Source organism: Hymenobacter guriensis (assembly GCF_015773195.1).
In the GTDB taxonomy this organism is placed as follows: Bacteria; Bacteroidota; Bacteroidia; order Cytophagales; family Hymenobacteraceae; genus Hymenobacter; species Hymenobacter guriensis.
The window spans coordinates 230,687-288,357 of sequence record NZ_JADWYK010000006.1 but is presented as its reverse complement, the minus strand read 5'-3'; the positions used below and the strand labels follow the sequence as shown (position 1 = coordinate 288,357).

The 57,671-nt window shown below is 60.9% G+C and carries 40 protein-coding genes (2 of these 40 running past the window's edge); 26 read left to right on the top strand and 14 right to left on the bottom strand.

Features of this window, described 5'->3' with window-relative positions; genetic code table 11:
• The 5 genes from I5L79_RS12295 to I5L79_RS12275 all read right to left on the bottom strand — a co-directional run.
• Nucleotides 1-508, bottom strand: partial view of a response regulator gene (locus I5L79_RS12295; RefSeq protein WP_196955351.1) — the 5' portion only. It extends 122 nt beyond the left edge of the window; only the first 508 of its 630 coding nucleotides appear in the window; the start codon lies at nt 506-508; its stop codon lies off the left edge, out of view.
• 64 nt (nt 509-572) lie between these two features.
• Complete coding sequence (locus tag I5L79_RS12290; RefSeq protein ID WP_196955350.1) at nt 573-3,590, bottom strand: sensor histidine kinase; 3,018 nt, start codon at nt 3,588-3,590, stop codon at nt 573-575.
• 61 nt (nt 3,591-3,651) lie between these two features.
• Nucleotides 3,652-4,362: a methyltransferase domain-containing protein gene (locus I5L79_RS12285; protein ID WP_196955349.1), complete on the bottom strand. Its 711-nt coding sequence runs from the start codon at nt 4,360-4,362 to the stop codon at nt 3,652-3,654.
• A complete protein-coding gene (locus I5L79_RS12280; protein ID WP_196955348.1) occupies nt 4,355-5,467 on the bottom strand; it encodes a type III polyketide synthase in 1,113 nt (370 codons plus the stop codon). Before I5L79_RS12280 ends, I5L79_RS12285 begins: the two co-directional genes overlap by 8 nt.
• 68 nt (nt 5,468-5,535) lie before the next feature.
• Entirely contained in the window at nt 5,536-6,648 is a 1,113-nt protein-coding gene (locus tag I5L79_RS12275) for an NAD(P)/FAD-dependent oxidoreductase (protein ID WP_196955347.1), read from the bottom strand.
• Nucleotides 6,649-6,823: 175 nt separating this feature from the next.
• Here I5L79_RS12275 and I5L79_RS12270 point away from each other — a divergent pair, with 175 nt between their 5' ends.
• A complete protein-coding gene (locus I5L79_RS12270; protein WP_196955346.1) occupies nt 6,824-7,198 on the top strand; it encodes a T9SS type A sorting domain-containing protein in 375 nt (124 codons plus the stop codon).
• Between the two features lie 400 nt (nt 7,199-7,598).
• Here the strand turns inward: I5L79_RS12270 and I5L79_RS12265 are convergent, their stop codons facing one another.
• The gene (locus I5L79_RS12265) at nt 7,599-10,727 is read right to left on the bottom strand and encodes a PAS domain S-box protein (protein WP_196955345.1); all 3,129 of its coding nucleotides are present in this window, start codon (nt 10,725-10,727) and stop codon (nt 7,599-7,601) included.
• An 18-nt stretch (nt 10,728-10,745) separates the two neighbouring features.
• Entirely contained in the window at nt 10,746-12,107 is a 1,362-nt protein-coding gene (locus I5L79_RS12260) for a sigma-54-dependent transcriptional regulator (protein WP_196955344.1), read from the bottom strand.
• Between the two features lie 326 nt (nt 12,108-12,433).
• Between I5L79_RS12260 and I5L79_RS12255 the strand changes: the two genes are divergently transcribed.
• Entirely contained in the window at nt 12,434-14,620 is a 2,187-nt protein-coding gene (locus I5L79_RS12255) for a T9SS type A sorting domain-containing protein (protein WP_196955343.1), read from the top strand.
• Between the two features lie 494 nt (nt 14,621-15,114).
• On the opposite strand, the gene I5L79_RS12250 is transcribed toward I5L79_RS12255, so the two are convergent.
• Nucleotides 15,115-15,690 carry a DUF4468 domain-containing protein gene (locus I5L79_RS12250; protein WP_196955342.1) on the bottom strand — a complete coding sequence of 192 codons (576 nt, stop codon included), beginning with the start codon at nt 15,688-15,690 and terminating at the stop codon, nt 15,115-15,117.
• Between the two features lie 751 nt (nt 15,691-16,441).
• On the opposite strand from I5L79_RS12250, the gene I5L79_RS12245 reads away from it, so the two are divergent.
• The 15 genes from I5L79_RS12245 to I5L79_RS12175 all read left to right on the top strand — a co-directional run bounded on the left by I5L79_RS12245 (nt 16,442) and on the right by I5L79_RS12175 (nt 33,181).
• Nucleotides 16,442-16,657, top strand: a complete 216-nt coding sequence (locus tag I5L79_RS12245; protein WP_196955341.1) for a hypothetical protein — start codon at nt 16,442-16,444, stop codon at nt 16,655-16,657.
• Nucleotides 16,658-16,870: 213 nt separating this feature from the next.
• A complete protein-coding gene (locus I5L79_RS12240) occupies nt 16,871-17,719 on the top strand; it encodes a dihydroorotate dehydrogenase (RefSeq protein WP_262894884.1) in 849 nt (282 codons plus the stop codon).
• A 65-nt stretch (nt 17,720-17,784) separates the two neighbouring features.
• Nucleotides 17,785-18,546, top strand: coding sequence for an orotidine-5'-phosphate decarboxylase (gene pyrF / locus I5L79_RS12235; protein WP_196955339.1), 762 nt, complete (start codon nt 17,785-17,787; stop codon nt 18,544-18,546).
• A 61-nt stretch (nt 18,547-18,607) separates the two neighbouring features.
• Nucleotides 18,608-19,222, top strand: coding sequence for an orotate phosphoribosyltransferase (pyrE, locus tag I5L79_RS12230; protein ID WP_231403064.1), 615 nt, complete (start codon nt 18,608-18,610; stop codon nt 19,220-19,222).
• Nucleotides 19,223-19,347: 125 nt separating this feature from the next.
• The gene (locus I5L79_RS12225; protein ID WP_196955337.1) at nt 19,348-22,383 is read left to right on the top strand and encodes a phosphoribosylformylglycinamidine synthase subunit PurL; all 3,036 of its coding nucleotides are present in this window, start codon (nt 19,348-19,350) and stop codon (nt 22,381-22,383) included.
• Nucleotides 22,380-23,423, top strand: coding sequence for a phosphoribosylformylglycinamidine synthase subunit PurQ (locus I5L79_RS12220; RefSeq protein ID WP_196955336.1), 1,044 nt, complete (start codon nt 22,380-22,382; stop codon nt 23,421-23,423). The genes I5L79_RS12225 and I5L79_RS12220 overlap by 4 nt, the downstream gene beginning before the upstream one ends.
• Before the next feature lie 46 nt (nt 23,424-23,469).
• Nucleotides 23,470-24,399, top strand: a complete 930-nt coding sequence (locus I5L79_RS12215) for a phosphoribosylaminoimidazolesuccinocarboxamide synthase (protein WP_196955335.1) — start codon at nt 23,470-23,472, stop codon at nt 24,397-24,399.
• 40 nt (nt 24,400-24,439) lie between these two features.
• On the top strand, nt 24,440-24,796 hold the full coding sequence (locus I5L79_RS12210) for a nuclear transport factor 2 family protein (RefSeq protein ID WP_196955334.1): 357 nt from the start codon (nt 24,440-24,442) through the stop codon (nt 24,794-24,796).
• A gap of 14 nt (nt 24,797-24,810) precedes the next feature.
• A complete protein-coding gene (locus I5L79_RS12205) occupies nt 24,811-25,311 on the top strand; it encodes a GNAT family N-acetyltransferase (RefSeq protein WP_196955333.1) in 501 nt (166 codons plus the stop codon).
• Nucleotides 25,304-26,593 carry a phosphoribosylamine--glycine ligase gene (gene purD / locus I5L79_RS12200; protein WP_196955332.1) on the top strand — a complete coding sequence of 430 codons (1,290 nt, stop codon included), beginning with the start codon at nt 25,304-25,306 and terminating at the stop codon, nt 26,591-26,593. Before I5L79_RS12205 ends, purD begins: the two co-directional genes overlap by 8 nt.
• Nucleotides 26,577-27,257 carry a phosphoribosylglycinamide formyltransferase gene (gene purN, locus I5L79_RS12195; RefSeq protein ID WP_231403063.1) on the top strand — a complete coding sequence of 227 codons (681 nt, stop codon included), beginning with the start codon at nt 26,577-26,579 and terminating at the stop codon, nt 27,255-27,257. The genes purD and purN overlap by 17 nt, the downstream gene beginning before the upstream one ends.
• 17 nt (nt 27,258-27,274) lie before the next feature.
• Nucleotides 27,275-28,786 carry an amidophosphoribosyltransferase gene (gene purF / locus I5L79_RS12190; protein ID WP_196955330.1) on the top strand — a complete coding sequence of 504 codons (1,512 nt, stop codon included), beginning with the start codon at nt 27,275-27,277 and terminating at the stop codon, nt 28,784-28,786.
• A gap of 130 nt (nt 28,787-28,916) precedes the next feature.
• Nucleotides 28,917-30,065, top strand: coding sequence for an AIR synthase-related protein (locus tag I5L79_RS12185; protein ID WP_196955329.1), 1,149 nt, complete (start codon nt 28,917-28,919; stop codon nt 30,063-30,065).
• Between the two features lie 608 nt (nt 30,066-30,673).
• Nucleotides 30,674-31,732 (top strand): porin, encoded by a 1,059-nt coding sequence (locus I5L79_RS12180; RefSeq protein WP_196955328.1) that lies wholly within the window; start codon nt 30,674-30,676, stop codon nt 31,730-31,732.
• A 75-nt stretch (nt 31,733-31,807) separates the two neighbouring features.
• Nucleotides 31,808-33,181, top strand: coding sequence for an ammonium transporter (locus I5L79_RS12175; protein WP_196955327.1), 1,374 nt, complete (start codon nt 31,808-31,810; stop codon nt 33,179-33,181).
• Between the two features lie 39 nt (nt 33,182-33,220).
• On the opposite strand, the gene I5L79_RS12170 is transcribed toward I5L79_RS12175, so the two are convergent.
• Complete coding sequence (locus tag I5L79_RS12170) at nt 33,221-33,757, bottom strand: hypothetical protein (protein ID WP_196955326.1); 537 nt, start codon at nt 33,755-33,757, stop codon at nt 33,221-33,223.
• A 268-nt stretch (nt 33,758-34,025) separates the two neighbouring features.
• The gene (locus I5L79_RS12165; RefSeq protein WP_196955325.1) at nt 34,026-34,241 is read right to left on the bottom strand and encodes a heavy-metal-associated domain-containing protein; all 216 of its coding nucleotides are present in this window, start codon (nt 34,239-34,241) and stop codon (nt 34,026-34,028) included.
• Nucleotides 34,242-34,412: 171 nt separating this feature from the next.
• Between I5L79_RS12165 and I5L79_RS12160 the strand changes: the two genes are divergently transcribed.
• The gene (locus I5L79_RS12160) at nt 34,413-35,231 is read left to right on the top strand and encodes a hypothetical protein (protein ID WP_196955324.1); all 819 of its coding nucleotides are present in this window, start codon (nt 34,413-34,415) and stop codon (nt 35,229-35,231) included.
• A 152-nt stretch (nt 35,232-35,383) separates the two neighbouring features.
• On the opposite strand, the gene I5L79_RS12155 is transcribed toward I5L79_RS12160, so the two are convergent.
• The gene (locus I5L79_RS12155; RefSeq protein WP_196955323.1) at nt 35,384-38,116 is read right to left on the bottom strand and encodes a 4-alpha-glucanotransferase; all 2,733 of its coding nucleotides are present in this window, start codon (nt 38,114-38,116) and stop codon (nt 35,384-35,386) included.
• Between the two features lie 223 nt (nt 38,117-38,339).
• Here I5L79_RS12155 and I5L79_RS12150 point away from each other — a divergent pair, with 223 nt between their 5' ends.
• The 5 genes from I5L79_RS12150 to tamL all read left to right on the top strand — a co-directional run bounded on the left by I5L79_RS12150 (nt 38,340) and on the right by tamL (nt 49,245).
• On the top strand, nt 38,340-39,620 hold the full coding sequence (locus I5L79_RS12150) for a gliding motility protein GldB-related protein (RefSeq protein WP_196955322.1): 1,281 nt from the start codon (nt 38,340-38,342) through the stop codon (nt 39,618-39,620).
• Between the two features lie 353 nt (nt 39,621-39,973).
• Nucleotides 39,974-40,936 carry a helix-turn-helix transcriptional regulator gene (locus I5L79_RS12145; RefSeq protein WP_196955321.1) on the top strand — a complete coding sequence of 321 codons (963 nt, stop codon included), beginning with the start codon at nt 39,974-39,976 and terminating at the stop codon, nt 40,934-40,936.
• A gap of 99 nt (nt 40,937-41,035) precedes the next feature.
• Nucleotides 41,036-41,428 (top strand): RidA family protein, encoded by a 393-nt coding sequence (locus I5L79_RS12140; protein WP_196955320.1) that lies wholly within the window; start codon nt 41,036-41,038, stop codon nt 41,426-41,428.
• Nucleotides 41,429-41,685: 257 nt separating this feature from the next.
• Complete coding sequence (locus tag I5L79_RS12135; protein WP_196955319.1) at nt 41,686-46,860, top strand: translocation/assembly module TamB domain-containing protein; 5,175 nt, start codon at nt 41,686-41,688, stop codon at nt 46,858-46,860.
• Between the two features lie 9 nt (nt 46,861-46,869).
• Nucleotides 46,870-49,245, top strand: coding sequence for a translocation and assembly module lipoprotein TamL (gene tamL / locus I5L79_RS12130; protein WP_196955318.1), 2,376 nt, complete (start codon nt 46,870-46,872; stop codon nt 49,243-49,245).
• A 79-nt stretch (nt 49,246-49,324) separates the two neighbouring features.
• Here tamL and I5L79_RS12125 read toward each other — a convergent pair whose 3' ends face one another.
• The 3 genes from I5L79_RS12125 to I5L79_RS12115 all read right to left on the bottom strand — a co-directional run bounded on the left by I5L79_RS12125 (nt 49,325) and on the right by I5L79_RS12115 (nt 53,563).
• Nucleotides 49,325-50,437, bottom strand: a complete 1,113-nt coding sequence (locus I5L79_RS12125; protein WP_196955317.1) for a serine hydrolase domain-containing protein — start codon at nt 50,435-50,437, stop codon at nt 49,325-49,327.
• 208 nt (nt 50,438-50,645) lie between these two features.
• The gene (locus I5L79_RS12120; protein ID WP_196955316.1) at nt 50,646-53,195 is read right to left on the bottom strand and encodes an FdhF/YdeP family oxidoreductase; all 2,550 of its coding nucleotides are present in this window, start codon (nt 53,193-53,195) and stop codon (nt 50,646-50,648) included.
• Nucleotides 53,196-53,236: 41 nt separating this feature from the next.
• The gene (locus I5L79_RS12115; RefSeq protein ID WP_196955315.1) at nt 53,237-53,563 is read right to left on the bottom strand and encodes a DUF7009 family protein; all 327 of its coding nucleotides are present in this window, start codon (nt 53,561-53,563) and stop codon (nt 53,237-53,239) included.
• Nucleotides 53,564-53,767: 204 nt separating this feature from the next.
• Here I5L79_RS12115 and I5L79_RS12110 point away from each other — a divergent pair, with 204 nt between their 5' ends.
• The 3 genes in view from I5L79_RS12110 to I5L79_RS12100 are tightly spaced (at most 45 nt apart) and all read left to right on the top strand, a layout consistent with a single transcriptional unit that may run on beyond the window.
• Complete coding sequence (locus tag I5L79_RS12110) at nt 53,768-54,523, top strand: hypothetical protein (protein WP_196955314.1); 756 nt, start codon at nt 53,768-53,770, stop codon at nt 54,521-54,523.
• A gap of 45 nt (nt 54,524-54,568) precedes the next feature.
• Entirely contained in the window at nt 54,569-57,325 is a 2,757-nt protein-coding gene (locus I5L79_RS12105) for a TonB-dependent receptor (RefSeq protein ID WP_196955313.1), read from the top strand.
• A protein-coding gene (locus I5L79_RS12100) for a DUF4249 domain-containing protein (protein ID WP_196955312.1) crosses the window boundary here: on the top strand, nt 57,325-57,671 show its beginning. It continues 796 nt past the right edge of the window; only the first 347 of its 1,143 coding nucleotides appear in the window; its start codon is at nt 57,325-57,327; the stop codon falls past the right edge of the window. Before I5L79_RS12105 ends, I5L79_RS12100 begins: the two co-directional genes overlap by 1 nt.

The window sequence follows — 57,671 nt, the reverse complement described above, 5'->3', positions numbered from 1 at the left end:
CAATCAGCTTGTAGCTTAGTCCGTCCTCGATTCCCTGCACAATCTGCTGCTCCCGGGGAGTAAGCTTTTCCTCGGCCTGCGGGCGGGGCTGGAAGTAGCGGATGACGTGGCGCGCCACACTGGGCGACATGGGGGAGCCACCCGCCGCCACCTGCAGCAGGCTTTCCTTGAGGGTAGGCAGGGGCGTGTTCTTAATCAGGTAGCCCACGGCCCCGGCGCATAAGGCCTGAAACACTCGCTCGGCGTCGCTGTACACGCTGATCATCACCACCTCGGCTTTGGGCAGCTTGGGGCGGATAAGGCCAATACCTTCGATGCCCGACTTGCCGGGCAGTTCGATGTCGGACAAAATAAGCTGGGGCGCAGCGGGCAGATGCGGCAGCATGGCCAGGAATTCCTCCACCGACCCTGCTTCGGCCACGAACTCAAACTCCGGCTGCGCACTCAGGTATTCGGTAAAGGCCTGGCGGATGGCGGGCGTATCTTCGATGAGGGCAAGGCGCAGCATACGGCAAAGGTGCAGCCTAACGGCGTACCGCGCCATAGCATAAAGATGCCGGTCGAAAATCAGGTTAAGGCAGGGGCAGCTGAACCCGCACCCGAAAGCCCTTGTGTTCTTCGCCGGCGCCAAAAAGCACCGTGCCACGTAATTGGCTGGCCCGCTCCCGCATGTTGCGGAGGCCGTGCCCCGCCGGTCGGCCCGTGCCGGTATAGCCTCGCCCATCATCTTTGACTTCCAGGACCAGCTGGCTGCCGTTGCGGTACAGCTGTACCGTTACCAGGCTGGCCTGGGCGTGCTTCACCACATTGTGCAGGGCCTCTTTGTAGATCAGGTACACCTGCTGCCGAACAAGCAGCGGCAGCGTCGGCGGGAGCTGTTCGGCCATCAGGTTGAAGTCGGACTCAATGCCGGCCGGAGGCAGCACTTCGTAGGCGTGGTCGCGCATCCGCTCCAGCAGGCTGGCTACCGAGTCGTTGCGGCTATCCAGGCTCCAGACCACGTCACTCATCTGGCGGGCGGCCGTGCGGCTGGCATCGGCTACGCGCTCCAGCCGCTCCTGGTGCTCGGGCAGGGGCACCAGTTCCCGCAGCAGGCTGCTTTCCAGGCTGATTTGCGTCAGCAGGCTGCCCACATCGTCGTGCAGGTCGGCCGCAATGCGGGTGCGCAGCTCGGCCAGCTGGCGGCGGCGGCGCTGCCGGTACCGGTGAACGGCCCACAGGAAGGCCCCGGCCACAAGGCTGCTCAGTGCCCAAAACCAGGCCCGGGCGTAGAAAGGCGGCGTTACCGTTACAAGCAAAAGTTGCTGCGCTGGTGTCCAGCGGCCACTTCGGCCAGCGGCCCGCAGCCACAGTGTGTAGTGGCCGGCCGGCAGCCGGTTGAACCGCACGCTGGTAGCCGGTCCAAGGTCGGTCCATTGCCGGTCCAGGCCCGCCAGCCGGTAGGCGTATCGGTGCCGCTGCGGGTCATCAAAATCAGCCAGTACAAAGCTCACGCTGAAGAATCGGTCATCGGGCTGCATCGTGAGGCGGGGCGGAGCTGCCGGGCTAGGGTAGCGGGTGCGCAGGCGGTTGGCGCGGCTGTCGTCGTAGGTGAGCTGGGTGAGCAGCAGAGGCGCGGCGGCAATGGGCTGCTCGCGCTGGGGCCGTACCTGCACCAACCCATTCACCGAGCCAAACCACAGCGCGCCCTGACGGGTGCGTAGGGCCGAGCCGTGGTTGAACTCGGTGACCGGCAGCCCCTCCCGACCTTGAAACGTGCGCACACTCAGCGAGGCCCTGTCAATCACGCACAGCCCATTGTCGGTGCTTATCCAAAGCTGCCGGCCAGCGCCGGGCAGCAGCGCGTTTACCATGTCATTCGGTAGTCCTTGTTTTTGGCTTAACCAGGTAAGCCGCTGGCTCCGCAGCCGGCCCAGACCCCGGTTGGTGCCCAGCCACGTTTCCTGTCGGACGGTATCGGCCCAGATAGCCCGCACTGCCGTACCGCGCAGGGCCTCGTAGCGGTATACGGTAGCCGTATCCGTCACGCGGTAGAGGCCCTGCTGCGTGCCCAGCCAGATTTCCTTTTTCCGGCCCATTAGGCTAAAGCAGTTGGCGTCGCGCAGCTCCGGGTATTGCCTGGCCGCCAGCCGCACGAAGCGCCCGGTGGCCGGGGAGAAGCAGTACGCGCCTTCGTACGTGCCCAGCCAGAGGTTGCCGTGGGCATCGTGAGCCAGGGCCCGGATAAAGCGCGTGACGGGTCGTTGCTGCTCGTCCCGCGCCGAAGTGAAATACCGAAGCTGCCGGGTGCGAAAATCCAGCCACGCCAACCCGTCGCCCTCAGTGCCCAGCCACGCCCCGCGGCCCGCCGAGTCCGGCAGCAGCGCATACGCTACAATGGGCTGGTGCTGGCCATTGGGCAGGTTTCGCCAGACAGGCTGACTATGGCCGGTTGAAACCTGCACGTCCAGCAGTCCGCGGTACGTGCCAGCCAGCAGTCGGCCGGGTGCCGCTTCCAGCAGCCCACGCAGCGAGTATGGCTGATTCGGCAAAGGCGCCGCCTGGTGCAGCAGCGTTGTAAAAGCCGCCGCGGGCTCCTGAAACAGCAGCAAGCCATTGCTGGTGCCAGCCCACATACCTCCGCTACGGGCCGGAGCGAGGCAGCGCACCACGGCTCCCAGCGGCAGCAGGCTCGGCGTGAGAGCATACGGCTGGCGCAGGAGCGAATCGTACCGGAGAAGGGTACCGCGGGCAGCGGCGCTCCACACCCGCTGCTGCGCATCCACGGCCAGCAGGGCTTCCCGGTCCTGGGCCCCCGCCGCCTGCACCTTCCGGAAGCGGTTTGTAACTGTATCCAATTGGTACAGACCGTGGCGGGCCCAGCTTGCCAGCATCTGGCCGCTGGCGGTTCGTGCCACGGCCGTCGGCTCAAAACTCGCCAGCTCATCCGGCCCCGCTTTGCCGATTTCATGCCGTTGCAGGTGCCGCCGGGCGGGGGAGTAGCAGTATACCGCCCCGTTGTGCTGCGTAGCCAGCCACAGGTTGCCCCGGCCATCGGGCACAATGCCGGCAATCCAGGTGGCTGTAGCAGCAGCGCTGGTGAGGCGTAACACGCGTTCCGAGGCCCAGCCCGGCCGCCGCCGTAGCAGCCAGCCGGCTTTGGTGCCCAGGTAGAGCGTGCCGTCGGTAGCCACGGCCAGGGCCCGCACCTGCTGGTGAGCCAGCGTGGTGCCTTGGGGGTCGGCGCGGATTAGCTTTTCGACGCCAGTTTGGGTGTTCAGCAAACTCAGACCCTGAGAAGTGCCTACCCAGAGTTGGTTGGGGCTGGTTTCCAGCAGGGCCAGAATAACTCCCCGGTTGATGTTGCCATCGGCCCGGCCGGGCCGATGAAACGCGGTGCCGTCGAAGCGGCTCAGGCCATTGTCGGTGCCTACCCACAGGTAGCCGCTCGCGCTGGGCAGGACGCAGTTCACGCGCCGGTGCGGCAGCCCTTCGGTCAGGCCAAAGTAGCGCATGTCGGCGGGCGAGGCTGCCCAACTCAGTTGTCCCAGCCCACAGAGCAGCAGAACGAGTGTATAGATATACCAGCGCCGGTGCCCGCTGCGCATCATACAGGAACGAGTGACGAATTAATTCGCCGGAAAAGATAGAAGCTTCCCGCGAAATCCGGCGTCAGGCGCCTATTGCCGGCACTACCAGCTGCCACCGGAACGCCCAGCACCAGCGCAGGGTGTAGCGCGTGATGCCCGCCCGCGCCAGCAACTGCTCCCAGTCGGTGCGCCGGAATGCCCGGGCTACGGACAGGGGAGCGTCGTGCTGCACAAGGTAGGAGCCGCCGAGCAGGCGCGTGAGCCACTTGATGCTGTAGTATGCCAGCGGGTGACGGTGCAGGTCGTTGATGATGACGGCCACGCGGGCCTGCTGCTGCCAGGTTTGCAGGAAATGCACCAGGTCGTCGTCCGAGAAATGGTGGCAGAACAGGCTGCACGTCAGTACATCGAAGCGCCGCTGCCGAAACTCAGGAGAAAAAATGTCGTGCTGGGCGAAGCTGATTTCGGGGTAGCCGGCGCTGTGCTGGCGGGCGTAGCTAAGCATAAAGGCGTTGGCATCGATGCCCTCCAGCTGCACCGGCACGGCGCGGCGACGGGCCCAGTGGGCCACGTAGCGCAGCGTGTCGCCGCCGCCGCTGCCCAGGTCGGCGAGGTGCAGTGGGCCGCCCACGGGTAAAGCCAGTTGTTCCAGAGCCTGCGTTACCACGTTGTAGCCACCCAGGCGGGCGTTGATGAGGGCCAGCTCATCCAGGTTCTGGCGAAGGGCATCGGAGGCCAGCGTCAGGTCATCCATCAGCTCCGGCCCGGTGGCGCGGCGGGAGAAATCAGGCATAGGCGACCTGCAACAGCATGGATTCCAGGGTAAGACCCGGCCCAAACGCAAAGCTGAGCACAGGCGCCCCGGCATCGGCAGCGGTGAAGGATGCCAGCAGCTCGCGCAGCACAAACAGCACCGTAGCCGAAGACATGTTGCCGTAGTCGCGCAGCACCTGATAGGCAAAGCGGTTGTCGTGGCGCGACAGGCCCAGTTCCTGTTCGATGGTTTCTAGAATCTTGCGGCCGCCCGGATGGATGGCAAACGCCTGGATATCGGCCAGCTTAACCGGCAGCCGCCGAAGCAGCTGTTCCGTGAGCTGGCGGATGCCCTTCTGAATCATGCGCGGCACGTACGACGACAAAGTCATTTCAAACCCGAAGTCGTTGATGTGCCAGGCCATGTCGGCGTGGCCCTCAGGCTCCAGGTCGCAGTGGAAGGCCTGTAGGGCCAGGCTGGCACCTTGCGCGGCGGGGCGGGCCTGCACCATTGCCGCCGCCGAGCCGTCGCCGAACAGCGCATTGGAAATCAGGTGGTCTTCTTCGCGGCTTTTCTGGAAGTGCAGGGTGCACAGCTCCGTGCACACAATCAGGACCCGCGCCTGCGCATCGGCCCGGCAGAAGGCGTCGGCCACTTTCAGGGCGTTGAAGGCCGCGTAGCAGCCCATAAAATTCACGCAGGTGCGCTGCACGTGCGGCGAAAGGCCCAGCGCGTGTACCAGCTCAATATCCAGACCCGGCGCGTACATGCCCGTGCAGCTTACCGTGATAAGGTGCGTAATATCCGGGGCCGCCAGCTCCGGCAGCTGAGCCAGGCAGGCGCGGGCTGCCTCCACCGACAGGGGCAGCGCGTGCGCCCGGTACGAAGCCAGCCGCTGCCCAACCGTTGGGAAGGGCTCCAGGCCCGGGGTGTTCGGAAAAAACGTGTACTGGCCGTTCTGCTGGCCATAATCGGGCAGCACGGAGTAGCGGTGCTCAATGCCCGACACCCGGTAGAGGGCGCGGAGCTTGCGGGTTTCGGGCGCATCCAGCTGAAGCGCCTGGGCCATAAAGTCGGCTATCTGGGGCTGGGCAAGGCGGTGCGGTGGGGTAGCAGTGCCAATGGCACACAGGTAGCTGGACATTCGGTGCAGTTTACGCAAAGTACGCCGCCGGCCCTAATTGAGTTAGGCCCGCGTACCCTGGAACAGGATTAAAACGGTTGGCCGTGGGTGCCGCCGATAAGCGCACGCACGGCGGCGGGCCAGTAGCGCAGCCCGCCAATAACCACTTCGCTCATCACCGGCCGGCCAAATAGCCGCTGCACGGCGCGGCCTACGCGCAGGCGGCTGCCGAACTGCCGTTGCCAGGCCTGCCGGTAGCCGCTTTCCAACTCTGGTCGCCCGACGTCGCCCCGCACGAAGGCGTGAATGTGCTCGGCGGCCAGGGCCGCGCCGTGCAGGGCCATGGCCATGCCGTTGCCGCACAGTGGGGTAATCAGCCCGGCCGCGTCGCCGCACATCAGCACGTGGTCTTCCACCGGCGCTTTCGGGGCGAAGGATATTTCGTTGATAACCTCGGGCTGCGGATATAGAAATTCGGCTTGCTCAAATACCCGGGCCAGAAAGGGGTTGCGGGCCAGCACGGCAGTTTCGAGAGCTGGAATGGTGCCGTGCTGCTTAAGGTTTTGGCGGGTGGTGAGGTAGCAGAAGCAGTACTTGTCGTCTTCGATGGCAGACAGGCCCGCGTAGCCGTCGGCGAAGTTGTGCAGGGCAATGAGATGGCGCGGCAAGTCGTAGCGCAGGTGATACTTCACGGCAAGGTAGGGGGAGCGTTGCCGGAAAAAGGGGCGGTTAAGCTGCCGGTCGAGGTTGGCCCGCTTGCCGTAGGCGCCCAGCACCACCTGCGCCGTCAGCGTGCGGCCATCGGCCAGCGTAGCGCGGTGCGTGTCCGTGGCAGCATCAAAAACCACGTCAGTTACTGTAGCGGTTTCCACTTGCATGCCGCGCTCCAGGGCCAGCTGGTACAGGAAAAAGTCGAGCTGGTAGCGGCTTATTCCAAAGCCGCCCAAATCCAGCGGGGCGCGCACCACGCGGCCGGCCGGTGAGCTAACCAGCAGCTGCTCGATGCTGGCCGGGCCAAGCACGGCGGGGTCGGCGCCGAGGCGGCGCAGGTAGGGCAGCACCTCGTTGGAAATGTATTCGCCGCACACCCGATGGAAAGGGTACTGCTTGCGCTCCACCAGCGTAACGGCCAGCCCGCGCCCGGCCAAGTCAAGGGCCGCAGCCAGCCCGGCCAGCCCGCCACCGATTATGAGAATGCTCACGAAAAAATTATCAGAAAAGTCATACAAAAGAGGCCAGCTATATAGGTTTTTTCTCAAAGAATGGATATATAGCTAACCAGATTCTCCCATAGGATGTTACCTTTGCAAACCTAATTAAACACTTCACGTTAAGTATTCCTGCTGGATTGCTGAACGCCTTGTTGCGCCCTTCCTTATGATAAAACTCCTACGCTTCGTTTCCTTTCTCCTGCTGTTTGGCCTGCTGCCCGGCTCGGCCTTGCTGTCGCAGGCGGCCGCTCAGCCCACGGAGAAGGCAGGCAATAAACCTCAGCTAGAGGAAAAAAACCTGCTGGTGTATCCCAATCCCAGCACGGGTATCGTGCAGGTATCTGTACTGGGTTTCAAAGGCCGTAAGCTGGAGCTGCGGGTGCTAAACATCATCGGCACCGTGGTATACCGCGAAACCGTGACGGAGCTCAACGACCGGTTTACCCGCACGCTCGACCTGAGCAAGTTCGCCAGCGGCCTCTACTACGTCAAACTCGACTCCGACAATACTAGCACCATGCGCAAGCTCGTGATTCGCTAGCCCCGGCGAGAATTTATTTATAAGCCGTGCGGCTGCTCCTACTTGGGGTGGCCGCACGGTTTTTTTATGTGATTCAGGCAGCAGTAGGGAAGGCCCGAATGTTGTTCAAAAAAAAGCCTTTCCCGGTAAGGAAAGGCTCATCAATTGGCAAGAGAAAAGCGCGCTAGCGGCGGCTGCGCACCCGAACCGGCTGTAGCTCGGGCTGGCGAGTAACCCGAACGGCCTGGGCGGCCAGCACGGCAACCAGGGTAATACCCACGGAAACAAGCAGAATCATAAAGCTGGGGTGTTAAAAGTACAAGAAACAACTACGCTTGCCCTGTTGGCAGAGGTAGAAGCTACAGAGTAAACTACAAAAGCTCCTGGGTAGTTTCGGTGGCGGTTGCTGAGTTGCCATCCCTCAGGCGCCAATCTGCGGACGGAGCTGTTCTATCACGGTTTCCGCCACCTGCCGGATGTAGCGGATGAGGGTGGCTACGTGCCCGGCGTCTACGTGCGGCTGGCTGGCGGCGGCTTCCAGCTCCCGGATGGGCTCCAGCAGGCTGCGCACGTTGAGCGAGTAAAAGCTGCTTTTGAGGTGGTGGGCCATTTCGGCCACGCGCTGCCACTGCTGCTGCGCGTAGAAGCCTTCCAGCTTAGCCAGGGCCGGCGGGGCCGTGTCGATGAAGAGCTGCATCATGTGCCGGATAAAGGCCTCGTCGCCCTGGGCTACCAGCTGAATGTTCTTTAAGTCGAACAGCTGCTCCGTAATATGTGCCTTAGCGGGCAAGTGGTGCTGCAGCAGCACATAGAGCTGCTGGTCGGAGAAGGGCTTGGACAGGAAAGCCTGGAAGCCTGCGGCCCGGTAAAGCTGCGTCTGGTCGGGCAGTGCGTTGGCCGTGAGGGCCACTACCGGCGTGGCCGCTCGCTGCGCATCGGGGTGCTGGCGCAGGTGGTGAGTGGTGGTGATGCCGTCCATTTCGGGCATCTGGATGTCCATCAGCACCAGCGCGTACGAATGCGCCCGGAAAAGCTCCAGGGCCTCGGCTCCGCTGGGCGCCGCATCTACCACCAGCCCCCAGTTGGCCAGCAGCTTTTTCGTCAGAAACAAGCTCACCGCGTTGTCTTCCACCAGCAGAAGGCGGTGGGGCCCGAGCGGCGGCTGCTCCACGGCCGTAGGTGTGGCCGTAGCCGGGCCGATAACCGGACGCAGCGGCAGCTCTACCCGGAACGTGCTGCCCTGCTGTACCTGGCTGTGGGCCGTGATGGTGCCGCCCAGCCGCTCCACCAGCCCTTTGCTGATGCTCAGCCCCAGGCCAGTGCCACCGTAGCGCCGGGCCGTGCTGGCTGAGGCCTGGGTGAAGGGCTCAAACATTTCCTCGAGCTGCGAGGCCGCAATGCCAATACCGGTATCTTCCACTACAAAGGCAAAGCAGCACATCTTGGCCTGATGGGGCAGCGGCTCGCAGCGCAGGGTCACGTGGCCTTGGTTTGTGAATTTAACGGCGTTGCTGAGCAGGTTCAGCAGGATCTGGGTGAGGCGGTACGGGTCGCCGAGCACTTGGGTGGGCACGTCGGGCGCGGGCAGCTCCAAATGCAGGCTGATGCCTTTTTCCTCAACCCGAAAGCGCACCGCCTCCACGCTGCGGCGCAGCACGTCGCGCACGTCGAACACCCGCTCCTCCAGCTTGATTTTGCCCGTCAGCAGCTGCGACACATCCAGCACGTCGTTTATCACCACCAACAGGTTTTCGGCCGATTCCTGAATGTGCTGCACAAATTCACGCTGCTCATCGGTGAGCGGAGTGCGGCCCAGCAGGCTGGCCATGCCCAGAATGCCGTGCATGGGCGTGCGAATCTCGTGGCTGATATTGGCCAGAAATTCCTGCTTGACGCGGGCCGTCTGCTCGGCGGTTTCCTTGGCCTGCCGCAGCTCAGCATTGACCTGTTTCTGCGCCGTTATTTCGCTGGCTACCGCCAGCACCTGCACCGTGCCATCGGCCAGCACAAACGGCTGCTTCAGGCACTGAAACCACCGCTCACGCCCGTCGTGCCACTCAAAATGCTCTTCGGTGAAAAGCTCTATCCGTGCCCGGATAACCTGCTGATCCTGCTCCAGCAGCCGCGTGCGCACGTCTTCGTCGGGCATCACATCGGCATAGTTGCCGCGTAACAGCTGCTTTTTCGATACCCCATAGAAATCGGCCGCCGCCTGATTGGCCAGTTGAAAATGTCCCTGTGCATCCCGAATAAAGATAAGCTGGGGCGAGGTGTCGATAATCTGCTGAAACAGCCGGTTTTTCTCCGCCAATCCCCGGTTGATAGCCCGGCGCTGGGCTTCGGCCTGCTTCCATTTGGTAATGTCTTCCAGGGCACCGGCCGCCAGCCGGGCCTGGCCCGAGGCGTCGCGCTCCAGCGGGGTAGTGCTGGTGCGCAGGCATAGCCGAGTGCCGTTGCGATGGTAAACGTGGTACTCTATCGTTCGGATTTCGCCATCGGCGGCGGCCCGCATGGCGTGCCAGTAGTCGCGCATGGGCGTACGGTCCTCGGCTGCGAGCAGCTGCTGCCACTCCTCCACGCCCATGGCCATGAGCTCCTGCTCGGTATAGCCCAGCAGGTCGTACATGTGCCGGTTGCAGTACGTTACGCGTTCTTCCAGCAGGTCAAAGGTGTAGATAACGTTCGGCGCCGTTTCCAGCACGCGCTCCAGCAGGCGCTGGCTGCTGGCCAGCTCGGTGGAAAGGCGCTGCTGATCCGTGAAATCGGTGAGGTACACGTTCACGCAATCTTCCGTAAGCAGCGGCACTACCGTCCAGTAGTACACGTGGTCGTTCAGGGCAAACTGCCGGAAGCGCGTCTGGCCCGCCGCCAGGGCAGCCGCCAGCTCATGGCGCAGGAACTGGTTGCCTTCCTGGGAGGCCTGCGCGGTCAGCTCCTCCAGCACGGGCCCGGCAGCGGGGTTGAAATACTGCGGATGGCCAGCCGGCGTGTAGCAGATAATAGGGTGGGGGCTGAACTCGGCCAGGCGGGAAAGCTGACTGATATGCGCCTGCAGGTGCTGCTGCTGCGTCACGTCCTGGTAGCTCCACAGGTGCAAGGCCACCACGCCTTGCTCGGCCACGGGCAGGTAGTTGAGCTTCAAAATGCGCCCATTGGCCAGGGACAGCAGCGCGTCCTGCAGGGGTACCTGCTGCTCCAGGGCGTGGCGGTGCAGCTTCACCGCTTCGTCGGGGTGCTGAAACCCAATGGTGAACTGCTCAAGCACTTCGCCCACTGGCGCACCCAGGTAGTGAACATACGGCTGGGGCAGCCCAAACAGGTGGCAGTAAGCCGGGCTGACCAGGGAAACGCGCAGGTCGGAGCCGGCTACGATAATAGCGTTGTCGAGGGTGTGCAGCAGGGCGGCCGCCTGGGTGGCGGCGGCCTGCTGCAGCCGGGTGGTGTGCAGGCGGGCCTGGTGCAGCTGGGTGCGGCTCTCGCCCAGCAGGCGCCGGGCCTGGGCTAGCTTATGATGCAGGTGGCGGGAAGCGGCAGCGGAGCGGTTGGCCATAAAGTCAGATACACATACTTACTTGATATACACTTCCTTGTTCTGGAGCATGCGGTACAGCGTGGACTTGCCGATGCAAAGCTGAGCCGCTGCCTGTAGGATGTTGCCTTGGTTTGCATCAAGGCAGCGCTGTACAATGCTAGCTACCTGAGCACGCAGCGGCGCAGCGGTTTCCGGGCTGGCAGCCGGCGAGGTGGGCCGCAGCTGCAGGTCCACCGGCTCAACGGTATCGCCCTCGGCCAGCACGGCGCCCAGCTCCACCACGGCTTTCAGCTCGCGCACGTTGCCGGGAAAAGCATACTGCTGAAGCTTGAGGCAGGCAGCGGGCGAAAAAGAATGCACGGCCAGGTTGTTGCGGGTCGCAAAGTCGCGCAGAAAGGCCTTGGCCAGCAGCAGCACGTCGTCGCCCCGCTCGCGCAGGGGCGGCAGCGCAATAGGCAGGCCCAGCAGACGGTAAAACAAATCCTCCCGGAAGGCGCCCTGCCGCACCCGCTCGGCCAGGTCGTGGTGCGTGGCCACAATCAGGCGGGCATCAAAGCGAATGGCGGAGTTGCCCCCTACCCGGTAAACTTCGCGCTCCTGCAGGGCCCGCAGCAGCTTCGACTGCAGGCTGAAGTCGAGGTCGGCAATTTCGTCCAGAAACAGCGTGCCCTGGTGGGCTTCCTCAAACCGGCCCACCCGGCGACTCACGGCCCCCGTAAAGGCACCTTTCTCGTGCCCGAACAGCTCACTTTCCAGCAGCTCTCGCGGGATGGCGGCCACGTTCACGGCCACAAAGGCACCGGTGCGCTGCTCCGAAAGGGCGTGAATGGCTTTGGCTACCAGTTCTTTGCCGGTGCCGGTTTCGCCCGTCAAAGACACGCTGATGTTGGTGCGAGCTGCTTTTTCAATCAGTCCCTGCAGCTGCTGCATCTGCGGGCTACAGCCCAGGAGCGTCCGGCGCGGGTCGGTGGCCTGGCCCAGCTGCTGGCGTAGCTGCTCGTTTTCGCGGCGCAGCGTCACCTGCCGCTGTACGTTGCCCGCCACATGCCAGAGGCGGTCCGGGGTGTCTTCGTCCTTCACCAAATAATCGTAGGCTCCCTGGCGCAACAGGGAAATGGCCGTGCGCACGTCTTCCTGGGCCGATATAACGACTACCGCCACGTCAGGCAGCTGCACCTTAATGCGGCGAAAAACCTCATCCCCAGCCATGTCGGGCAGGCCATAGTCCAGGCTGATCAGGTCAGGTTTCTGCGCGAGCTGGCTCAGGCACTCCTGGGCCGAGGCAAACCGGGTAACCGTGTAGTCGGGGTTCTGGTTGAGGCGGTAAGCCAGCAGCTGGCCGTACCACTCATTATCTTCAACAATGAATATGCGGAAGGCCGGCGTAACAATGGGCATAGAAATAGCAGCGGTAAGGTGGGAAGCTTAACTATAACCTACGGTAATCTATCGGGCCCCAGATGTGGTCTGTTTAGCCAATTTGGAGCGTTTAGCTTAGAGCTTTGCTAAATATCTGATTTACAAAATCTTGTTGCTGAAAGAACAAGCCGCGTTTTGTATAATATATATTCCCTAATATTTGCCTCTGTTTCCCAAAATGGGAAACAGAGGATATGGCTGACTGCACTATTAGACGATTAGCAGGGTCTGGATATGATTTATTGAGGATGGCAAACAGGTTGTAAGTCAGACTGCCCAGTGTATACACTTTAACGCAGTTTGCTATGAGCCTTCTTCCTGTTTATGCCGCCGCCCTTCGCCGCGGTATTCTGTCTTTCCTAGCCCTGATTTCCTGGCTGCAGGCCACCGCCGCCGACCCCGTGACATACTATTCCATAACCGGGGCACCGCCCGTGGTTACCACCAGTTGTATTACGGTGGTTTGTACCAAAGTAAACAACAAAGAACACGCAACCGATGCGGCCCTCGACAACTTTGCCACGCTGGATCTGGGCATCATTGCGGGCTCGGCTTCCATCTCTATGAAGCTCAACGGTACGGTTCCGGCGTACAGTCGGGCCGGGGTGGTGGTGAGCGGCACGGCTACGGTGCTCAGCCTCAATCTGCTGGGTGGGGCGCGTATTACCACGTATGCCAAGGGCGTGGAGAAAGACAAGCTGGTGGTGGATATGAACCTGCTCAAGCCCGCTATTGGCTCCAGCCGGCCTACGCGCCTGGAGTTTGAGGCCCCACAGGCTTTCGATGAGATAAAGCTGGAGTATTACCAGACCGCCAGCATCGACATCTTCAACCAGCACGACCTGCGGGTGTACTACGCCTATGGCATCAGCAACAGCAACCAGAATGAGGTGCAGGGCTACCTGTCGCGTACCAACAGTGCCAGCACGGCCGTATCGCCGGGTGCGCTGGGCTTGTGTCTGAATACGGCCGTAGCGCACCCCGAGCGCGCCACCGACACGGACCTGACCAGCAACTATGCTTCCTTCAGCAGCGCCGTTGATGTAAGCTGCCCGGCCACGCTGAACGTTGGTTTGGAAGGTATTGCGCCGGCCGGCTACCACGCGGGATTTGTGATTGGCAATGGCGGCCTGCTCGACGCCAGCGTGCTGGCCGGCCTGCAGGTGCGCACCTACCTCGGTGATGAGGAGCAGGAAACATTTAGCGGAGCCTCCCTGCTGCGCCTTAATCTCTTGCCCGACGGCAGCAACCGCTACTACGTGAGCTTTGCCACCAGCGAAGCCTTCGACCGGGTTTCTATCAGCCGGACAGAGCTATTGAGCGCTCTGAATAATGTGCGCCTGTACTACGGTTTCGGAATTGAGCCGCGGGCTTTCGAGGCCGAAACCATTACGCTTTCCGACAATACCACCGCCACGCCAAACCAGGACTTCCAGGCTCGGTCCAACAGTGTACTATCGGTGAATATCAATGGAACGGTAAATGGTATTGTGAATCCCCAGAATGCTGCCAATGCCTCCACAACGGACTATGCCAAGATTACCAGCCTGGTAAACGTGTTGGGTACGCAGCGCCTTAAAGTGAAGCTGAATGGCACCGGCCAGGCAGGTAATACCGCCGGCGTGGTGCTGCAGCTGGGGGAGGGACTGCTCGACGCCAGCCTGCTTAATAACTTCCGCATCAACACCTACGGCGGACCCGATGGCAACACCCTGCTCGAAAGCGCCAGCGGAGCCTCGGCTCTGCAGCTGGCGGTGCTGGGCGGCAACAAGAGTGAGCTGACGCTCCGGACCACACAGGATTTCACGTGGGTGGAGCTGGAAGTAAATAACGGTATCGGTGCCCTCGGTGACGTGCGCATGTATTACGGCTTGGCCGATGACCGTCCGTACGGCTTTCCCAATAACATCGTAACGCCCGTGGTGCTGCCCGTGGAGCTTACCGCCTGGCAGGCCCAGGTGCAGGGTAGCAGCGTACTGCTGCAGTGGCGTACGGCCTCGGAGCAGCAAAGCAGCCACTTTGTAGTGGAGCGGGCCACCCAGGCCGGCGCTGAAACCTTTGTGGCAGTAGGCCAAGTGCAGGCCGCCGGCAGCAGCTCGCAGGCCCGTACCTACACCCTGCGCGACGCGCAGGCCGGTAAGCTGGGTGCCGCCAAGCTTTACTACCGCCTGCGGCAGGTAGACCTGGATGGGCATCAGAAGGTATCGGAAGTGGTGGTGGCCGAGCTGGGCGCAGCCAGCTACGCGCTGCAGGTGTATCCCAATCCGGCTACCGCAGCTGGTATTGTGCAGGTTGCCCTCACGGGCCTGCCCCAGCTGGGCCATTCGGTGCGTATCTTGGACAATCAGGGACGACTGGTGCGCGAGTATCCGGTGTTGCAGCTGGGGCAGCAGCTACTGGTGCAGCAACTGCCCGCCGGTATGTATCACGTGCTGCTGCAGGGCGGCAGCGGCCAGCGGCTGGCAATCCAGAAAATAGTAGTTACGCCGTAGCTGTTGCCCGAGTATTCCAAGGAAAAATGCCCCGATAGATGCTGCGTAGCATCTATCGGGGCATTTTGGCTAGAGCCTGTTATATGGCGTCTTAAAATTCCTTGGTTGTCGCGGAAATATGCTAAAACCAACCTAACAGACGTTAGGTTACGGGGCACTGAAAAAGCCAGAGTGAAATAAGCGAGAAATAGGTTGCGTGGTATATTCTTAACCTATATCTTGGGTGTCTCGTAAAATTCAGTGAGTGAGTGATGTGAGAGCCTATTCAGGCAAGACAGAAAGCCGCGCTGCAACGCGGCTTTCTGCATTTCAAGGATAGCACCAGCTACACTGTCGGGCTTACGGAAAAATGATAATGGTGATGATGGTTTAGTAATAACCACATACGCGCAGAACATGCTTGCCTGCAGGGGTTGCATCGGCCTCAGTACCGCAGAAAATTCTCCGGGCTTCCATTAGCTGCCTAAATAGCCGTGGAAGCAGCAGCCTCTTTGCTAGTCGTGGTCCTGGGCCGGCAGCCCCACGGTGCTGTCGTCGGTAGTGGGGAGGCTGTTCATATAAGAGCGGAAAGTCATAGCAACCTCACTGGCCAGCGACATGGCCTGAGCCCGCAGACGCCGGTCGTTGTGGGTCTTTTCCGTAGCTTTTTGCAGGCTGAGCTGGGTTACGTACTCTTCCAGCAGCACCAGCTCCGTGGGGTTGGCCGGGTCGGAGATATAGCGGAAGTTATCAACCCGGTAGTCGTAGCCCTGATCGGTGCAGTGGAAGGTGAAGTCGAACCGGACGGCTCGCTCTTCGTTTTTGCCGGACAAGGAAACCGGCTGCACTTTGGCGGTGCCGGTGATGCGCAGGGTGCCCGTGGCCGCGTTGTTAACCACATCGGAAGTAGGGCCAAAAGCAAAGCGCTTGTCTACCCACTCGGCGGCCCGCCCAAACAGGGCGGCTTTGCCCGGCTCGGGCGCGGCTACAGTTTCAGCGTACTGCAGGGGCTCGTGGTTTTGGGCCAGTACTCGACCGGCGGATGCCGTCAGCAAAGCTGCGGCAACCAGGGTAAGGAACGTTTTTTTCATGGCTACAGACAAGGAAACCGAAATAGGACAGGGCGGGATGCGTAGAACTCGGTGCGAAATTACAGCCTTTAGGATTGTTGAACATTCCAAAGCACGTTATTGGTTTGTTAAGTTGAAAAGAAATTGTGTTTTATCGTTATATGGGTTTCGTTTCGGTCTGTTCTAAAGACTAAATATATAAGTCGACATAAAAGACAAAACCTGGGTATTACTCTGATTTTACCCGTTTACCAGTACTGCTGCAAAGGGCGGAAGGAGTGGCTGCTATTGAGGAAGCTCGTCAAAACACACTATTTTTCCCAGTTCAATTGAATAGTGGAATCGTCATGAGGGTATGGTATTATGAAAATACGATGCTTAAGTAGATTGTTGCAGGTCAGCTATATACGCAGGCATGTGGTTTGCAAGGGTGCCGCACAATAGGCAAGCAGCAGAAAGACTAAGCGCAATAGTTCGGCAAACAAAACTTAATGTTACGGCAGTATTGCGGCGTAAAAAACTATGCTTAGCTTTGTCGCATGCTTCACCTTATCCAGCAAAACTGATGAAGCGCGGGACTAGTCATAACGCTGTCCTGCGAAAAGACCGGAAGGTCTTTCTGCACATCGACTCTTCTATTTTTCCTGGATTCTTCCGTACTGCCGCTTCGGTTTTTGAAGCGGTTTTTTTGTGCCCAACCAGTTTGGTTGGCACCTTGGGCGGTCTGAGTACGACCATTTTCCAGCGTACATTTCCTACAATGGTAAGGCCCATGAACGATACCGCCATTCTCTCTCAACAGATGGTAGCAGCCGCTCCTGTTGCTGCGCGCAACGTGCTCAACGCCAATGGTTGCCTGGAAGCCCAAGGCTTCGTCAGCAGCCATAACATGTCGCACATTGTGGACGTAGCCGCGCAACTCATTTTCGGCCGGAAAGACAGCCAGGAATACCTGCCTTTTCAAATCAACCGCGACGATGTAATCTAATTCTCGCTTTGCCTAGCACCCGGTAGCTTACCGGGTGCTTTGTTTTTTACACCGGCCCAAACGTCAGTGATGGAAATCCTGCCCGGGGGCAGGACCGGGTGGTTCACAGTTAGGGACTCTAAATCAGGGGAAAATTGGTGAAGATCCAGGCCAGTGAGCCACCCACTTCCGGCCCGATCAGAACTCTCAACGCACTTTCGTAGCAAGTATCCTATGCAACTCGGCCCGCTTACTTTACAAAATCCCGTATGCTTGGCAGCGGCTCCGTGGCAACTGCCGGCCGGACCGGCTTACGACCGTCTGGGCGCCATATTTACCCGTACCGTAACCATGGAGCCCAAGCCCGGGCTCTACGAAGAAGGCATTTGGCAGGTGAATGAGCAAACCCTGCTCAACGCCACCAACATGCACACGGAAAGCGCCGAAATTCTGGTGCAGGAGCATTTACCCCACCTACTCAGCTACGGCGTACCAGTGCTGGTGAGCATCACGGCGCCCGGCGTGCCGGGGTTTCGCAAGATTGCGCGCTTTCTGGCCCGAGAGGTAGGCGCCCAGATAGCTGGGGTAGAAGTCTACATCACCCAACCCGATACTGAAAAGGGCGCGGAGCTGAACGCCAAGTTTGTGCGCGAAGCCACCCAGGCGGTACGCAATGAGCTAGGCCCCGATGCCATCATCCTCGTGAAGCTACCACCCTGGCCCGAGCACATCCGAGGCCTGGCGCTGGGTGCTCAGGAAGGGGGCGCCACTGCCCTGGCTGCCACCAACCTGCTCAAAGCCCTGCACCTATCCGACAATGCTGCCGATGCGCCGGTAGCGGGCGGCCTCTCCGGCGAAGCCCTGCGCCCCGTAGCCCTACGCTGCGTGTGGGAGCTGGCGCACGATGCCCGCATTACCCTGCCCGTCGTGGGCACCGGCGGGGTATTCACAGCAGGTCACGTTACCGACTATATGCGTTGCGGCGCCGTGGCCGTGCAGGTAGCCAGCGGCGAGTGGCTGGAGCCCGGCCTTTCGGCGCGCCTAGCTGCCGAGTGCGGGCATCTGGTGCCTATCAATTCGTGATGGGCTGCCCAAAGTAGTACTGCCTCTTCCAGAAAATACCCGCTTTTACACTTATCAACCCACCCATGCAAAAGCTTATTCAACGCACCGAAACCGCTAACTCCCTGCTCTGCGTCGGCCTAGACCCCGTGGGCGACGATGCCCAGGTAGCCCGACGCCTGGCCGAAGTTATCGACCAGACGCACGCCTATGCCGCCGCCTTCAAGCCCAACCTGGCCTTCTTTCTGAGCCGGGAAAACGGGGTGCAGCTTCTGAAAGAAACGGTGCAGCGCATTCCAAAGGATATTCCGGTGATTCTGGATGGCAAGTTCGGCGACATAGCCAACACCGCCGACCACTATGCCCGCTTCGCCTACGACGTGGTAGGGGCTGATGGCGTCACGGTAAACCCCTATATGGGCGACGACGCGGTGCGGCCGTTTGTGCGAGAAAACAAGCTGGTGTTTGTGCTGGCCAAAACCTCGAATAAGTCGCAGTACTCCATGCAGGACATGGCCCTCACCCGCGGCGGCTCCCTGGCCGATGGGGTAGCTAAAGTAGCCAGTCGCCTGGATTCCGAAATTGGAGGCATCGGGCTAGTTGTTGGCGCTACCAATGCCGAGGCCGTAGGCCGCCTGCGTACCCTCTGCCCAGGGCTCTGGTTCCTGGTGCCCGGCGTGGGCGCCCAGGGCGGCGACCTGCAAGCCACGTTGAAAGCGGGCCTTCGCCCCGACGGCTCCGGCCTCCTCATTAATACGTCACGCGTGTTATGGCAAGCAGCCGATGCCGGCGCAACGGCGCGGGAGCTGGTAGAGCAGATCAATCGGTTCCGCCCCGTAACGGCGTAATCCCACCCGTCCTGCTTCATCAATGAAGCCTTTCCAAACCTTATACAATCGAGTTTTACCCTTGACTTCTGCCCAACCCACCTTCACTTCTGAAGAACTAGAAGAGCAACTCCTGCAGGAAGATGCGCTGTTGCGCGGCCACTTCCGCCTTTCCTCCGGTTTGCATTCTGATACCTACGTGCAGTGTGCCCGGTTCCTGCGCCGCCCCGACCTGGCCGCGCCGGCCGCTGCGGAACTGGCCCGCCAAATTCAACAGGCCGGTTTGCAGCCCGATGTGGTGGTGGGCCCTGCTATGGGCGGCGTGGTCATTGGCTACGAGCTAGCCCGGCAGCTGGGCGTACCGGGCATCTTCACGGAGCGGGATGATTCGGGGCAGATGACCCTGCGACGGGGCTTTACCATCGAGCTAGGTCAGAAGGTTATTATTGCCGAAGACGTAGTTACTACGGGCAAGAGCACCAATGAAGTAGCGCGGGTACTAGAGGGCTTAGGCGCAAAAGTTTTGGCCGTGGCCAGTTTAATTGACCGCACGGGTGGGAATGCTGCGCTGAATTTCCCGAACTTTGCCCTGCTGCCAGTTACGGCGGCTACCTACGCACCCGATGATTGCCCGCTGTGCCGGGCAGGTATTCCGGTGGTGAAACCGGGCAGTCGGCCCGATAAAGCGTTTTCTTGAACCTACTGCGGCGCAACCGGCGCTACGGCAAGGCATTTTCGGCGTACCCTGCGTGGGTATGCTTCCTCACGGTGGCACAGTCGCCTCAGCGTGGGAAACCCGAAAAATAGACAAACCTCCCTCTTTTGGACTCTACCCAAAGAACCATACAGCTTCTGCTCAAGCCCGGCCAACACGATGGCGAGGGCCAACGCGTAGCCGAAGCTGCCCAACGCCACCTAGGCCTCTCTACTGGCCGGGTGCAAAGCACCGCCCTCTACACGGTGCGCTACCCCGTGAGCGATGAGCAACTGCGCGACTTCGCCACCCACTGCCTCCAGGACCCCGTGCTGCACGACGTAGCCCTCGACGAGTTCCGCCACGGCTCCGAATACAAAAGCTACATCCTAGTGGCCAAGCTGCCCGGCGTAACCGACGACGAAGGCATATCGGCCCAGAACGCCCTCGGCGACTTCCTGAACCAGCCGCTGGACACCCATACCCAGCACATCTTCAGCAAACGGCTCTACTTCCTGGAGCACGAGCTGCCGGAGAGTAGCCTGCGCCGCCTGGCCGAAGACCTGCTCGGCAACAAAATGATCAACCGCTTCGAGGTCGGCCCCATAGCCCAGATTCGCGACTATACGCCGCGGCCGGGCGGTGGGGCCGAATCTATTACGGACACGGTGCCGCTGGTAGGCCTCTCGGATGAGGAGCTGGTTAAGCTGTCGAAAGACAACCTCTACGCCCTGAACCTGGAGGAAATGCGCGTCGTGCGCGACCATTACACCAGCATTGCCGCTAGGCGCCAAGCCGCCGGCCTGCCCCAGGACCCTACAGACTGCGAGCTGGAAATCATTGCCCAGACGTGGTCGGAGCATTGCAAGCATAAGGAGTTCAGCGCTGTTATTAAATACCGGGATGCGGACACGGGCGAGGAGTTTGAGGTGGACTCTCTGTTCAAAACCTACATCAAAAACGCTACCTCTGAGGTTGACCGCCAGCTCCGCGCCAACGGCAACGACTGGCTGATTAAGGTGTTCAGCGACAACGCCGGCGCCGTGCGTATCAACCCGGAGTCGTTGTTCGTGTGGAAGGTCGAGACGCACAACTCACCCTCGGCTATCGACCCTTACGGCGGGGCTATTACCGGCATCCTGGGCAACAATCGTGACCCACTGGCTACGGGCATTGGGGGGGCGCGGCTGCTGTTCAATACCAACGTACTGTGCTTTGGCAACCCTGAGTTTTCGGGCACCCTGCTGAGCAACCAGCTGCACCCGCGCCGCATTTTCGAAGGCGTCCGCAAGGGCATTGAAGATGGCGGCAATAAGTCGGGCGTACCGACGGTGAACGGTGCCATTGTGTTCGATGATCGGTACGCGGGTAAGCCGCTGGTGTACTGCGGCACCGGCGCCGTAATGCCCATGCAGCTGGCTGGTCTCGATTCTTGGGAAAAGAAGATTGATGCTCAGGACCGCATCATCATGGCCGGTGGTCGGGTGGGCAAAGACGGCATCCACGGCGCTACCTTCTCCAGCATTGAGCTAGACGAAACCTCGCCCGCCACGGCTGTGCAAATTGGCTCGCCCATTACCCAGAAGCTGGCCATGGACTTCCTGATCCTAGCTGCCCGCCGCGGCCTTATCAAGTGCAGCACCGACAACGGTGCGGGCGGCTTGTCTTCCTCCATTGGCGAGCTGGCTACCATCAGCGGCGGCGCCGTGGTGGAGCTGGAGAAAGTGCCCCTGAAATACCCTGGTCTACGTCCGTGGGAAATCTTCGTGTCGGAGTCGCAGGAGCGTTTCTCGCTGGCTGTGGAGCCGAGCAAGATGGCTGAATTGATGGCCCTAGGCCAGGAAATGGAAGTGGAGCTGACCGATATCGGCTACTTTACCTCCGATGGCAGCCTCGACGTACGCTTCGACGGGGAATCGGTGGCCCGTATTGACATGGAGTTCCTGCACAACGGCGTGCCCCGCAAAGTGCTGGAAGCCGAGTGGACCAAGCCTACCGCCCAGGAGCCCGCGCTACCTACTGACCTCGACTATACCGACGTGCTGAGCCGCCTGCTGGGCTCGCTCAACATCTGCTCCCGCGAATCGGTAATTCGGCAGTACGACCACGAGGTGAAAGGCCGCACGATTATCAAGCCGCTCATGGGTGCTACCGGTCAGGCTCCGCAGGATGCCGCCGTGGTGCGCTTCAACTTCGAGAGCTGGGAAGGGGTAGCGGTGAGCAACGGTATCCTGCCTCGCTTTGGCGATATAGACGCCTATGATATGTCGGCCGGCGCGTTTGACGAGGCTGTGCGCCAGATTGTGGCGGTAGGAGGGAAGCTGCCCAACCTAAGCTACGGCGACGGCAACTTCTGGTCGGTGAACGACAACTTCTGCGTACCCGACTCGGTGTACGACCCCACTACCAACCCCGACGGCAAGCACAAGCTGGCCAAGCTGGTGCGCATGTGCCAGGCCCTGCGCGATGCCACGGCGGCCTACTGCATCCCGCTCACCTCGGGCAAGGACTCGATGAAGAACGACTTCAAGGCCGATGGCGTGAAGATTTCCGTTCCGCCCACGGTCCTGTATTCCATGACCGCCAAAATCGAGGACGTGCGCCGCACCATCACCTCCGACTTTAAGCAAGCCGATGACGTGGTGTACCTGCTGGGCGAAACCTACGACGAGCTGGGCGGCTCAGAGTTCTATCAGCTTTTCGGTGAGCTAGGCGCCAACGTGCCCAAGGTTCGGTTCGAAGAAGCCAAAGCCCTCTACACGCTGATGGGCCAGGCCAACGACAACGGCCTCATTCAGTCTTGCCACGACTTATCGGATGGTGGCCTAGCGGTTGCCTTGGCGGAAGCCACGTTTGGGCATGGGTTTGGCGCCGATGTGGAGCTGCCTGCTACTGGCCTAGGCCTAGCGGCGCAGCTGTTCTCGGAGTCGCACTCCCGCTTTGTGGCCACGGTGGCGCCGGAAGATGTGGTGGCTTTCGAGCAGCACTTCGGCGCCCGCGCTACCCGCCTCGGTGTGGTAACGCAGGACAGCCAGCTCACGGTGCGCCACAACGGGCAAACCGTTATTTCGGCCAGCGCGGCGGCCCTGCGCCACGAGTGGACGAATGGCCCAGTAAACAGAATTATCGGCTTCGGCCAGCACGAAGCGGCTCAGGTATCATGAACGAGAAACCATTATTTCCGGATCTGAATTCGCCGCCCATGCCGCAGCGCGACGAGACGGGACCAGCGCAAACCAACGCCGACGGTACCGTGACGGTGCTCGGCTACAAGAGCATTGACGGCGGCCACGAAAGCACCGAGCCTCTAGGACACGTGTCGGCAGAAACTGCTGCCGAGCAGCCAGTGCGCGCCCTCATCCTGACTGGCTTCGGCATCAACTGCGAAGAGGAGTTTGCTGCCGCCTACAAGCTAGCCGGCGCCGAGCCAACCATCGTGCACCTGAACCAGGTGCTGCACGGCCACATCAGCATCCACGACTACGACATCCTGAACTTCCCCGGCGGCTTCAGCTTCGGCGACGACCTGGGCTCGGGCGTGGTGCTGGCCAATAAGCTGCGCTACCGCAAAAACGCCGAGGGCCGTACTCTGCTCGACGACATCAAGGAGTTCATCGCCAACGGCAAGTTCGTGATGGGCATCTGCAACGGCTTTCAAGTGCTGGTGAAGCTAGGTTTGCTCCCCAACCTGAGTGGCAACGTAACGCCCGAAGTAACCCTGACGCACAACGCCTCAGGCCGTTACGAAGACCGGTGGGTGCGCCTGAAAGTCAACCCGAAGTCGAATTCCCCTTTCCTGAAAGGCATCGACTCAATGGAAGTGCCCGTGCGCCACGGCGAAGGACGCCTGATTATTAAAGGCGAAGAGACTTTGGCTCAAATCGAAGCACGTGCGCTGAACTGCCTGGCCTACACTGATTTCGATGGCTCACCGACGGACGTGTACCCGCACAATCCTAACGGTGCCGACCTGAACTGCGCCGGCCTGACCGATATCACCGGCCAGGTATTCGGGCTGATGCCGCACCCCGAGGCCTTCCTGTCCCTCTATAACCACCCCGACTGGGCCCGGCGCAAGCGTCAGAACCCCGGCCTGAGCGAGGAAGGGGACGGCCTGCGCTTGTTCCGCAACATTGTGGAGCACGTGCAGAGCCAGCGCCAAACCGCCGCTACACCTCAGGAAGCCCGCCAGTTTTCATCCTAGACACCTCCGCAAGCTACTGGCCTAGCGCCGGCTGCTAACTCGTTGTATGAACACCCTCAACCACTTCGATACCCCCCAGCTCGAACTCCTGCACCGCGGCAAAGTTCGCGACTCGTACCGCGCCCCTTCCGGGGAGCGGCTTATCGTGGTAACCGACCGCCTCTCGGCTTTCGATTCGGTGCTGGAAACGCCCGTGGCCCACAAAGGCGCGGTGCTGAACGGGCTGGCCGCTTTCTGGTTCGACAAAACCCAGCACATCATTCCGAACCACGTGATTTCGCTGCTCGACCCGAACGTGACGCTAGCCAAGGAGGCCGAGCCAATTCGGGTGGAGATGGTGGTGCGCAACTACCTCACGGGCTCGATGCTACGCGGCTACCAGCAGGGCCAACGCACCTTCTCAGGCGTGACGGTACCGGACGGCCTAACCAAACACCAGCAGTTCCCCGAGCCCATCGTGACGCCTACCACCAAGGAGGAGTCGGACCGTGAAATAACGCCGGAGAACTTGGTAGCGGAAGGCTGGGTGTCGGCGGAGCTGTACGAGAGGATGCGGGTGAAGTCCTTGGAGCTGTTCAACTTCGCTTCTAAGTGGATGGCCGAGCGCGGCATCATCCTGGTGGATACCAAGTACGAGTTTGGCTTGCTGGATGGAGAGTTGATTCTGATTGACGAAATTCACACGCCCGACTCATCGCGGTTCTGGAGCGCCGAGGACTACGCCAGAAACCCCGAGACGGCCGAGCAAATGGATAAGGAGTACGTGCGCCAGTGGCTGATTGCCAATAAGCAGGACGGCCAGTACCCCCGCGCCCTCACCCCCGAAGTATCCGCCGAAGCCACCCGCCGCTACCTCGATATTTACGAGCGTATCACGGGTGCCCCGCTACCTACCGGCGACGAAACTGCTGGCAACGACGTGCAGGCCCGCCTCATCGGCAACCTAGTGCGCGCCGGTATCATGAAAGGTGCCTGATAAGACGAATCGAATGGAGAGTGCGAAACACAAACAACTAGTGCAAGACTACATCGATGCGTACAACCGTTTCGATGTAAACGGGATGGTGCGCCATCTGCACGAGGACGTGGTGTTCCGCAATATTTCCGGCGGCGAAGTCAACCTGACAACTCACGACAAGGAAAGCTTCCGCCAGCAGGCCGAGCAGGCCCGGCAGTATTTCTCCCAGCGGGAGCAGCGCATCACGGATTGGCAACTAGCCGACAACCGCGTGGAAGTGGTAATTGACTACACCGCCGTGGCGGCCATTGCATTTCCCAACGGCCTCAAACCGGGCGACACGCTGCAGCTGCAGGGTAGGTCCGTTTTTCAGTTCTCTAACGGGCTGATAGCTTCCATTGACGACATCAGCTAAGCCACACCCGACGTATGCCCGCCACTGCCGCTACCCTACAGATCGAAGTCTCCTTGCCCCAGGCGGCGGAAGCGCAGCCCTTGCTCGACGCCTTGTCGGAGCAGCTGGGGGCGCGCTTCGGCAGCGACGGTCGGGCTTCGTTTACGGAGTGGCAAAGCGGTGACCCACGCTACATCTTTCTGCTGGCCCGGCAGGAAGGAGAAGCCGTAGGGTGCGGAGCCGTGCGGCCCCTAGCCGAGGGTATTGGCGAGGTAAAGCGCATGTTCGCCAGGTATGCCCGTCAGGGCATTGGCGAAGCGGTGCTGCACCGGCTCGAAACCGAGGCCCGCCGCGCCGGCTACACCGAGTTGTGGCTGGAAACCCGGGTAGCTAATACCGAGGCCTGCCGCTTTTACCTCAAGAACGGATACCAGCGCCGCCCTAATTACGGCCAGTATCTTGGCCGCAAAAATTCTGCTTGTTTCGGCAAGCTTCTGCCTTCTTCTGACGCAGCCGAACTACCTACTTATGACTAGTCCTTCAAATAAACCCATTGTACTCCTGGGCGGCGGGGCGCGTGAGCACGCCATGGCCTGGAAGCTGACCCGCGACGGCGCAACTGTGCACGTACTGCCCGGTAACGCTGGCATTCCAAATAGTTACCCCGAAATCAGTGCCACCGACTTTCCCGCCATTCAGCAGTTCTGCGAAGCCAAGGGCGTGAAGCTGATTGCAGTAGGGCCTGAAGCGCCCCTGGCGGCGGGCGTGGTCGATTATTTTACCGGCTCCGACATCCGCGTGTTTGGTCCCTCGCGGGCCGGGGCAGTGCTGGAAAGCTCCAAGGTATGGAGCAAGGACTTCATGCGGCGGCACGGGGTGGCTACGGCAATGTCATGGCAATACCGCAGTGATAAACTGGCCGAAGCCCGCGCCAAAGCTACCGAGTTGGATGGGCAGGTAGTAGTGAAGTACGACGGGCTGGCGGCTGGCAAAGGCGTGTACGTGTGCTCTTCTGTGGAAGAAGCGCAGGCTGCGCTGGACGACTTGCAGCAGCAGCACACCGGCTGGTTCTCATTTCTGTTGGAAGAAAAACTGACCGGCCCGGAAATCAGCATCATCGGCGTGACGGATGGCAACCAGGTGCGGCTGCTGGCCCCGTCGCAAGACCACAAGCAGCTGCTGGCCGGCGACCAGGGCCCCAACACCGGCGGCATGGGCGCCTACTGCCCCGTGCCCTTCTGCGACGACAACGTGCTGGCCGCCATCCGCACCAGCATCGTGGACCCCACGTTGCGCGGCCTGCAAAACGAGCAGTTCAACTTCAAAGGCTTCCTGTACTTCGGCATCATGCTCACCGAGCAGGGCCCCAAACTGCTGGAATACAACGTGCGCCTCGGCGACCCGGAAGCCGAAGTGCTGCTGCCGGCTATGGAAAGCAGTCTGCTCGGACTCATTGAAGCTACCCTGGATGGCAAGCTGCAGCAGACTACGGTCCGCCAGCGCCGCGGCTGCTACGTGGGCGTGGTGCTGGCCTCGGGCGGCTACCCGGCGGCCGACTTTCCCACGGGCTTTCCCATCACCGGCCTCGATGAGCTGCACCCCAGCATTCTGGCCTTCCACGGAGCTACCCGGCATAACGCCGAGGGCGAGCTGGTGACCAGTGGCGGCCGGGTGATGGTACTGGTTGGACACGGGGAAGAGCTGGAAGAGGCTGTAGCTCACGTGTATCGGGAAGCAGAAAGAGTTAAATTTAAGGATGCCTACATCCGTACCGATATCGGCCAGCGGCCGGAACCCATCCTTGCCGGCAACTGGTAATCATAGCATCCGAAAGGCGCGCCTGGCCATTCTGCTGTCGGGACGGGGCTCCAACATGGTGGCCCTGGTACAGGCCGTGCAACACGGCGTGCTGCAGAATCTGGCCGAAGTAGCGGTGGTGTTTAGCAACAAGCCTGAGGCCCCCGGTTTGAAAACGGCCGCCGCCCTGGGCTGCCCCACGGCCAGCCTCGGCAGCCAGGACCGCAAGCGGGCGGAGTTTGATGCCGAAGTGGTAGATGTGCTGCGCCAGTACCAGCCCGACTACGTGGTGCTGGCTGGCTACATGCGCATCCTTTCGCCCACGTTCATTCGGGCGTTTGCGGGCCGTATTCTCAACATTCATCCTGCCGATACGCACCAGCACCAGGGCCTGCATGCCTACGAGTGGGCTTTCGAAAATCAGCTGCCGGAAACCAAAATCACGGTGCATCTGGTTGATGAGGGCCTAGATACCGGCCCCATTCTGGCCCAGCATCCGGTGGACCTGCGCGGGGTCGATACCCTGGCGGAGGTAGAACGACGCGGCCTGGCCGTGGAGCATACCCTGTACGCCGATACGCTGGCTGGCTTGCTGCGCGGGCAATTAAGAATTAGTAATGAAGAATTAAGAATCGGCTCTGCTGATTCTGACGGCTTCCCTCAATTCTTAATTCCTAATTCCTAATTCCTAATTGAAAAGTCATGTGCGGAATAGTAGGTTTTTACGGCCCCGATGACGTCGCCCACGACATCGTATTTGGCTTGACGGCGCTTCAGCACCGCGGTCAGGACGCGGCTGGCATTGCCACCTTCGACGACAACTTTCACCTCTGCAAAGGCAATGGGCTGATTTCGGATGTGTTTAAACCCAAGCAGCTCCGGAAGCTGAAGGGCAACATCGGCATCGGCCACGCCCGCTATACGACCCAGGGCTCCAACGATGCCGAGCTGGCGCAGCCGTTTACCACCAGCTACCCCTTTGGGCTGTCTATGGTGCACAACGGCAACGTCATCAACTTCCGCCAAGCCGCCAAGCGCCTGCACGAGAAGTACCACGTGCTGCCCAAGACCAGCAACGACCTGGAGCTCATCATGTACACCTTCGCCTCGGAGCTGCGCCTGAAAAACCTCGATAACCTTTCCGTTGTCGATATTTTCGACGCGGTAGAGACGACGCAGGAGCTGGTAAAAGGCGCTTACGCCACCATTACCGTCATTGCCGGGCACGGCTTGCTGGCCTTCAACGACCCGCTGGGCATCCGTCCGCTAGTGCTCGGCCGCCGTGACACGGAAGCCGGTCCCGTCTACGCTTTTGCTTCGGAAAGCACCTGCTTTGATTACCTGGGCTTCGAGTTTATCAAGAACGTAGGGCCCGGTCAGGCGGTGTTTATCGACAAGGACTTCCAGGTACACTACAAGAACCCGTACAGCCTGCCAAAGAACTTCTGCGTGTTCGAGCACATCTACTTCGCCCGCGAAGACTCCACCATCCACGGCCGCCTGGTGGCCCGGGAGCGGGTGCGGCTGGGCAAGATGCTGGCCCGCAAGGTCATTGAGTCGGGCATTCAGCCGGATATGGTGATTGACGTGCCGTCATCGGGGTACTTTTCGGCGTCGGGTCTGGCCGAAGCCATTGGGGTGCCCTACCGCCGGGCCATGGTGAAGAACAACCACATGGGCCGCTCCTTTATCGTGAGCAGTCAGGCCGGGCGGGAAGATATTGTGAAGAAAAAGCTGAACCCTATCCGGGAGTTTGTGGAGGGCAAGAAGATTGCCGTAGTCGACGACAGCATCGTGCGCGGCACTACCTCGCGGCGCATTGTGCGGATTCTGCGCGAAGCGGGAGCTGAGGAGGTGTACTTTATTTCCAGCGCACCGCCCATCATTGCGCCCTGCATCTATGGCATCGATATGGCCATGAGCACCGAGCTGATTGCGGCCAACTACACCGAGGAGGAAATCTGCCGCTACATCGAGGCCGATAAGGTTATCTACCAGTCGATTGAGGATTTGCAGGAGCTGTTCTCGGAAGACAAGGGCCACGGCGGCAGCTGTTTCGCGTGCTTCACCGGAAACTACCCCACCGGCGACGTAACCAAGTACCTGCGCCACATCCAAGAGGAGCGCCAAAGCCACCGCCCCGACAAAGACAAAAAGGAGGAGGTTGTACCCACCTCCGTCAGCGCCAAAGCCCCCGCACCCACCGAGCATTAAGGGAGAAGTTAGAAGTCAGCGCATAGAAGCAAGAGTCGTTTGGGCCACGTTGCAGGCCGTCGTACTTAAGCCAACAGTATCTGACTTTCAGCCATTCTAACTTCTAACCTCTAACCTCTAAGTTCTCTACATGAGCAACCTCAAAGCCACCGCCGGCTACTCCATCGAAGAAGGCAACGCAGCCTCCAAAAACGCCTACCACTGGGCCCAGAAAACCTTCTCGACCCGCGCGGGCAAGCCCGGGGAGCCGGCTCAGGACTTAGCTGGCGGCTTCTCCAACGAAATACGGTTTGGGGCGGAGCGGCTGGGCATCGGCTCCGATGGTATCGGGACCAAGATTGAGGTGGCTGAGCGCCTGGACCGCTACGATACCCTGGGCTACGACCTGATTGCCATGGTGGCCGACGACTTGGTGGTAGCCGGCTTCATCCCCACCAACCTATCGAACATCATCGACGTGAACACGCTCAACTACGAGGTGGTGGATGAGCTCATGCGCGGCCTACACGATGCGGCCCAATTCAGCCAGATAGCCGTAACGGGCGGCGAAATTGCCGAGCTGGGTAACCGTATCGGCGGCTACCCCGGTGCCCGTATGAACTTTAACTGGTGTTCCACGGCCGTGGGCGTGCTACACCCCAGCCTGGAGCGCCCTTTGAGTGGAGCCAACGTGCGCGCCGGGCAGGCCGTGGTAGCCCTTCGCTCGCCCTCATTCCGCTCCAATGGCTATTCGCTGGCCCGCCGCGCCCTCACCAAAGCCTTTGGTGAGAAGTGGCACACGGCACCTTACAGCGGAATGAAGAATGAAGAATTAAAAATTGACCGGGCCGAAGCCGACAACCAGCAACTGACAACCGACAGCGCGAAAACCTGGGGCGAAGTGATGCTGGCGCCTTCGCTCATTTTTTCGCCCGGTGTGGCGGCAGTGCTGGATGCCGGCCTGCCTCTGCACGCAGCTGCGCACATTACCGGTGGGGGCATTGCCGATAATTTCAAGCGCGTCCTCAAAAACGGAGTAGGAGCTGAGCTGACCAACCTCTTCGAGCCATTGTCCGCCATGCAGCAGCTGGCTGAGCTGGCCGGCATCACGCCCACCGAAGCCTACCTATATTGGAACATGGGCAATGGGATGCTCCTCGTTACCGACGAAGACCAGGCCGAGGCCGTGGTTGGAACTCTGCGCAGCCACGGGTACCAGGCGCAAGTAGCTGGCCGCATCACCCAGGAAACGGATGTGGTACTACAGGTAGGCGCCGGCGAGTTGCGCTACGAGGCCTAAAGAAAGCAACAACTGCGAAAATGCTACCCTAAACAGCGCGGTATCAGCTAATACCAACCGAACAACCTGAGCCCGCCTCAATTTTCTGCTGAGCAGAGAATGGGCGGGCTTTTTCACGTCCATACCTAGCAGATTCCGGTGTTGAATGCAAAAACAATAGTTTGACGGAAAAGGGGTTGATTTTAAAGGGGCTATTCTGGTATATGATGTTTATTTGATAGAATTGATATAAAATTTAAATGGGTGTTTGCTTTTTAATATGGTGTTTATCTATATTGTGCCTATAATATGAGAGGTAGGGTGCTCAGGCGTCGGCCGAATAACTCCTCTACTCTCGAAACTATTCGCTCTGAATACCTCCCCCAGGCTACACCCACCTTGGTTTGCGGAGAGAGGCCACCCATTGTTTTGGCCCATACTGGTACTGCAGGACCAGTCAGCATTTTTTTGAACAGCGTACGCTTGCCGTTGGTAAGGACGGGCCCGGGATGCGCCGGCACTCGTTCGTCTGCCGCCACGGAAGGTGAGAGTCAATGATTCAGCCGCTCCAGGCACTGCTTGGGGCTTGCGCTGCACTGCCGTGTGTCCCACTCTTAATCTCCGAAAGTATGTTGCTTTTTACTGCTGCATTGGCTATGTGTGCCCCCTTGGGCGGCACTCCGGCCGATTCTACTGCGCCGGCTGCGTCCCCTTACAAGCTTTCGGGCTATGCCGATGTGTACTACCGGTATAACTTCCAGAACCCCCGGGAGGCCCCGTATAACAACCTCACCAGCTTCACTAACAGCCACAACTCCTTTGAGCTGGGCATGATTTCGCTGAAAGGCGAGCATACCATTGGCAAAGTGGGGTTGGTGGCTGATCTGGGCTTCGGGCGCCGCGCCGAGGAGTTTTCCTACGCCGACGACAACACGCGCTTTATCATCAAGCAGCTGTACGTCACGTACGCGCCCACCGCCAAGCTCAAGCTCACGGCCGGTAGCTGGGCTACGCACGTCGGGTACGAGTCGGTAGATCCGTACCTGAACCGGAATTACAGCATGAGCTACATGTTCTCCTATGGTCCGTTTTTCCATACGGGCCTGAAGGCTGACTACCAGCTGACGCCCAAAACCACGCTGATGGCCGGGGTAGCCAACCCTACCGACCTGAAGAGCGCCAGCGCCATGCCTAAGGTGCTGATTGCGCAGGTAGGTACCAGTTCGGCCGATGACAAGATCAAAGCCTATTTTAACTACCAGGGCGGCCGCCAGCTTGATTCGCTACGCCTGCAGCAGGGCGACCTAGTGCTGACCTACGCGTTTTCGCCCCAGTTCAGCTTCTCCTACAATGGCACGGTGCAGTACCGGAGTGAGCGGACGGAAACCGGCTGGCAGAAAGGCACCACGTGGTGGGGCTCGGCCGGCTACGTCAACTTCGATCCGGCCACTTGGCTGGGGCTCACGCTGCGGGGCGAGTATTTCTCCGACCGTAAGAACGTGCTGGGCTTCGACAGCAACATCTTCGAAGGAACCCTCTCGGCCAACCTGCGCAAAGACAACCTCACCATCATCCCGGAGCTGCGCATCGACAGCAGCCAGCAGGGAGAAGGCCTGTTCGTGAACAAGGCCGGTACCCTGCACCGCTCCACGGTAAGCGGGCTGCTGGCGGCTGTGTATAAGTTTTAGGTGGCCGGCTGCCCCGGCAGCTCCGGTCTTCGTCGCGCTTTTTCCATCGTTCCAAACCCAATCAACTTTCTCTTTATGGAAACTACCCTCTCTACCAAGCCCAGGTTAAACTACGGCACGCTGCTGCTGATAGTGCTGTTCGTGCTAAGTGCGGTGGCTGCCTTCGTGCCCATGCCGCACCCATCTGCTACGTCGACCGATGTGCTGAACACCGCCGACATAGCCTGGATGCTCACCGCCTCGGCCTTCGTGCTGCTCATGACGCCGGGCCTGTCGTTTTTCTACGGCGGGATGGTGCGGCCCAAAAACCTGATTTCCACCATGCTGCAGAGCTTTGTAGCCCTGGGCGTGATTTCGCTGGTGTGGTACTTCGTGGGCTTCTCGCTGGCCTACGGTGACTCCTGGAATGGGCTGATCGGTAACCCGCTCACGTTTGCCATGTTGCGCAACGTGGGCACGGCCCCACACCCTACTTTGTCGCCGGCTATTCCGTTTGTGCTGTTCTTTGCGTTTCAGCTGAAGTTCGCCATCATCACCCCGGCCCTCATTACCGGCTCGTTCGCTGAGCGGGTGCGGTTCAAGGGCTACCTGGCGTTCATCATCCTTTTCTGCCTGTTCATCTACTGCCCGCTGGCCCACTGGACCTGGCACCCTGAGGGCTTCCTGCGCAAGTGGGGCGTGCTCGACTTTGCCGGCGGCACCGTAGTGCACATTTCGGCCGGTATTGCCGCGTTGGCCGGCGCTATGGTGCTGGGCCCGCGCCGGGCGCACCGCGAAACGGCTTTTTCTACTCCCAATGTGCCCTTCGTGCTCCTGGGCACGGGCCTGCTGTGGTTTGGCTGGTTTGGCTTCAATGCCGGCTCGGCCCTGGGGGCCAATGAAATGGCGGCGCTGTCGTTCGTAAATACCAACCTGGCCTCGGCCGCTGCGCTGGTGGTCTGGATGCTACTGGAAGTAGCCCGGGGTGGCAAGCCCACGGCTATGGGCGCCTGCATTGGAGCGGTAGTTGGGCTGGTAGCCATTACGCCGGCCGCCGGCTACGTCGACTACGGGCAAAGCATTCTGATTGGTGTGGTGGGCTCGGCCGTGAGCTTTATGGGTGTGAACTGGAAAAACCGCACCACCCTCGACGACACGCTCGACGTGTTTCCCTGCCACGGGCTGGGGGGTATTGTAGGCATGCTGCTGACGGGCGTTTTTGCCGCTAAAGTAGGTTTGGTGAATGGCACGGCTACCGTATTCGGCTATCACCTACTGGGACTGACCATCGTTATTGTTTACACCTTCGCCGTATCGTGGGCATTGCTGAAGCTTACGGATAAGCTGTTTGGCCTACGCGTGAAAGTGGGCGACGAAGAGCTGGGCCTCGACCTGAGCCAGCACGAGGAGTCCATCTACCACGTTGACGAGGAGTTCGAGAAAACCTACCGCAAGGAATTGGTATCGTAGACTTGCGGCGGCGTGGTCGGCTGGTTGTTGGCCGCGCCGCTAGCGGGTTACCAGGTCCGGACCTTCAGTGTGCATGGTCTGGTGCAGGCTTTCGAGCAGCTGCTGGAGGCGGGCGTGGATTTCGGTTAGCTTACGGGTTCGGTACTTGCTGGGCCGCGTGTACACTAGGCTTTCCAGGCGCTGGGTAACGGTGCCAGGACTATGCTTGCCGGCCCGGGCGAAACCGGGCTGAGTGTACGTGAGGTCCGTGAGGTGATACGTGTAGGCCCCATCTTCGACGCGTATCGTCAGCTGCCCGGTGTAGTTTTCCAGGCCGTGGCGACTGTCTACGCGCATTTTCATGGTTCCGGCTTCGGGGTTGCAGCGCCGAAGCGTGGCCTGATACGGTGCGGAGCCGGGCCAGCTCTGGGCCCGCGCCAGCAGCTGAGCAGCCGTAGCCGCATTCGGTACGGTGCCTGTGTACAATACCTGGTGGGTGCGCGCATCCAGCGGGAGCGGCGAAAACTGGAAGGGTGCTTCCTGGGCCACTGCCCAGCTGCTGGCCAGCAGGCCAAGCACCAGAACAAGGTATTTCATGGGTGGGTAGTAAGCAGATGGGCGGGACGAAAACCAAAGAAAGGGTATACGCACCAAACATCCGTTAGGTAATGCCTGCACCCGTTTTCGTGCAGCAATTGTTGCCAGCTACCCTACAGATAAGCAAGCACCTATCTGTGCATGGCCCCACCTCAGCCCCTGCGAGCCAGACGGACACCACTCACTCACCTTTATTTCCTGCTTACAACAAGCCCCGGCCTGCAAAGGTCGGGGCTTGTTGCGTTGATGCCGGGGCATTTTGGTGCCTCTAGGCGGCCAATGGCTCGATGTCGAACCCGGCCTGGGCTACGGCTTTCATTACCTGCTCGGGAATAACATTCTCACCTTCCACCGTCAGGACCTTGGCGGGGTTGCTGGTGTCCACGCTCCATTTCTTCACCGTGGGCTCGGCGTCGAGAAAGGGAGTAACGGCCCGCAGGCAGTTGGCGCAGTTGATGCTGGTTTTAAACTGAAGAGTAGGCATGGCTGATAGAGCTGAAAACGTGAAAGGTATCAAATGAAGTTTTCTGGCGCTCCAAGGTAACTGGAGGCCAAAGCAGGGATACGAAAATAACGGCGAGGGACTAAGAAGCAGGTATAGATTTACGCCGATAATATGTAACCTTTAGTCCTGACTAGGCACTCGAACCCGCGAATGAAACAGATTCTTCTTTTTGCCATCTTATCAATAACTATACTGTCTGTTCAAGGACAAAAACAAAAATCCCCAACTCTCGACATTAAAGCCTTCAACGAAAAATTTGAACAGGTACGCTGGCTTTGCGAGTATGACCGGGTAGCATGGGTCACTTCCGATAGTGTAATGAAGGAAGACAAAACGGAAATGGCGCGGTTAGGAAGCGAGTGGTTCTGTTTTCAGGCACAAGACAGCTTATGGCATGCTGTATATGGTAAATATGCAGCAGGTCGATTTGACCAAGTGTTTCATTACATAGTAGGGCATGATGGATTGGTAAAGCGCGTGAAAAGCCAAGTGGATACGGCATTGGTAAACACTCACTCGCGGGGCCTTATTGTAGCTAATCAGGCATTACAGCCAATTAAGGCCAACACCAGCATCCGATTCAATCAGTTTATAAAGCGAAATCCAGATAACACTCTGTCAGTCTGGATGCTACCGGCTTTTCAGACAAATGGAGTGGCTGTTTACGGCGGGGAATTTTATTATCAAATTTCTCCGGAAGGAACCCGGATCTTGACCAAGCAGGAATACTATCAAGGGCAGTTTCGGGGATTTAAGACCGATACACCTCGTGATATAAGCTTAGGCTATGAGGATGTCGAGCAACCTACTTGGGGTAGTATTTTCTTCGTTTGGTATTATAAGAGCTATTTCACCAAGATTTTCATTGAAAATAAGGCCATACGGAGCACTGCCTTCCGGAATGAAAATAAGAGCTACAGTTGGTTCCACGTAGAACTTCCACCGACTAAAAAGTCCAAAGGCAGGTAAAAGAAGCTAGCACCGCACAACACTAGAACCTTAGTGGCTTAAGTTGTACGATGCTAGTTCTGGAGCCGCTGGGCACAGGGCTTTATTCCAACTCAAGCGCGGGCCGCAAAGGGTGGCTCACACTTCCTCCGCTGACTACGCTTCCTGCGCCCTTAGCCCTGCGTCCGGCCGCTCTGGCTCACCAGCTGCTCCAGCTGCGCGTTGAAGCCAGCGGCGGCTACCAGTTCCTCCAGGGGCAGGTGCAGGCGGTATTTCCAGAAGTGCTGGGGGTTGGCCGGCACGTTAATCTGCTCTTCCTGTGGGTTCTGGCGGCGCAGCTGCCCGTCAATGGCCAGGAGGTCCTGAATGGGGAAGATGGCCCACATAGCCGGGGAGTAGAGGTGCTGTACCAGGATTTCGCGGGCTACCCACGGCTCACAGAACAGCGGCGCCTGCTCACCCCAGTGGCCCAGCGTCTGCTCGAAGAAGCGCTGGGTTTTGGTCCGGTCTTCCTCCCACCAGCCGCGCACCGTGCTCATGTCGTGGGAGCCGGGGCTCACCACCGACAGGTACGGGGCCGCACCGGGGTGGCCGAACTCGGTTTTGGGGTCAGCGGGCATGCGCTGGATGTTTAGGCCCAGGATGCCCAGCGCCTTCATCACCCCCGGCACCGACTCCGGTACCATACCCAGGTCTTCGCCGCAGATCAGCATATCGGTGGCGTAGCGTACGGCCGGCAGTTTCACCAGGCCCTGGCGGCGCCAGAACTCCTCGTGGCGGCGGTAGAAGAAATCAAGGTACAGGTCCCAGAGGCGCGCGCGGGTTTCGTCGTCGAGCTCCCGGAAGGAGTAGGTGTGCTGCAGCGTGATGCGCGGGTGCAGGTACTGACCGTAGGTGCCGTGCTCTTCCAGGAACAGCACTTCATTTACGAGGCGGTAAAGCCCGTCGCGCAGATGGCGCAGATGGTCGGCCTGGTCCGGCTGAGCCTGGAGCTTCTGCTCGAACACGGCCTCGATCTGGCGCTGGGTGCGCACGTGGTCCTGGAAGCGGAATGACTCGTAGCCCGACTCCTCCAGAAACTCCTGGCGCACGGCGTCGGCCTCATCGCCGAAGATGTCGCGCAGCATGTGCCAGCGGATATACGGCTCACACAGGCGCGGGTAGTCAAACCAGCCCAGACGGGTAGCTACCTCGTCGCGGTGCAGGGGCAGGGCCGGGGCAAAGCGGCCGAGCAAGCCTTCCACCGAGTCGCCCTGGATTTCCCAAATGCGGAAAAAGCCCAGAATGTGGTCGATGCGCAGGGCGTCGAAGTAGCGGGAAAGGTGGGTGAGGCGCTGGCGCCACCAGGCGTAGCCATCCTCGGCCATACGCTGCCAGTTGTAGGTCGGGAAGCGCCAGTTCTGGCCCGTCACCGAGAAGTCGTCGGGTGGGGCGCCGGCTTGGCGGTCCATGTGGTAAAGCTCAGGCTGGGTCCAGGCATCCACAGAATGGCGGTAGATGCCAATGGGCAGGTCGCCCTTGAGCACCACGCCGTGGTAGCGGGCATACTCCACGGCCGTGCGCAGCTGCTTGTCGAGGTGAAACTGCGTGAACAGGTGCAGGCCGTACTCGTCGAACTCCGGGGCGTCGAAGTTGATGATCTGCTCGTAGCCGGGCGGCGTGCGGAACTCCTCGGGCCACTGCTCGAAGTCGGCCGTGCCGAACCGGTCCCGCCAAGCCGAGAAGGCGGCGTAGGGTACCAGCCAGCTTTGCTGCTCAGCCAGAAACTCCCGGAACTCCGCATCGGCCAGGAAAGCGGCTTTTTCCTGCTGATAGAGCAGGCGGGCGTAGTGCCACTTGGCGTTCATCACGGCCTCGTAGTCCACAAAGTCGCGCTGGTTTAGCTCGTCGCGGAGGCGGTGCAACTCCTGCTGCTGCTCGGCATGCGCCAGCGGGGCAATGGCCTCAAGCGACAAGTACATGGGGTGCAGGGCAAACACCGAAATAGCCGCATAGGGGTAGCTGTCGACCCAGGTGTGCGTGGCGGTGGTGTCGTTGATGGGCAGGATCTGCACCATCTTCAGCCCGGTCTGTTTGGCCCAGTCCACCAGCAGCTGAATATCGGTGAACTCGCCTACGCCCAGGCCAGCGCGGGTGCGCAGGGCAAACACCGGCAAGGCCACGCCCGCCCCGCGCCAGGGCCCGGTGGGGTAGCGGAACTGTTCGTCGTGGCGCACGCGCAGCGTGTGCTTCTCGGTAGCCGGGCTCAGCACGCGGTTTTCCCCGCTTTCCAGCTGCACCACTTTCTTCTCGGCCGGGTCCCAGATGCCATACTTATAGTAGACGGGCCGGCCGGCATCCTCCAGGGCCACGTCGGCACTCCAGGTGGGGTAAGCCTGGTCCGAGAGCAGCACGGCTTTGTGGGCTTCCCAGTTGCCCAGCACCCCATCGGAGCCCAGGATGCAGAGCTGGTGGTTGGTATCCACGCGGGGCGCCGGCAGCTGAAAGCGCACCACGGAGTCGGCCAGGCGGGCGGTGGGGCGCGGGGCGGTGCCCGTACCAGGGCGGCGCATGAGGGCGCGGGTGAAGGCGGCCGTGAACAGCTCATTTTCGGGCTGGGCGGGAGCGCGCCAGTAGTCTTCCAGCACCACACGGGCAAACTGGCTTTCGGCTACGTGCTCCCGGCGGTTGGGGCCCCATTCCCAGTGCGTGCCGCCGTCGCGCTCATCCAGCAGCAGATACTTGTATTCCACGGTCAGCTCGCCGTCGGGCACGGTTAGTTCGCGGGTCCAGAGGCCGGTGTCGGGCTGGTAGAGCAGGGGCAGGGCGTGGTCGGCCTGCCAGTTGCCCAGCTCGGGCAGGTTGCCGCACACCACGAAGCGCTGGCCCCAGTCGGTGCGAAAAGGTAAGGTAAACTGAAGCTGCATAAGGGGAAGCGGCTGAAACCGGAAAAGAGGCCGAAAGATAACAGGCGAAGAAAGGCCGATGGCAACCCCGGCCGGAGAAAACCCCACATCATACGGGAAAAATGCCGGCCGTAGCCCGACGACTTTTCGCAGACCTCACATAAACGGGTGACTCCTATTGCAATGCCTTAAACGGCGCCGGTACTTTAGGGCATTGTTCCCGCTTTCACCGTTTCGCTCCGCTATGAAATCCGTTGTCCTGGCCCTGGCGGCCGCTGCCTGCCTGTCCTCTTCCCGCGCCCTGGCCCAGCGCCCTTTGTCCGTCGATTCGCTGATGAATGCTGCCCAGAAGCAGTACCAGGAAAAGCAGTACCCGGCCAGCGCCGCCACCTACGACCTGGCCACCCGCCAAAAAGCCGCCACGCGCCGCCAGCGGGCCTCGGCCCTCTACAACGAAGCCTGCTGCTACGGCCTGCAGGGCGACGCCGCCAGGGCCTACCAGTACCTGAACCAGTCCATCAAAGCCGGCTTCGACGACGCCAACAACCTGCGCAACGACACCGACCTGGCCTTGCTGCGCACCCGGCCCGACTGGGAAAAGCTCATCCGCCGTACCGCCGCCAACCGCCGCATCATCAGCCGGCCCGAGGACGTAAAGCTGGTTACTACCGACATCAGCCACTTCTGGCAGGCCTACGACCGCGCCCAGCGCGACACCGCCCACGCCGCTCAGATTTACCAGAAATACTACTTCGACAAGGCCTCGGTGGGGCTGCAGGACTACTACAGCTCCCGCATCTACAACGTGCCGCGCTTTGTGCGGAGCATCCGGCGCAAGCCGCAGTTCTACGCCTCCATCCGGCCCACCACCCTGGCCCTGGAGGGCCTGAAGCCCCGGGTGCTGACGTATTTCCAGCGCCTGAAGGAGCTGTACCCGGCCGCCACGTTTTCCGACGTGTACTTCCTGATCGGGGGCTACAACTCGGGCGGCACGGTTAGCCCCTCGGGCCTGCTGCTGGGCACCGACCAGTCGGCCGGCGGGCCGGGAGTGAAAACGGCCGAGCTGACAATGGTGCAGCGCAACCGCCTTGATTCGGTGGAAGAGCTGCCCATTGTGGTGGTACACGAAATGATTCATAACATCCAGCTGAACTCCGACGGGACGCTGCTGCACGGGGCCATCAACGAAGGCATGGCCGATTTCCTGGCCGGGCTGGTGAGTGACACGAAAGGCGCCAACCGCCGCCTGTTCGTGTACGGCGACGCCCACGAAAAGCAGCTCTGGCAGGAGTTTGAAAAGGAAATGAACGGCAAGAAATGGGACCATTGGATTGCCAACTCCCACGAGGAAACCGCCGAGCGGCCCTGCGACCTGGGCTACTACATCGGCTACAAAATCTGCGAGGCCTACTACCAGCAGGCCGCCGACAAGAAGCAAGCCGTAGCCGACATGCTCAACCTGAAAGACGCCACCGCCTTCCTGGCCCGGAGCGGCTACGCCCAGAAAGTGCTGAGCCGGAACTAAGCGCCTGTTTTACGCCCATCAGGGCACTCTGCGGAAGCCCGAAGACGTAGGCGGAAATAGGTAGTCAGCAGCCTGCCGGAACCTTGGCATGAAGGTTCCGGCAGGCTGCTGTGGTTACAGGAAGTAAAGTGCCGGGCTTATTTCTGTCCTATTCATCCCGGAGTCCGGGAAGTACCTACCTGCCACAAAGCCCAGAAGCAGTCAGGAAGCAGTCAAGAGGAAGTCGAGAAGCAGTCAGGAAGCAGGATCTGGCTATAGTGCAAACGGGTAGGAAAGGGGGGTAGCAGGTGGCTGCCCGATTGAGGTGGAGCCCTGCTTGGCCGGCTTGCCCTGGCCCTTGCTACCTTTAGCTGATGAATCGATTTGACCGCGTTACGGCTATCCTCATCCAGCTGCAGGCCCGGCGCAAAGTAAGCGGGGGCGCGTTGGCTGAGCAGTTTGGGGTGAGCTTGCGCACCATCTACCGCGACCTGCGCACCCTGGAAGAAGCGGGCGTACCGCTGCTTGGGGAGCCCGGCATTGGCTACTCCCTGGCCGAGGGCTACCGCCTGCCGCCCGTCATGTTTACCCGCGAAGAAGCTACCGCTCTGCTCACGGCCGAGAAGCTGGCCGCCCACCTTACCGATGCGCCCACGGCCCAGCTAAGCTCGGCGGCCATGGACAAGGTGCGCGCCGTGCTGCGCCGCCCCGACCGTGACCACCTCGACCAGCTCACTCCGCACATTCAGGTACTCGGCCCCCGCCACCCGGCCGGCCACCCGCCGGCTTACCAGCAGCTGGTGGCAGCTATTGCCATGCGCCGCGTGGTACACCTACGCTACCAGGCGGCCGAAAACCAGGCCCCAACCACCCGCGACATCGAGCCCATCAGCCTGTGGCTAAGCCGGCAGTGGCACGTGGTGGCGTATTGCCGGTTGCGCCAGACCATCCGCAACTTTCGCCTGGACCGCATCCTGGGCCTGGAGGTGAAGACGGAGGTGTTTGCAGCGCGCCCCGACCTTTTGCAGCAGCACTGGGCCGCCGAAGCCAGCCGACGGCCGCGCGAACGGGTGGTGCTGCGGTTCCAGCCAGCGGCTCTGTTGCCGGCCCTGGTACAGCACCTGCACGACACCAAGCACCAGTACGGCTGGGCCCACGAGCAGCGCCTGCCCGATGGCCAACTGGAAATGACCTTATTTATTGGGGAGCTGCCGTACCTGGCTGCCTGGCTGCTGCCCTACGCCGGGGGCCTGACCATTGTGGAGCCCGCGGCCTTGGCGGCTCCATTACGCGCGCTGGCCCAGCAGGCCCACGACTTCTTTTGCCGCCCCAAATAATTTTTCGCGGGCCAAAACATGCTGACATAGGGCTGTCAGTGGGGGGCTGAACCTTTGTATTGTCGAGTGAGGGACACTTGATGCCACAAAGCCCAAACAATGGAAAAGCACACCGTAGACCCCTGGAAATGGGGACAGTACACCAACTCCGTCCAAGCCGTTGAAATCAAAGAGCCGGCTGGTACCCTCTACTGCTCCGGGCAGGTAGCCCTGGATGCTGAGGGCCAGCCCAGCACCGCCGACATGCGTAGCCAGCTGCAGCAAACCTTCCAGAACCTGGAGCAGCTCATCGGGGAAGCCGGGTACGAGTGCGCGGGCATCGTGCGCTTGAATGTGTACACCACCTCCGTGGCCGAGTTCTTTGCCACGTGCACCGACATCTACCAGGCCTGGCTAACCAAGCACGGCATCCGGCAAGCCACCACGCTGCTGGAGGTGAAAGGCCTGTATGCCTCCTTAACTGTGGAGCTAGAAGCCACTGTGGTGAAATAGGGGCAGGGCTAATAGGCCTCCTGACGCCTGTCTGCCCGATAAAGCCCATTCGTTCTTTACTAAGGTAAGGGGCGGATGGGCTTTAACAGGTATAGCAATGGATAAGGTACGGCTGGATATAAGCAGCCTTATCTGAAAAAATGGGCGGGAACGGAAAAGGACCTTCGGCCGAGTAGTTTAAGCCCAACCCTAACCCCGAAGGCCAAAATTCCGTTGGGAAGGCCGAAACCCTTCCAACTTTCCGCGTTATCAACTCTTTGTCTACTCCCGTTCGTCGCGCGCTGTACGTTGTGCTCGGGCTACTGGCCTTTGTGCTGCTGCTCGTTGTTGGGGTTATTGTGGCCCTACAGTTCCCATCAGTCCAGGACTTCGCCGCCCGCAAAGCTGCTGGCTACCTCCAGGATAAAATCGGCACGGAGGTGCGCATTGCCAAGTTTCGCACCGATTGGCGCCACGGTCTGGCCCTGGACGGCGTGTACCTCGAAGACCAGAAAGGTGATACGCTGCTTTCAGTAGGCAAACTGGCCGTGGGCATCGACCTGTGGGCACTGACCAAGTCGCAGATCAACGTGAGCAACGTGGAGCTGGTGGATGGCACCGTGCACATCAGCCGCACCGAGCCCGACTCGGTGTATAACTTCGACTACATTCTGGCCGCCTTTGCCACCGGCGACACCACCACGACCACGGCCGCTGACTCCACGGGCGGCTTTAAGTACGACATCGGCGACGCTCATCTGCAGAATATTTACCTGACCTACAACGACCAGGTAGACGGCATGAACGTGCGCACCCGCGTAGGCGATCTGGCCGTGGCTATGGAGGAGGTGGACGTAGACCGTAGTATCTACCAGGTGGAGTCGGCGGCGTTGAAGAACACCAGCCTCGACATCAGCCAAACCAAAGTGCCGCCGGACACGCCCGCCGAGCCGCTCACGCTCACCTTCGGGCTGGGCAAGGCTACCCTCGACAACGTGGCCCTGAATTACCGGAACGACCCCTCGCGCCAGTATATCAAAACGCGCATCGGGCAGGGCGAAGTCACGGCCGATAACATCGACCTGATCCGCCAGCGCATCGACCTCAACTCGCTCACGCTGCGCAACTCCGAGGTCAGCTACGCCCAGAACGAGAACGTGCCGGTGGCGCAGCGCGTCATCAACCCCGCCGAAACGGTGCAGAAGCTGGACTCGGCCGTGACGCAGACCACCGGGGCGCCCACTTCTTGGCGGGTGAGCTTGAAAGAGTCCGACATCAGTGGGCTGCGGTTTGCCTTCGACAACGTGGACGAAAAGCGGCAGCGCACCCGGCTGGCGGCCATGGACTATAACCACCTGCTGTTTGACTCCCTGGCTTTGCGCACCCGCAACCTGGTGTACACCGAAAACCGCACCACCGGCCGCATCGACCTGCTGCGCGGGCGGGAGCAGAGCGGCTTTCGGGTGGACAAGGCCCAGGCCGACGTGGTGTACGACTCGGTGCAGATCCGCCTCGACGACCTTGACCTGATTACCCCGCACACCCGCATCCGGCGTACCCTGGCCATCGGGTTCGACTCGCTGGGCATGCTATCAGATATGAAGCAGCTGGGCAAGATGCGGATGGAAGCCGACCTGCGCAATACGCGCCTGGGCTTCCGCGACATCCTGTACCTAGCCCCCGACCTCATCACCGAAAAGCCTTTTACCAGCGGCGCCAACCAATCGGTGCTGCTGAGCGGGCGGGTGAATGGGCGTCTGAACAACTTTACGCTTAATGACCTGGAAATAGTGGGCCTGCGCAACACCATTGTGCGCGGGTCGGGCCGCATTCAGGGCTTACCGAACACCGACGGTCGCCTGTACACCGACCTGAATATCCGGCAGCTGACTACCTCCAAGCGTGACCTGAATGATATTCTGCCTGCGGGCCTCATCCCGGAAGATGTTATCAACCTGCCTGACCGCGCTACGCTGAGCGGAACCGTGCGCGGGCGGCCCACTGCTAACGACCTCGCCCTGAACCTGAAGGCTAATACGTCCTACGGCGGGGCTACCATAGCCGCCACCATGAAGCCGGGACCGGTGGGCCGGGAGCCATTCAACGCCAAGTTCAACCTGCAGAACTTCCAGTTGGGCAAGCTGCTGCGCCAGCCCGATATCGGCCCGATTACCGGCAGCGGCACATATGCCGGCAAAGGCTTCGACCCTAACACTATGCAGGGTCAGCTCACGGCCAAGCTCACCAAGGCCCGCTACGGCAACTACACCTATAGTAATATCGACGCGAAAGTGGGCATCCGGGGGCAGGTATACGACATTGATGCCCGCAGCTCTGGCGACGCCAACGCGGCCTTTGCCATCAAGGGAACCGTGGATTTGCGCAACCCCAACGCCCCGCAATATGCTTTCAGCGGCAACGTGCAGAGCCTGAACCTCACGGCCCTGGGCTTTTACTCGGGCGGCTCCCTGCGGGTGCAGGGTAACCTCGACGCCAACCTGCGCGGCTCCGACCTGAACACGCTGAACGGCACCGTAAAAGGCACCGGCGTGGCCATCAACCTCAACAACCAGCTGATTCCGCTGGACACGCTCAACGCCCGCTTCCTGCAGCAAACCGGCCGCACCGAAGTAGATTTCGCGTCAAGCATCCTGCAAGCCACTATCCGGGGCAACACCCGCCTGGGCGACATGATAACCGAGCTGCAGGGCCACATCGACCGGTACTTCGATCTGCCCGGCATCCAATACCGCCCCAGCACGGTGGCGCGGCAGTTTACCTTCGACGTGACGGTGCCGCAGTCGGGCACGAAGCTGCTGCCCAAGCTGCTGCCCGGCCTCACGCGCATCACGCCCTTCCAGGCCACCGGCGCCTACGACAGCCGCGCGGCCTCGCTCACGGTGCGCTCTGACGTGGCCCGCATGCGTTACCAGGGCATCACCTTCGACTCCCTGAAGCTGCGCGTGGGCTCCGACTCGCAGAAGCTAGATTACTCCGTGGTACTCGACCAAGTGCGGCAGGACACCACACTGCGCATTCCGAACCCTTCGATAGTGGGCAGCATTGCCAACAACCAGATCGGCACGCGGGTGCGCATTGCTGAGTCGGACTCGGTGGAGCGGCTGAATTTGCCAGGCGTATTGCAGGTGCTCAATGGCGGCAGCGCTTATCAGTTCAGCTTCGGGCAGCAGATTATGGTGGATAGCAAGGAGTGGTCGGCTCTGCCCAACAACTTCGTGCGCTATACCACTGCCACGGGTAACATCGAAGCCCAGAACGTGCGTCTCTCCCGCAACGGGCAGACCGAGCGGTTTCTGGCTCTGCAAACCCTGGCCGGCCCGCGCAACCCGCTGCAGGTGCAGATCGGCAACTTCGACCTCTACGCCCTGGGTCGGGCGGCTGGCCTGCAGGACTCCCTGGTGGGTGGTACGCTGAACGGGGAAGCGGTAGTGTACAACTTGGGCCGCGCAGGCCAGACCTTCACGGCTGATATGGGCCTGACGGACTTCGCCTACAACAAGTACATCCTGGGCAACGTGGCGCTGCAGGCCGTGAACCAGACCGCCAACCGCTACGACATCGTGGCCTCGCTCACGGGCGGCCCCGACCAGAACGACATCCTGGCCACCGGCTACTACCTGGGCTCGGGCGAAATATCCCTGGACGTGGACCTCAACCAGCTGCAGCTGAAAACCATTGAGCCGTTCTCGGCCGGGCAGCTGCGCGAAATGACGGGCGCCCTCAGCGGGCCGCTTACCATCCGGGGGACTACTACCAACCCGCAGCTGCGCGGCAACGTGCACTTCCGCGACGCGGGCTTCACGCTGTCCCAGCTGGGGGCACCTTTCCGGCTCTCGGAAGATGAGTTGGTGCTGGATGAGCGGGGCCTACACTTCGACAACTTCGCCATTATCGACTCCCTGGGCAAACAAGCTATTGTGGACGGCTACATCGTACCGGCCCGTAGCCTGGCCGCGGTGGGGCAGTACCGCCTCGACCTGCGGGCCACGACCAATAACTTCCTGGCCGTGCAAAGCACCCGCCGCGACAACCCGCTCTACTACGGCAAGCTGTTTGTGGACTCTGATACGCGGGTGACTGGCTTCCTGTACCGCCCCCAAGTGCGCACCCGCGCCACCGTGGCCGATGGCTCCGACCTGACCGTGGTAGTGCCCTCCGACGACCCCGTAGTAGTGGAGCGTGAAGGCATCGTCATCTTCGTGGACAAGGACGCGCCCAAGGTCGACTCGGCTCTGGTGCGCGAAGTAGCTGACATCGACTCCTCTCTGGTGGCAACAGGCTACGACGTGCAGGCTAATATCACCGTGACGGACCGCACACCATTCACCGTGGTGATTGATGAAGCCTCGGGCGACAACTTGCGGGTGCGGGCCGAGGGCCAGCTGGATGCTAAGCTCGATGAGCGCGGCGCGCAGACATTGGTAGGCCGCCTGAACGTGACGGAGGGCCAGTACAAAATGTCGCTCTACGACTTGGCCGAGCGCAAATTCGTCATTGGCCAGGGCAGCTACCTCGTATGGACCGGCGACCCGTACAACGCGCAGGTGAACGTATCGGCCATTTACAAAGTGCAGGCCGTGGCCGCCGACCTCATTGCCAACCAGCTGGATGGCGACGCTACCCTGAGCAACCTGTCCCGCAACCGCCTGCCCTTCGAGGTGTACCTGAACGTGACTGACCAGCTACTCAAACCCACCATTGGCTTTGATATCCGGCTGCCCGAAACGGCTACCGGGCCGGTGGCCGAGCCGGTGCGGGCCAAGTTGGAGCAGCTGCGCCAGCCCAGCCAGACCAACGAACTGAACAAGCAGGTGTTTGCCTTGATGGTGCTGGGCCGTTTCCTGGCCGATAACCCGTTGCAAAGCACTGCCGGCCCCGGCACCTTCGTGGGCAACCAGCTGCGCGGCTCGGCCAGTCAGGTGCTCACCGATCAGCTCAACAACCTCACCGGGCAATACCTGGCGGGCGTAGGGCTGGAGCTGGGTGTGAATTCCTACACGGCCGTAGAAGGCAGCGGGGAACAAACCAACCGCACCGACCTGAACGTGGCGGTACGCCGCCAGCTGTTCAACGAGCGGGTGACGGTGCGCCTGGGTACTGATGTACCGCTGGGGGGCAGCTCCGGCAACCAGCTTTCCCAGGGCAGTGCCTCCACCAGCCAGTTTGCCGGCAACGTGAGCGTGGAGTACAACATCCTGGCCGATGGACGCCTACGCCTGCGGGCCTTCCGCGACAACGCCTACCAGGACATTGATGGGCCGTTTGCCCGCACCGGGGCGGCCCTCATCTTCCAGCGTGACTACAACAGCCTGCAGGACCTGTTCTCGAAACCGCCAGCGGAAGTGAAAGAGGCCGTGCGCACCGACCGCCGGGCCCGCCGCGACGAGCGGAAGGCCGAGGCTGACACGCTCAAGAACAACGCCCTGAACTAAGACCACAGATTGACACGGATTTTTGAACGGATGACGCAGATGCAGTCGAGGGGTGCACTTATTACTTCAACCCAAACCGGGCGAACCGGGCTGCGGCTGGGCTTGCTGCTGGCCGGACTATGGCTGGCCGGGTGCAGCGGCACGCGCTTCGTGCCCGAGGGCGACAAGCTCTACACGGGCAGCACCGTAAAGCTGAAGTCGCCCTACAGCATTCCGCGCGAGGCCGAAATTACTACCGAGCTGGAATCGGTTATCCGGCCCAAGCCCAACGCCTCCATTCTGGGGCTGCGGCCCAAGCTCTACTTCTGGCACATGGGCCAGGGCAAGAAGAAGGGCCTGGGCAAGTTTCTGGCCGACCGCTACGGGGAGGCGCCCGTGCTGCTCAGCCAGGTAGATACCACCAAGGTGAAGGGGCTGATGATCAACCGCCTCTACAACAACGGCTACTTTGCCGCGCCCCAGGTTTCCAGCCCCGTGAAAGCCAAGGGCGCTACGGCCACCATCGACTACACGGCCAACATTCAGCGGCCCTATACCATCAAGGAAATCCACTTCCCGGAGCGGGATACGCTGGTAGACCGCGACATTCGCAAAACCCAGGCTGCCAGTCTGCTGAAAGTGGGCGACCCGTACAACCTGAATACGCTGATAACCGAGCGTACGCGCATCGACGACCAGATGAAGCAGAACGGGTACTACTACTTCTCGCCCGATTACCTGCTCTACGAGGTCGACAGCACCCAGCACAACCAGGTGAATGTATTCATCAAGGTGAAAGGCTCGGTGCCCGAAAACGCGGTGCAGCCCTACGTGCTCAACCGCGTGACGCTGAACACCCGCTACGACCTGACGGACACCACCACGCGGGCTCAGGCCATCATCTACCAGAAGTACCGGTACGTGCCTGATGAAAAGGTCTTCAAGGCCCGCGCCATCACGGGCGCCACGTTCCTGTACCCCGACTCCCTGTACCGCCGCCGCCGCCACGACCAGACGCTGAGCCGCCTGATGAGTCTGGGCACCTTCAAGTTCGTAGATATTCAGTTCCGACCCACTCGCCAGAAGCCTGATTCGCTGGGCTATGGCTTCCTGAACGCCTACGTGCGCATGACCCAGCTCAAAAAGAAGTCGTTGCGGGCCGAGGTGCAGCTGGTAAAGAAAACCAGCGGCTTCACCGGGCCGGGCTTCACGGTGCAGTACCGCAACCGCTCGGCGCTGCGCGGGGCCGAGCAGCTGCTGGTGAACCTGGTCGGTGCCTTCGAAACCCGCACCGGGGATACTGGTACCGACCCTGAAACCGGGGAAAAGCTGCCGGTTTTCGGGCTGACGTCCTACGAGCTGGGCGTAAACGCTCAGTTGCTGGTGCCACGCTTTATCGCGCCCTTCGATATCAAGCTCCGGGAATCTGACTTTCAGCCGCGCACCGTGTTTGGGGCCGGCTACAAATACGTGACGCGCCAGGATTTCTTCCGGGAAGACTTCTTCAACCTGAACTACGGCTACAGCTGGAAAACCAAAATCACCAACCAGCACGACTTCAAGCCTATTGACCTGCAGTACATCCGGCTGGCCGATACCACGGCCACCTTTGGGCAGCTGCTGCAGGATCGGCCGTTTCTGGCGGCTTCGTTCCGGCAGCAGTTCATTCCGGCCAGCTCTTACATGTACACCTACAACACGCAGGTGTATGAGCAGCGCCGCAACCAGTTCTACTTCAACGGGGGCGTAGAAACCTCCGGGTTTGTGGCCAGCCTGCTAAGCCAGCGCAACGCCGCCGGCAATAAGGAGGTATTCGGGCAGGAGTTTTCGCAGTACGGCAAGTTCGACGTGGAAGTGCGCAACTACTACCGCATCACCTCTGACCCCAAAAGCGGCAACAAAATAGCCACCCGACTGCTGGTGGGCTTGGGCCTGCCCTACGGCAACTCCCGCGTGCTGCCCTACCTCAAGCAGTACGGCGCGGGCGGCCCCAACAGTGTGCGAGCCTTCCTGCCCCGGGAGCTGGGCCCCGGCACCTACCGGCCCACCAACTCGGCGGAAAAAGTTACCCGCTTCTACGACCAGGTGGGCGACGTGCGCGTGGAGGCCAACGCCGAGTACCGCCAGGACTTGTTTCCCTACGTGAAGGGCGCCGTGTTTGTGGATGCCGGCAACGTGTGGCTCGTCAACCCCGACCCGACCCGCTCTACGCCCGACGGGCGCAACGGGCAGTTTCAGTTCAACTCCTTTTTCAAGGAGCTGGCCGTGGGCGCCGGTGTGGGCCTGCGCGTCGATATTGAATTCATTGTGGTGCGGCTGGACGTGGCCTACCCGCTGCGGGCTCCCTACGGTTCGGGTGGCAGCAAGTCGTTTGTGCCCAACCTGGCCATCGGCTACCCGTTCTAGCCATAAATGAGCGAGGGAGAGCATGAGCGAAGCGTCCTAATGGATACTTCGCTCATGCTCTCCCTCGCTCATTTATGGCTTATTGATAATTCTCCGGGCGGTCTTGTAGCAGCTTGGGCACGAAGTAGTGCGCTACAGCTTTGGCCAAGTAAGGCGGGAAGCCGGTGCGGGCATTGGTCAGCACGATGATGGTGAGCGGCTCGGGTCCATCCAGGAAGCGGATAACGTCGGCTAGGGTAGGGCCGCCGCTATGACCTACAATCGGGTGGCCGTGGTAGGTTTCTGTGGTCCAGCCCAAGCCAAACTCTCCTTTGGTATGGTTGCGCAGCTCGGCGGGTGCCCACAATGTAGCCATAGTGGCGGGTTGTAGCACGGTGGCTTTGTCGAGTCCCAGGGCCCAATTAGTCATATCCTGAATGGAGGCAAACACGCCCCCGGCTGCGTAGTACCACGCCGGGTAGCGCATTTCGTGGCTGCGGTACTGCTGCGTGGTTTTGTCCCAGGAGTATACCTGCGAGGCCTGCGCGACGATGTCGTTTTTGCGAAACAGCCCCTCGTCGGTGGTATAGCTGAACTGGGCATTTTTCATCCCCAGCGGCTGCAGCACTTTCTGGCGCAGCGCCTGCTCGTAGCTCAGGCCCGTTACCCGTTCAATAATGGCCTGCAGCAAGCCGTAGTCGGAGCTGACGTAGAACTCCTTGCTGCCCGGTTCGAAATCCAGCGGCAGCAACGCGGCCTGCTGGCGGGCATGGCGGAAGTCACGGGTAGTTTCCAGCGGCACCAGCTTAATGCCCGACTGATGCGCGGCCAGCTCGCGCACCGTCAGGCTTTGCCAGGCCGCGGGAATGGAGTCGAGGTAGGTGCCAATGGGGGCTTCCAGCTTAAGTTTGCCTTCCTGTACCAGCACGCCTAGGAGCGTACTAGTAAGGGGCTTGGCCACGGAGGCAATCTGGAAAGCCGTTTGGGGCGTCACGGGAGCCTGCCAACCCAGGTGGGCCAGCCCGTAGGTTTGCTGTTTGATGACCTTGCCGCCCCGCACAACTGCCACTGCCGCGCCGGGAATGTGGTGGCGCTGCATAACCCGCTGCATAAATACATCCACCGAATCAGGACGCGGCTTGGCAAGGGCGCTTAAGCTGCCGATGAGGAGAAGGGTGCTACCGAGGAGACGGAGCAAAGAAGCTGTTTTCATAGCTGTAAAAAGGAGGTTGGAGAAAGAGCGAGTACTTCATACGAATTAATTCGTACTTATTTCGGTCACTAGACTCCGGCTGATTTGGAAGGTTGCTTCACTGACCGGCAATAGTCCTTCTAGCGTTGCCCGCAGGCAACGCACCCCACAAAAAAAGCGCGCAGCCCCATTGAGGCTGCGCGCTGCGTGCTTACGGGCTCCGGTTTTCTTAGGCCTCAGCCGCCAACCGGACTTCTAGCGGGGCACCTAAGGTTTTGCGGGTGGGCACCACTGTCACTACCACGTACTTGGAAGTAGGCGTGTTGCTGACTTTGGCCACGCTGCCCACCGGTACCAGCGGGTTTGCCTCGGGGAAGTAGGCGGCCACGTTGCCCCGCGGAATGTCGTAGGGCACGGCAATAAACTTTTCCACCGTGCGGTGCGTGCCCTCGAAGTGGCTGGTAATGTCGATGAGCGCCTGGGCCTGCAGGCCGCGGTCGGCCATATCCTGGCGGTTCATGAACAGGACGCGCCGCTCTCCGTGCACCCCCCGATACCGGTCGTTGTAGTCGTAGATAGTGGTGTTGAACTGGTCGTGACTGCGCACGGTCATCAAAATCAACTGGTCGGGCTCTACGGTATACTTTTCCAGCGCGGTAGCCGTAAAGTTGGCTTTGCCGTTTTTGGTGGTGAATTTTCGTTCGCGCGGGCCGTTGGGCAGGTAGAACCCGCCGGGCCGCCGCAGCTTCTGGTTGAAGTCCTCGAAGCCCGGAATAACGCGCGCAATATGGTCGCGGATGACGTCGTAGTTTTCCGTCATGGCCACCCAGTCGGCTATGTTGGTGCGGTTGCCCAGGGTAGCAATGGACACGCCCGCTAGGATGGCTACTTCGCTCATCATCTGGCCCGGTAGGGGCGTGAGTATGCCCTTGTTCTGGCTTACCACGCCCATGGAGTTTTCGCAGCTCGTCATCTGATGCCCGGCTTTCTGCATATCCACATCGGCGTGGGTAAAGCAGGGCAGGAGCAGGCTGGTTTCGCCGGTGGTAAGGTGGCCGCGGTTGAGCTTGGTGCCCACAAACACTGTGAGCTTCTGCTTGCGCATACCTTCGGCAATGACTTCGGTATCGGGCCCGGCGCCTAGCAGGTTGCCGCCCAGGCTGAAAAACACCTTGGTCTTGCCTTTGTACATGGCTTTGATGCTTTCCACCGTATCGAGGCCGTGCGCGTAGGGCGGCGTGAAATCGAATTCCTTGCTCAGCGCATCCAGAAACTCCTTGGTTGGCTGCTCCCAGATACCCATCGTCCGGTCGCCCTGCACGTTGGAGTGGCCGCGCACCGGGCAGGTTCCTGCCCCGGGCTTGCCAATAGCGCCCTTCATTAGGTGCAGGTTCACGATTTCCTGAATGGTTTGCACGCCCTGGCGCTGCTGCGTGACGCCCATGGCCCAGCAGGTTACAATCTTCTGCTTGCGGGCCAGCAGGTTGGCCGCCTCCAGCAGCTGAGCCCGCGAAATGCCGCTCAGCTCCTCAATATCTTCCCAGCTAGTGCTGCGGATATTCTGCTCGAAGCTCTCGAAGCCGGTGGTGTACTCGTCAATGAAGGCGCGGTCCACCACCTGGCCGGGGTTTAGGTCTTCGGCCTCGAAGAGGTGCTTCATAATGCCACGCAGCAAGGCCATGTCCCCATCCACGCGCACCTGCAGAAACAGGTCAGTTATCTGGGTACCGTCGCCGAGCAAAGTGCCCAGGGCCCGCAACGGGTTCATAAAGTCCTGGGGGTTTTTGAAGGCCAGCAGGCCGGCCTCGGGCAGGGGGTTCACGGCTATAACTTTGGCACCGTTGCGCTTGGCTTTCTGCAGGGCCGTGAGCATGCGAGGGTGGTTGGTGCCCGGGTTCTGCCCAATGATAATGATGACTTCTGCCTCGTGAATATCGTTGAGCGTGACGGAGCCCTTGCCCAAGCCCAGCGTGGGGCTGAGGGCCGCGCCGCTGCTTTCGTGGCACATGTTGGAGCAGTCGGGCAGGTTGTTGGTGCCAAACTGCCGCACAAACAGCTGGAACAGGAAGGCCGGCTCGTTGGGCACCTTGCCCGAGGTATAGAACACGGCTTCGTCGGGCGAGGCCAGGGCGTTCAGGTTATCGGCAATCAGCTGGAATGCCGCCGGCCACTCGATGGGGGAGTAGTGGTTGTCGCCGGGGCGCTTCACCAGCGGGTGGGTGAGGCGGCCGGCGTTGTTCTGGTCCCGGTCGGTCATCTTCGACAGCTCGGCCAGGCTGTGGCGGGCAAAAAACTCGGGGCCGGCCGCTCGTTCGTCGGCGTCGGAGGCCGTGGCCTTGGCCCCGTTTTCGCAGAACTCGGCCACGGAGCGGTGGTCGTCGGGGTCGGGCCAGGCGCAGCTGGAGCAGTCGAAGCCATCCTTCTGGTTCATGTTCAGCAGCCCCCGCGTGCCCCGGTTCAGCCCCCCCTCACTCCACCCAAATGCCATGGACTTGATAACGGCCGTGACGCCGGCGGCCACCTTAGCGGGCTCCGTGAGGTGCAGGCCGGTGGGCGCTTCGGGTGGCTGGGCCAGGATAGGATGGTGGTACTTGGCGTTGGCCACGTCGGGGGCGGGAATGGTGCTTTGGTCGCGCATGGCTTGCGGGTCGGGGCGGTAGTGGTCGGGGGCCGGGGCCTCGCCCTGGTCGGGCCGCTCCCCGCTCTGTGGTTTGTTGGCGGCTTGCTGCTGGGGGGCATTGCCGGCTTTGCCGGGGTCAGCTTTGGGAGAATCTTCCATAAAGACGCAAAACAGAACAGGGGTGGGAGGGAACGGCCGGGTTAGTGCTTGCAGCCCAGATCTTTTTCTACCAGAATATGCAGCACTTGGTTGTGCTGTACGGCTACGGTGCCGCGCAGGCTCACTTCCGCCGTCGAAGTCCAGATGTCGGCCACGGCGGCCGGCAGCAGCACCCGGATGCAGCCAACTTCGGTCTGCACCGTGAGGGCGGACACGTCGGCGGTGCGCTCCAGGGTGTAGGTCAGCTGGTCCGTGGCCTGCAAGCCTAGCGGCACTACGGTTTCCAGGAGGCCGTGCTGGCGGAACTCGGCCACTTCGGGTGGGTCGAGGCGCAGGCGGAGGGTATTGTCTTCGAGGCGGAGCTTCATTTCCTTTTGAACAATACATCTGGCGGGAAAAGGTTTCAACCGAAAGCGGGGTGCTGAGGGAGCAGGCTGGTTGGGTTACCCGGTTTTTTGTACAATTCTCTCGGAATTGTGCAGGTGGGTGCATGCCCGCTCAGGAAGTTTCTATACTTTGGAGGGCTTATTGGCGACTGTATAATGGGGCGGCGTGCGCACGGGTCAGATCAAATGAAAAAAGTGTTTTACTGCTGCCTGAGCGTGGGGCTAGGGCTGACCGGGTCCGGAGCCTGCGCGCAGAGCATCAAAGCCGATTCCAGCGCCGTAACGGCGGCCATCAGCAGCCTCAGCCAGCGGTATTCCGACGGGCTGCGCTACGAGTCGCGTCTTTACAACGGGCCCGAGTACGTGAGTACCGTGCGCTCCTACATCAAGGGCCACGCGTTTCTGGCCTCGGCCGACCCGCAGCCCGCTACTGTGGAGTACGGCGGAGCTATGTACACCGGCATAGCTCTGCGCTACGATCTGCTGCGCGACCTGTTGGTGGTGAAGGCTCCGCTGGGCGCCCTAGACATGCAGCTGGTAAGTGAGCGGGTAACACGCTTCACGCTAGATGACCGCCAGTTTGTGCGCCTCGTGGTGGACTCGGCCAGCGCTTCGCCGGTGCGCACGGGCTTCTACGAAGTGCTGCTGGATGGGCCGGTGCAGGTGCTGGCGGCCCGCCGCAAAAACATGCAGCAACGCTCCACCGCTACCGGCATGGAGGGCGAAATCACCCAGAAGGACAGCTACTTCATCGGCAAAGGCACCCGCTACTACGGCGTGGACAATGCCAAGACGGTGCTGGTATTGTTCCCGCAGAATAAGGCTGCCCTGCGCAAATACATCCGAACCGAGAAACTGAAATTCGGCAAAACCAGCCGCGAAGCTTCCCTGGTGGAGCTGGCCCGGTACCAGGCCACGTTGCCGCCCGCTCCCGGCCAGTAAGCCGCTTTCTGTACGGCCCCCACCCGCGGGGCCATTGACCTTGCTATGAAACTCGTTTACCGAATTATTCTGCTGCTGCTTTGTGCCCTCGGTAGCCTGCGCAGCTACGGGCAGCACACCGAGCCGCTGGTGAGCGGCAGCTTCCAGAACCTGAGCGTGGAAGAGTTTGCGCGGCAGCTGCAGGCCCAGACCCGCTACCGCTTTTTCTTTGACTCAACGGCGGTTCAGGGCGTGAAGGTGAACCTGCAGGTGCAGGCGCAGCCCCTGAGCCGCGTGCTGCAGCAGGCCCTGGCGCCCACCACCGTGCGGTATGCCGTGGACGAGGACCACAACGTATTCCTCACCAGCGGCACGGCCCTGACGACCACGCTGCCAGGAAACTTCTTCCAGCCCGGCGCGGTGGCCGATGTAGCCGCTACCGCCGATACGCTGACTACCATCCGCGGCGGGCGCGCTACCAGCCCGGCCAAGCTGTATGAAATCGGACGACCAGGCGCGGCCAAGGGGGCCACGGCCACGGTGGCGGGCCACATCCGCGAAGCCAAATCCGGGGAACCAGTGCTAGGCGCTTCGGTGTATATTACCTCCCCATCCATCGGCGCCTCCACCGACCAGTTTGGCTACTATGCCCTTACACTGCCGGTGGGTGCGCACATCCTCAACATCCGGGGCATCGGCATCAAAAACACCCAGCGCCGCATCCAGCTGCACGCCGATGGCAAACTGGAAGTGGAGGTGGAAGAGGATATTACCGCCCTGAAGGAAGTGCGGGTGGAAGCCGAGAAAGATAAAAACGTGGCCGGCCTGCAGATGGGCGTCGAAAAGCTAGACATCAAAACCATCCGGCAGGTGCCCACGGCCTTCGGCGAAACCGACATTCTGCGGGTGGTGCTTACGCTGCCCGGGGTAAAGTCTATTGGCGAGGGCAGCACCGGCATCAGCGTGCGTGGGGGCGCTACCGACCAAAACCTGATTCTCTTCAACGACGCCACGGTGTACAGCCCTTCGCACCTGTTCGGCTTCTTTTCGGCCTTCAATCCCGACATTCTGAAGACGGTGGAGCTCTACAAAAGCGCCATTCCGGCCCGCTACGGCGGCCGGCTGTCGTCGGTTCTGGATATTGCCACCCGCGACGGCAACAAGAAGAAGCTGGCCGGCTCGGGCGGCATCGGGCTGCTCACCAGCCGCCTCACGCTGGAAGGCCCGATTGTCAAGGACAAAAGCTCGTTCATTATCGGGGGCCGCTCCTCGTACTCCGACTGGATATTGCGCCGCCTGCCCGACCGCAGCCTCAAGGAAAGCGCCGCCTCCTTTTATGACGTGAGTGCCCATATCAGCCACGAGCTGGACGAGAAAAACACGCTCTACGCCACCGGCTACCTTAGTCGGGACCGGTTTAAGCTGGCTTCGGATACGGCCTACGCCTACCAGAACCGCAACGCCAGCCTGAAGTGGCGCCATACCTTTAACAACACGCTCTATGGTGTGCTCACCGCCACCGGCAGCCAGTACGGGTACGAGGTGACGAGCGAGAAAAACCCGGTGAGTGCCTCGGCGCTGGCTTTCAACCTGGCGCAGGTGGGTTTGCAGGCCGATTTCAGCTACTTCCGCAACGCCCAGCACACCGTAGACTTCGGGGCCAGCACGCTGCGCTACCGCCTCCGGCCGGGCCGCCTCACGCCTCAGGGCCCGGAGTCGTTGGTAGAGCCCGACGACCTAGGCCGGGAGCAGGGCCAGGAAAGCGCCCTGTACGTGTCGGACCGCTGGGACGTGACGCCCCGGCTGGCGGTGTCGGTAGGGCTGCGCTACTCCCTGTACCAGTCCTTGGGCGCGCGCGACGTGTACGAGTACGCGCCCGGCGTGGCCCGCTCGGTGTACACTATCACCGACACGGTACACTACGGTGCGGGCAAAACCATTGCTACCTACCACGGCCCCGAGTACCGCCTCGGGCTGAAATACGCGCTGTCGGACCGCTCCTCGCTGAAAGCCAGCTACAACCGCACCCGCCAGTACATTCACCAACTCTCCAACACGGCCTCCCTGTCGCCGACGGACACGTGGAAGCTGAGCGACGCCTACGTGCGGCCCCAGGTGGGCGACCAGTTCTCGGTGGGCTACTACCGCAACTTCCGCAACAATACCATCGAAACCTCGGTGGAAACCTACTACAAGTTCATGCACGACTTCGTGGACTACATCAGCGGGGCCTCCCTGCTGCTGAACCACCACCTGGAAACCGACATCATCAACGCCGAGGGCAAGGCGTACGGCGTAGAGTTTTCGGTGAAGAAATCGACGGGCAAAATCAACGGCTGGCTGAGCTACACTTACTCCCGCTCCCTGGTGCGGGCCAATGCCGGCACGCCCGCCGAGCAAATCAACGGAGGCAAGTACTACCCCAGCAACTTCGACAAGCCCCACGACGTGACCCTGGCCGGCAACTACCGCTTTAGCCGCCGCTTCAGCACGTCCTTGAACTTCAACTACAGCACCGGCCGCCCCATCACCCTGCCGCTCACCACTTACTACCTGGAGGGCGCCACCCGCGTGTTCTACTCTGACCGCAACGCCTACCGCGTGCCCGACTACTACCGCGTGGACTTTGCCATGAACATCGAAGGCGGGCACAAAGCCAAAAAGCTGGCCCACAGCTCCTGGACGCTGTCGGTGTACAACCTCACGGGGCGGCGCAACCCCTATTCCGTGTATTTCAAGGCGCAGAACGGTAAAATCAACGGCTACCAGCTTTCCATTTTCGGGCAGCCGATTCCGAGCGTCACGTACAATTTCAAGTTCTAATGATACGCTTCAATTCCCGCCTGCGGAACTACCTGGCCGGTGCCCTCGTGCTGCTGCTGGGCAGCTGCGTCGATAAGTTTGAGCCGGAAGTGCTGGATACGCCCCAGAACTACCTGGTGGTAGATGGCTTTATCAACCTGAGCGGCCCCACCACTATTCGCCTGTCGCGCACCAAGAACGAGGCCGACGCGCCCGTACCCGTAGAAGCCGCCGCTACCGTCACGGTTCTGGATGATGCCGGCGCAGCCTACCCGCTCCCCGAGCAGCAACCCGGCACGTATCAGTCGGCGCCCCTTAATCTGAGTTCTGACCACCGCTACCGCCTGCGCATCCGCACCGCTTCCGG

Bases quoted from the DNA above. Each gene is read 5' to 3' on its own strand.
- I5L79_RS12115 (WP_196955315.1), bottom strand. From the start codon at position 53,563: ATGAAGCTCCGCCTCGAAGACAATACCCTCCGCCTGCGCCTCGACCCA.
- I5L79_RS12160 (WP_196955324.1), top strand. From the start codon at position 34,413: ATGAAACAGATTCTTCTTTTTGCCATCTTATCAATAACTATACTGTCT.
- I5L79_RS12165 (WP_196955325.1), bottom strand. From the start codon at position 34,241: ATGCCTACTCTTCAGTTTAAAACCAGCATCAACTGCGCCAACTGCCTG.
- I5L79_RS12285 (WP_196955349.1), bottom strand. From the start codon at position 4,362: ATGCCTGATTTCTCCCGCCGCGCCACCGGGCCGGAGCTGATGGATGAC.
- I5L79_RS12150 (WP_196955322.1), top strand. From the start codon at position 38,340: ATGAAATCCGTTGTCCTGGCCCTGGCGGCCGCTGCCTGCCTGTCCTCT.
- I5L79_RS12265 (WP_196955345.1), bottom strand. From the start codon at position 10,727: ATGGCCAACCGCTCCGCTGCCGCTTCCCGCCACCTGCATCATAAGCTA.
- I5L79_RS12105 (WP_196955313.1), top strand. From the start codon at position 54,569: ATGAAACTCGTTTACCGAATTATTCTGCTGCTGCTTTGTGCCCTCGGT.
- I5L79_RS12245 (WP_196955341.1), top strand. From the start codon at position 16,442: ATGAACGATACCGCCATTCTCTCTCAACAGATGGTAGCAGCCGCTCCT.
- I5L79_RS12290 (WP_196955350.1), bottom strand. From the start codon at position 3,590: ATGATGCGCAGCGGGCACCGGCGCTGGTATATCTATACACTCGTTCTG.
- I5L79_RS12280 (WP_196955348.1), bottom strand. From the start codon at position 5,467: ATGTCCAGCTACCTGTGTGCCATTGGCACTGCTACCCCACCGCACCGC.
- I5L79_RS12180 (WP_196955328.1), top strand. From the start codon at position 30,674: ATGTTGCTTTTTACTGCTGCATTGGCTATGTGTGCCCCCTTGGGCGGC.
- I5L79_RS12185 (WP_196955329.1), top strand. From the start codon at position 28,917: ATGAGCAACCTCAAAGCCACCGCCGGCTACTCCATCGAAGAAGGCAAC.
- I5L79_RS12240 (WP_262894884.1), top strand. From the start codon at position 16,871: ATGCAACTCGGCCCGCTTACTTTACAAAATCCCGTATGCTTGGCAGCG.
- purF (WP_196955330.1), top strand. From the start codon at position 27,275: ATGTGCGGAATAGTAGGTTTTTACGGCCCCGATGACGTCGCCCACGAC.
- I5L79_RS12155 (WP_196955323.1), bottom strand. From the start codon at position 38,116: ATGCAGCTTCAGTTTACCTTACCTTTTCGCACCGACTGGGGCCAGCGC.
- I5L79_RS12260 (WP_196955344.1), bottom strand. From the start codon at position 12,107: ATGCCCATTGTTACGCCGGCCTTCCGCATATTCATTGTTGAAGATAAT.
- I5L79_RS12220 (WP_196955336.1), top strand. From the start codon at position 22,380: ATGAACGAGAAACCATTATTTCCGGATCTGAATTCGCCGCCCATGCCG.
- purD (WP_196955332.1), top strand. From the start codon at position 25,304: ATGACTAGTCCTTCAAATAAACCCATTGTACTCCTGGGCGGCGGGGCG.
- I5L79_RS12140 (WP_196955320.1), top strand. From the start codon at position 41,036: ATGGAAAAGCACACCGTAGACCCCTGGAAATGGGGACAGTACACCAAC.
- I5L79_RS12170 (WP_196955326.1), bottom strand. From the start codon at position 33,757: ATGAAATACCTTGTTCTGGTGCTTGGCCTGCTGGCCAGCAGCTGGGCA.
- pyrF (WP_196955339.1), top strand. From the start codon at position 17,785: ATGCAAAAGCTTATTCAACGCACCGAAACCGCTAACTCCCTGCTCTGC.
- I5L79_RS12145 (WP_196955321.1), top strand. From the start codon at position 39,974: ATGAATCGATTTGACCGCGTTACGGCTATCCTCATCCAGCTGCAGGCC.
- I5L79_RS12110 (WP_196955314.1), top strand. From the start codon at position 53,768: ATGAAAAAAGTGTTTTACTGCTGCCTGAGCGTGGGGCTAGGGCTGACC.
- I5L79_RS12270 (WP_196955346.1), top strand. From the start codon at position 6,824: ATGATAAAACTCCTACGCTTCGTTTCCTTTCTCCTGCTGTTTGGCCTG.
- I5L79_RS12175 (WP_196955327.1), top strand. From the start codon at position 31,808: ATGGAAACTACCCTCTCTACCAAGCCCAGGTTAAACTACGGCACGCTG.
- I5L79_RS12205 (WP_196955333.1), top strand. From the start codon at position 24,811: ATGCCCGCCACTGCCGCTACCCTACAGATCGAAGTCTCCTTGCCCCAG.
- I5L79_RS12125 (WP_196955317.1), bottom strand. From the start codon at position 50,437: ATGAAAACAGCTTCTTTGCTCCGTCTCCTCGGTAGCACCCTTCTCCTC.
- I5L79_RS12215 (WP_196955335.1), top strand. From the start codon at position 23,470: ATGAACACCCTCAACCACTTCGATACCCCCCAGCTCGAACTCCTGCAC.
- I5L79_RS12250 (WP_196955342.1), bottom strand. From the start codon at position 15,690: ATGAAAAAAACGTTCCTTACCCTGGTTGCCGCAGCTTTGCTGACGGCA.
- I5L79_RS12255 (WP_196955343.1), top strand. From the start codon at position 12,434: ATGAGCCTTCTTCCTGTTTATGCCGCCGCCCTTCGCCGCGGTATTCTG.
- I5L79_RS12120 (WP_196955316.1), bottom strand. From the start codon at position 53,195: ATGGAAGATTCTCCCAAAGCTGACCCCGGCAAAGCCGGCAATGCCCCC.